At 51.7% G+C, this 57,671-nt stretch carries 51 protein-coding genes and 1 pseudogene (1 of these 52 running past the window's edge); 1 reads left to right on the forward strand and 51 read right to left on the reverse strand.

Translation table 11 applies throughout. The features are described 5' to 3' along the window. The 3 genes from HMPREF9412_RS25435 to uxaC form a co-directional block, all read right to left on the reverse strand. Positions 1 to 929: UxaA family hydrolase (locus HMPREF9412_RS25435; protein WP_009594760.1), on the reverse strand; the 929-nt coding region annotated here is incomplete at its 3' end. Beyond that, positions 926 to 2,440 carry a tagaturonate reductase gene (locus HMPREF9412_RS25440; protein WP_009594700.1) on the reverse strand — a complete coding sequence of 505 codons (1,515 nt, stop codon included), beginning with the start codon at positions 2,438 to 2,440 and terminating at the stop codon, positions 926 to 928. The genes HMPREF9412_RS25435 and HMPREF9412_RS25440, both read right to left, overlap by 4 nt. Before the next feature lie 3 nt (positions 2,441 to 2,443). Next, positions 2,444 to 3,868 (reverse strand): glucuronate isomerase, encoded by a 1,425-nt coding sequence (uxaC, locus tag HMPREF9412_RS25445; RefSeq protein ID WP_009594771.1) that lies wholly within the window; start codon positions 3,866 to 3,868, stop codon positions 2,444 to 2,446. A 151-nt stretch (positions 3,869 to 4,019) separates the two neighbouring features. Here uxaC and HMPREF9412_RS25450 point away from each other — a divergent pair, with 151 nt between their 5' ends. Beyond that, a complete protein-coding gene (locus tag HMPREF9412_RS25450; protein WP_009594702.1) occupies positions 4,020 to 4,922 on the forward strand; it encodes a helix-turn-helix transcriptional regulator in 903 nt (300 codons plus the stop codon). 80 nt (positions 4,923 to 5,002) lie between these two features. Here the strand turns inward: HMPREF9412_RS25450 and HMPREF9412_RS25455 are convergent, their stop codons facing one another. From HMPREF9412_RS25455 to flhB, 48 genes and pseudogenes are all read right to left on the reverse strand, one after another. Beyond that, on the reverse strand, positions 5,003 to 7,648 hold the full coding sequence (locus HMPREF9412_RS25455) for an FtsK/SpoIIIE family DNA translocase (RefSeq protein WP_009594735.1): 2,646 nt from the start codon (positions 7,646 to 7,648) through the stop codon (positions 5,003 to 5,005). A gap of 61 nt (positions 7,649 to 7,709) precedes the next feature. Continuing rightward, positions 7,710 to 7,952 carry a YlzJ-like family protein gene (locus HMPREF9412_RS25460; protein ID WP_009594714.1) on the reverse strand — a complete coding sequence of 81 codons (243 nt, stop codon included), beginning with the start codon at positions 7,950 to 7,952 and terminating at the stop codon, positions 7,710 to 7,712. Next, positions 7,949 to 8,725, reverse strand: a complete 777-nt coding sequence (locus HMPREF9412_RS25465; RefSeq protein WP_009594727.1) for a ClpP family protease — start codon at positions 8,723 to 8,725, stop codon at positions 7,949 to 7,951. The genes HMPREF9412_RS25460 and HMPREF9412_RS25465 overlap by 4 nt, the downstream gene beginning before the upstream one ends. 269 nt (positions 8,726 to 8,994) lie before the next feature. Next, positions 8,995 to 10,674 carry a ribonuclease J gene (locus tag HMPREF9412_RS25470; RefSeq protein WP_009594732.1) on the reverse strand — a complete coding sequence of 560 codons (1,680 nt, stop codon included), beginning with the start codon at positions 10,672 to 10,674 and terminating at the stop codon, positions 8,995 to 8,997. Positions 10,675 to 10,899: 225 nt separating this feature from the next. Beyond that, positions 10,900 to 11,781: a 4-hydroxy-tetrahydrodipicolinate synthase gene (gene dapA, locus HMPREF9412_RS25475; RefSeq protein ID WP_009594731.1), complete on the reverse strand. Its 882-nt coding sequence runs from the start codon at positions 11,779 to 11,781 to the stop codon at positions 10,900 to 10,902. Between the two features lie 107 nt (positions 11,782 to 11,888). Then, positions 11,889 to 13,103 carry an aspartate kinase gene (dapG, locus tag HMPREF9412_RS25480; protein WP_009594743.1) on the reverse strand — a complete coding sequence of 405 codons (1,215 nt, stop codon included), beginning with the start codon at positions 13,101 to 13,103 and terminating at the stop codon, positions 11,889 to 11,891. 71 nt (positions 13,104 to 13,174) lie between these two features. Beyond that, positions 13,175 to 13,595 (reverse strand): annotated as a pseudogene (locus HMPREF9412_RS32260) (Asd/ArgC dimerization domain-containing protein); the annotation flags it as partial. Continuing rightward, positions 13,588 to 14,178 carry a dipicolinate synthase subunit B gene (locus HMPREF9412_RS25490; RefSeq protein WP_009594715.1) on the reverse strand — a complete coding sequence of 197 codons (591 nt, stop codon included), beginning with the start codon at positions 14,176 to 14,178 and terminating at the stop codon, positions 13,588 to 13,590. The pseudogene HMPREF9412_RS32260 and the gene HMPREF9412_RS25490, both read right to left, overlap by 8 nt. Next, positions 14,179 to 15,075, reverse strand: a complete 897-nt coding sequence (dpsA, locus tag HMPREF9412_RS25495; protein WP_009594734.1) for a dipicolinate synthase subunit DpsA — start codon at positions 15,073 to 15,075, stop codon at positions 14,179 to 14,181. 246 nt (positions 15,076 to 15,321) lie between these two features. Continuing rightward, positions 15,322 to 15,768 carry a dUTP diphosphatase gene (dut, locus tag HMPREF9412_RS25500; protein ID WP_015736296.1) on the reverse strand — a complete coding sequence of 149 codons (447 nt, stop codon included), beginning with the start codon at positions 15,766 to 15,768 and terminating at the stop codon, positions 15,322 to 15,324. Further along, on the reverse strand, positions 15,743 to 17,011 hold the full coding sequence (locus tag HMPREF9412_RS25505; protein ID WP_009594719.1) for a M16 family metallopeptidase: 1,269 nt from the start codon (positions 17,009 to 17,011) through the stop codon (positions 15,743 to 15,745). The genes dut and HMPREF9412_RS25505 overlap by 26 nt, the downstream gene beginning before the upstream one ends. A 94-nt stretch (positions 17,012 to 17,105) precedes the next feature. Further along, positions 17,106 to 18,098, reverse strand: a complete 993-nt coding sequence (locus HMPREF9412_RS25510) for a polysaccharide deacetylase family protein (protein ID WP_009594745.1) — start codon at positions 18,096 to 18,098, stop codon at positions 17,106 to 17,108. A gap of 216 nt (positions 18,099 to 18,314) precedes the next feature. Beyond that, positions 18,315 to 20,420, reverse strand: a complete 2,106-nt coding sequence (gene pnp / locus HMPREF9412_RS25515; RefSeq protein WP_009594737.1) for a polyribonucleotide nucleotidyltransferase — start codon at positions 20,418 to 20,420, stop codon at positions 18,315 to 18,317. A gap of 405 nt (positions 20,421 to 20,825) precedes the next feature. Continuing rightward, complete coding sequence (gene rpsO / locus HMPREF9412_RS25520) at positions 20,826 to 21,095, reverse strand: 30S ribosomal protein S15 (protein ID WP_006211281.1); 270 nt, start codon at positions 21,093 to 21,095, stop codon at positions 20,826 to 20,828. Positions 21,096 to 21,261: 166 nt separating this feature from the next. Next, complete coding sequence (locus HMPREF9412_RS25525; protein WP_009594733.1) at positions 21,262 to 22,215, reverse strand: bifunctional riboflavin kinase/FAD synthetase; 954 nt, start codon at positions 22,213 to 22,215, stop codon at positions 21,262 to 21,264. A gap of 35 nt (positions 22,216 to 22,250) precedes the next feature. Next, positions 22,251 to 23,162 carry a tRNA pseudouridine(55) synthase TruB gene (truB, locus tag HMPREF9412_RS25530; RefSeq protein ID WP_009594709.1) on the reverse strand — a complete coding sequence of 304 codons (912 nt, stop codon included), beginning with the start codon at positions 23,160 to 23,162 and terminating at the stop codon, positions 22,251 to 22,253. Then, the gene (locus HMPREF9412_RS25535) at positions 23,159 to 24,136 is read right to left on the reverse strand and encodes a DHH family phosphoesterase (protein ID WP_009594706.1); all 978 of its coding nucleotides are present in this window, start codon (positions 24,134 to 24,136) and stop codon (positions 23,159 to 23,161) included. Before HMPREF9412_RS25535 ends, truB begins: the two co-directional genes overlap by 4 nt. Before the next feature lie 30 nt (positions 24,137 to 24,166). Continuing rightward, positions 24,167 to 24,520, reverse strand: coding sequence for a 30S ribosome-binding factor RbfA (rbfA, locus tag HMPREF9412_RS25540; RefSeq protein WP_009594729.1), 354 nt, complete (start codon positions 24,518 to 24,520; stop codon positions 24,167 to 24,169). 19 nt (positions 24,521 to 24,539) lie between these two features. After that, positions 24,540 to 27,221, reverse strand: a complete 2,682-nt coding sequence (gene infB, locus HMPREF9412_RS25545) for a translation initiation factor IF-2 (RefSeq protein WP_009594775.1) — start codon at positions 27,219 to 27,221, stop codon at positions 24,540 to 24,542. Then, positions 27,214 to 27,537 carry a YlxQ family RNA-binding protein gene (locus tag HMPREF9412_RS25550; RefSeq protein ID WP_175320809.1) on the reverse strand — a complete coding sequence of 108 codons (324 nt, stop codon included), beginning with the start codon at positions 27,535 to 27,537 and terminating at the stop codon, positions 27,214 to 27,216. Before HMPREF9412_RS25550 ends, infB begins: the two co-directional genes overlap by 8 nt. After that, positions 27,530 to 27,841 (reverse strand): RNase P modulator RnpM, encoded by a 312-nt coding sequence (gene rnpM, locus HMPREF9412_RS25555; RefSeq protein ID WP_009594698.1) that lies wholly within the window; start codon positions 27,839 to 27,841, stop codon positions 27,530 to 27,532. The genes HMPREF9412_RS25550 and rnpM overlap by 8 nt, the downstream gene beginning before the upstream one ends. Positions 27,842 to 27,866: 25 nt before the next feature. Then, positions 27,867 to 28,964: a transcription termination factor NusA gene (gene nusA, locus HMPREF9412_RS25560; protein WP_009594773.1), complete on the reverse strand. Its 1,098-nt coding sequence runs from the start codon at positions 28,962 to 28,964 to the stop codon at positions 27,867 to 27,869. A 32-nt stretch (positions 28,965 to 28,996) separates the two neighbouring features. Beyond that, positions 28,997 to 29,458, reverse strand: a complete 462-nt coding sequence (rimP, locus tag HMPREF9412_RS25565) for a ribosome maturation factor RimP (RefSeq protein WP_009594781.1) — start codon at positions 29,456 to 29,458, stop codon at positions 28,997 to 28,999. A gap of 179 nt (positions 29,459 to 29,637) precedes the next feature. Continuing rightward, positions 29,638 to 33,954, reverse strand: coding sequence for a PolC-type DNA polymerase III (locus HMPREF9412_RS25570; protein WP_009594777.1), 4,317 nt, complete (start codon positions 33,952 to 33,954; stop codon positions 29,638 to 29,640). A gap of 250 nt (positions 33,955 to 34,204) precedes the next feature. Continuing rightward, complete coding sequence (gene proS, locus HMPREF9412_RS25575) at positions 34,205 to 35,662, reverse strand: proline--tRNA ligase (protein ID WP_009594764.1); 1,458 nt, start codon at positions 35,660 to 35,662, stop codon at positions 34,205 to 34,207. Between the two features lie 223 nt (positions 35,663 to 35,885). Beyond that, positions 35,886 to 37,154, reverse strand: coding sequence for an RIP metalloprotease RseP (gene rseP / locus HMPREF9412_RS25580; protein ID WP_397359625.1), 1,269 nt, complete (start codon positions 37,152 to 37,154; stop codon positions 35,886 to 35,888). Positions 37,155 to 37,291: 137 nt separating this feature from the next. Further along, positions 37,292 to 38,431, reverse strand: a complete 1,140-nt coding sequence (locus HMPREF9412_RS25585; RefSeq protein ID WP_036673611.1) for a 1-deoxy-D-xylulose-5-phosphate reductoisomerase — start codon at positions 38,429 to 38,431, stop codon at positions 37,292 to 37,294. A gap of 17 nt (positions 38,432 to 38,448) precedes the next feature. Beyond that, on the reverse strand, positions 38,449 to 39,249 hold the full coding sequence (locus HMPREF9412_RS25590; RefSeq protein ID WP_009594697.1) for a phosphatidate cytidylyltransferase: 801 nt from the start codon (positions 39,247 to 39,249) through the stop codon (positions 38,449 to 38,451). Positions 39,250 to 39,269: 20 nt separating this feature from the next. Further along, the gene (locus tag HMPREF9412_RS25595; protein WP_009594721.1) at positions 39,270 to 40,037 is read right to left on the reverse strand and encodes an isoprenyl transferase; all 768 of its coding nucleotides are present in this window, start codon (positions 40,035 to 40,037) and stop codon (positions 39,270 to 39,272) included. 73 nt (positions 40,038 to 40,110) lie between these two features. Further along, complete coding sequence (gene frr, locus HMPREF9412_RS25600; RefSeq protein ID WP_009594750.1) at positions 40,111 to 40,665, reverse strand: ribosome recycling factor; 555 nt, start codon at positions 40,663 to 40,665, stop codon at positions 40,111 to 40,113. Further along, positions 40,665 to 41,393, reverse strand: coding sequence for a UMP kinase (pyrH, locus tag HMPREF9412_RS25605; RefSeq protein ID WP_006211297.1), 729 nt, complete (start codon positions 41,391 to 41,393; stop codon positions 40,665 to 40,667). Before pyrH ends, frr begins: the two co-directional genes overlap by 1 nt. 297 nt (positions 41,394 to 41,690) lie before the next feature. Further along, positions 41,691 to 42,341, reverse strand: coding sequence for a translation elongation factor Ts (gene tsf, locus HMPREF9412_RS25610; RefSeq protein WP_009594741.1), 651 nt, complete (start codon positions 42,339 to 42,341; stop codon positions 41,691 to 41,693). Positions 42,342 to 42,577: 236 nt separating this feature from the next. Then, positions 42,578 to 43,276: a 30S ribosomal protein S2 gene (gene rpsB / locus HMPREF9412_RS25615; protein WP_009594753.1), complete on the reverse strand. Its 699-nt coding sequence runs from the start codon at positions 43,274 to 43,276 to the stop codon at positions 42,578 to 42,580. 238 nt (positions 43,277 to 43,514) lie between these two features. After that, complete coding sequence (locus HMPREF9412_RS25620; protein WP_009594769.1) at positions 43,515 to 44,123, reverse strand: endolytic transglycosylase MltG; 609 nt, start codon at positions 44,121 to 44,123, stop codon at positions 43,515 to 43,517. After that, a complete protein-coding gene (locus HMPREF9412_RS25625) occupies positions 44,120 to 44,665 on the reverse strand; it encodes a DUF6115 domain-containing protein (protein WP_009594748.1) in 546 nt (181 codons plus the stop codon). Before HMPREF9412_RS25625 ends, HMPREF9412_RS25620 begins: the two co-directional genes overlap by 4 nt. A 25-nt stretch (positions 44,666 to 44,690) precedes the next feature. Beyond that, positions 44,691 to 45,002: a hypothetical protein gene (locus HMPREF9412_RS25630; protein WP_009594708.1), complete on the reverse strand. Its 312-nt coding sequence runs from the start codon at positions 45,000 to 45,002 to the stop codon at positions 44,691 to 44,693. A 58-nt stretch (positions 45,003 to 45,060) separates the two neighbouring features. Then, positions 45,061 to 46,470, reverse strand: coding sequence for a DUF342 domain-containing protein (locus tag HMPREF9412_RS25635; protein ID WP_009594724.1), 1,410 nt, complete (start codon positions 46,468 to 46,470; stop codon positions 45,061 to 45,063). 30 nt (positions 46,471 to 46,500) lie between these two features. After that, on the reverse strand, positions 46,501 to 47,289 hold the full coding sequence (locus tag HMPREF9412_RS25640; RefSeq protein ID WP_009594718.1) for a FliA/WhiG family RNA polymerase sigma factor: 789 nt from the start codon (positions 47,287 to 47,289) through the stop codon (positions 46,501 to 46,503). Positions 47,290 to 47,304: 15 nt separating this feature from the next. Beyond that, positions 47,305 to 47,709 carry a hypothetical protein gene (locus HMPREF9412_RS25645; protein WP_009594747.1) on the reverse strand — a complete coding sequence of 135 codons (405 nt, stop codon included), beginning with the start codon at positions 47,707 to 47,709 and terminating at the stop codon, positions 47,305 to 47,307. 2 nt (positions 47,710 to 47,711) lie between these two features. Continuing rightward, the gene (locus HMPREF9412_RS25650; RefSeq protein WP_009594690.1) at positions 47,712 to 48,209 is read right to left on the reverse strand and encodes a chemotaxis protein CheD; all 498 of its coding nucleotides are present in this window, start codon (positions 48,207 to 48,209) and stop codon (positions 47,712 to 47,714) included. After that, positions 48,202 to 48,795, reverse strand: coding sequence for a chemotaxis protein CheC (locus HMPREF9412_RS25655; protein WP_285857496.1), 594 nt, complete (start codon positions 48,793 to 48,795; stop codon positions 48,202 to 48,204). The genes HMPREF9412_RS25650 and HMPREF9412_RS25655 overlap by 8 nt, the downstream gene beginning before the upstream one ends. Positions 48,796 to 48,831: 36 nt before the next feature. Further along, positions 48,832 to 49,293 (reverse strand): chemotaxis protein CheW, encoded by a 462-nt coding sequence (locus HMPREF9412_RS25660; protein WP_009594767.1) that lies wholly within the window; start codon positions 49,291 to 49,293, stop codon positions 48,832 to 48,834. Between the two features lie 51 nt (positions 49,294 to 49,344). Next, entirely contained in the window at positions 49,345 to 51,414 is a 2,070-nt protein-coding gene (locus tag HMPREF9412_RS25665; protein ID WP_009594704.1) for a chemotaxis protein CheA, read from the reverse strand. Between the two features lie 23 nt (positions 51,415 to 51,437). After that, positions 51,438 to 52,772 (reverse strand): protein-glutamate methylesterase/protein-glutamine glutaminase, encoded by a 1,335-nt coding sequence (locus HMPREF9412_RS25670; RefSeq protein ID WP_009594752.1) that lies wholly within the window; start codon positions 52,770 to 52,772, stop codon positions 51,438 to 51,440. A 38-nt stretch (positions 52,773 to 52,810) separates the two neighbouring features. Continuing rightward, complete coding sequence (locus HMPREF9412_RS25675; RefSeq protein ID WP_009594758.1) at positions 52,811 to 53,701, reverse strand: MinD/ParA family protein; 891 nt, start codon at positions 53,699 to 53,701, stop codon at positions 52,811 to 52,813. Further along, positions 53,698 to 55,137, reverse strand: a complete 1,440-nt coding sequence (gene flhF, locus HMPREF9412_RS25680) for a flagellar biosynthesis protein FlhF (protein ID WP_009594754.1) — start codon at positions 55,135 to 55,137, stop codon at positions 53,698 to 53,700. Before flhF ends, HMPREF9412_RS25675 begins: the two co-directional genes overlap by 4 nt. Next, entirely contained in the window at positions 55,134 to 57,167 is a 2,034-nt protein-coding gene (gene flhA, locus HMPREF9412_RS25685; RefSeq protein WP_009594696.1) for a flagellar biosynthesis protein FlhA, read from the reverse strand. Before flhA ends, flhF begins: the two co-directional genes overlap by 4 nt. Positions 57,168 to 57,191: 24 nt before the next feature. Beyond that, positions 57,192 to 57,671: the end of a flagellar biosynthesis protein FlhB gene (gene flhB, locus HMPREF9412_RS25690; protein WP_036673629.1), read on the reverse strand. Its footprint extends 609 nt past the window's final position; 480 of the gene's 1,089 nt are visible here — the last part of the coding sequence; its start codon lies beyond the right edge, outside the window; the stop codon is at positions 57,192 to 57,194.

The following is a 57,671-nucleotide window of genomic DNA, read 5'->3' on the forward strand; positions in this document are numbered from 1 at the left end:
AACATCTCCGGCACCTCCGTTAGAAGAGCGGTGCCTCCATAGGCGGTAATCGTATCCGCGATGCGGCCCGCCAGCGGATTGGCTGTAATGCCCGAAAGTCCGTCCGACCCGCCGCATTTCAGCCCGATCTTCAGTTTGGAGAGAGGAACCTCCGTTCGTTTGAACGTCTCCGCATATTCCACGAGCTCGGATATGAGAGACAACCCTTCCTCCAATTCGTCCTCCATGTCCTGGGCACGCATATATTTGATCCTATTCCCGTCCTGCTCCCCGATCATGGCCTGCATTTGATCGATCTGATTGTTCTCGCAGCCGAGCCCGATAATGAGCACGCCTGCGGCATTGCCATGCTGAGCCAGGGAGGATAATAGGCGCTGGGTATGGCTCAGATCATCCCCGAGCTGCGAGCAGCCGTAGGGATGCGGAAAATGATAAACCCCATCAATCCCTCTCCCTTGAAACTGCTGACCTGCCATTCGTGCCAGCAGCTCGCAGGTTTTATTAATGCAGCCGACGGTGTTGATGATCCAGATTTCGTTGCGGATTCCAACCTCGCCGTTCGGTCTGACATATCCTTGGAAAGTTGACGAACCGTGGCTGGCAGCTGAAGGCTCAAGCCCTTGATTCGCGTTTGGCTTATACTGATACTCCACTTCACCGGAGAGACCTGTTTTCAAATTGTGGGTATGAATCCAGGTCCCCGGCAGAATGGCTTCCTTCGCCAGACCGATCGAATAACCGAATTTGAAAACATGGTTACCCGCCTCAATCAACCGCAGAGCCACCTTATGACCCTTCGGGACGTCCTCCGTTAATTCGATGGCATGCTCCTTCCCGTTCAAGATCCCGATGGCATGTTCTCCTGCCGGCAAAGGACGAAGCGCAATGCCGACATCATCCTTGCTGTGAAGTATGACGATGTCACTCATGTCTCGTTCAGCTCCATTTCTTCGATATAGCTGCTTACCGTTTCATGAAGAGCGGGAATTCGGTTCAGATCCTCGCCCCATATCCTCTGGTTACCAAGAATGGAGGCCACAAGCTGACGTATAGTCCACTCCCCGCCGTCTACCTTTTGCCACGCTTGCTGCAGTGTCATCAGGTTATCCGGATCATCTCTTAAAGGCAGCTGTTCACCATCAAGTCGCGTGCCGTACCATTGCCCCTCCTTCGTGCCGGCATGATACAGACGGATCAAGGAAGCCAATCCAAGAGTAATGGTGCTTGGCAGCTCATAATGCATTCTGATATATTCCTTTAAGCTCGGCAGAACCCGAACCCTAAATTTGGAGATGCTGTTCATGGCGATGTCCTGCAGCCTGTGCCGAATGAAGGGGTTGCGGAACCGCTCCCACACGGTTTCGGCATATGCCGCAACATCTCCAGGCGGGAGAGGCACCCCCGGGACGATTTCCTCGAGCATCGCGTTTCGGATGCGATCACCCCATTCAGCACTTTCCGTCATCTCCTTCACTTCGTTCAAGCCATGGAGCAGACCTATTGAAGCCATAAGGGTATGCGTTCCATTCAAGATCCTTACTTTTCTAACCTGATACGGGGTCAGATCGGATACCCAGCTTACCTGAAGGCCCGCCGACCGTAGAGGCAGTCTGGACTCCAGTGACGGATCGCCCTCAATCGCCCAGAAATAATAGGGCTCGGCCGTGTTGAGCAATCGGTCCTGATGACTCCATTTGTCAAAATAACGCTCCGCTTCTTCCGGATAACCGGTTACGATCCGGTCTACAAGCGAGTTCAAGAACAGATTGTGCTCCGCCACCCAGCTCTGAAAGGCCGGCGAAAGCCCCCAATCCTGTGCATGCCGCAAAACAATGGATCGCAAGATATCCCCGTTTCGTTCCAGAAGCTCGCAGGGCAATATCATCAAGCCCTTGTCCGGCGAGCCTTCATAATGCTCATAACGCCGATACAGCAGCATGGTCAGCTTGCCGGGATACGACAACACCGGTTCGTCCGGATTCCATTCACTGCGCTGATAATCGAGACCAGCCTCGGTCGTATTGGAAACGATGATATCCAGGGTATCCAGCTCGGCGATCCTTAAGAAGTTCTCCCATTCCGCATAGGGATCCACGATCTTCGAGAACACCGGAATCCACTGCTCCTCCTCAACTTTTCGTCCATCCTGCAGACCTCGAGTCAGCAGGCCGTATATCCCCTCCTGTTCCCGCAGCTGCTCCAGCTTGGGCCTTCCGCCGGGTCTTGGCTGACTGACCGCGACGCTCCCTTGAAACAGCCCCTGCCGGTTGCATTCATAGATCATCCAATCGAAAAAGCCCCTCAGAAAATTACCTTCGCCGATTTGCAGCACCTTCACGGGGAAGTTCAACATCTCCGAGTCCTGACGTACATCCTGCTGCTGGAGAAACTCCCGTCCGACCAACTTCAACGATCCGCTTCGGTCTGTGCTCGTACCCATGGATTATCTCCCTTCCGTCTGGCCAAACCGGAAATAACGCTCGGCGTTGTTGTAACAAATATCCTGCACGATGCCACCGAGCCACGGAAGATCATCCGGCGCTTCGCCCCGCGTAACCCACTCGCCGAGAAGATTGCAAAGAATACGCCGGAAATACTCATGCCGGGTGTAAGACAAAAAACTTCTGGAGTCGGTCAGCATCCCGACGAATCGGCTCAACAGGCCCATATTGCCGAGTTTGCTCATCTGCTCGACCATGCCGTCTTTGGTGTCGTTGAACCACCACGCCGAGCCGAACTGGATTTTGCCCGGAATGCCATCCCCTTGAAAACTCCCGATAAGTGCAGCAAGGATATCGTTATCGCTGGGGTTGAGCGAATAAAGTATCGTTCTTGGAAGCGCCGACTCTTGATCGAGCCGATCCATCAGCTTAACGAGCGGTACGGCGATCGGACTATCGTGAATCGAATCATATCCGGTATCCGGACCCAATTGCCGGAACATCCTTGTGTTGTTGTTGCGTTGGGCATTGATATGGAACTGCATGACCCAGCCGAGCCTGGCGTAGACACGGCCAAGATGAAGCAGCGTATGCGTCTTGAACTGTTCCTCTTCTTCCCGGGAAACCCTCTCCCCCTGAAGCGCTTTCAAGAAAATGTCGCCCGCCTGCGCCTCGCTGACCTCTCGATAAGGCACGTAATCCAACGCATGATCGGATACCCTGCCGCCCACCGAATGGAAAAATTCCGCCCGCTGCTCCAGCGCTGCCAGAAATGCCGGATAATCCGCTATCTCGACCCGGCTTCGCTCGGCGAGCAACTTCACCCAAGGAACGAACGTCTCCCGGTTAATCTCCAGCCCCTTGTCCGGACGGAATGACGGGAGCATCTGAAATCCGGCATCGCCTTCTTCTGTCAGCTTGAAATGATATTCCAGGCTATCCGCCGGGTCATCCGTCGTACACACGACCTTCACGTTGCTTGAAGTAATCAACCCCCTGGTCGTAAAATCATGTTCCTGGAGACGCTTGTTTGCCGCCTCCCAAATTCGCGGAGCATTCTTTTCCTGAATGATGTCCGATATGCCGAACAGTCTTTGCAGCTCCAAATGCGACCAATGGAATAAGGGGTTGCCAATCGTCATCGGCACAGTGCGGGTCCAAGCCAAGAAGCGGTCATAATCGTTCACGCCCGGCCCTCCCGTGATGTAGGCCTCTTCCACGCCTGCAGCACGCATCGCCCGCCATTTATAGTGGTCACCGTTGATCCAGGCTTCCGTTAAGTTCTCGAACCGGTGATTGTCAACGATCATTTGCGGACTCAAATGACAGTGGTAGTCGATGATTGGCATGGCTTTAGCATAATCGTGGTATAAGATGCGAGCAGTCTCGTTATGAAGCAAAAAATGTTCATCCATAAAAGGTCTCATGATTTCACCGTCCGTTTCTGTAGATTATCTACTATGTTACGGCATCATCAGTTGGATTTCTTCACGTTTATTGCGAATATAGAGGTTTATTCAACATATCTTGCTTTGTTTTGCCAGAAAAAGTTGATACAATAGAGCTGAATTAATTGGAATGGCTCCAAGATGTTATGATCTGAACGAAGCGGGGGCGATTGTCATATCCAGCGAAACCCATACCGTATCCTACGGAGAAGAAGAAGGAGAATTTTATTATCATCGCATTCACCGCACAAAACCCTTTGAACGCAATAACCATTATCACGGAACTTACGAAATCTACTATTTGGTTTCGGGGGAACGCCATTATTTTATCAAAGAGAAGCTGTACTCCATCCGGGCGGGGGACCTGATTCTCATCAATAAATTCGATGTCCATAAAACCTCGGGCCATGGAGACCCGGAGCATGAGCGTATCGTCATTAATTTCAGCGATTCCTTTCTCGGCAAAGGCCATCCCTTGCTGGCATCGGGATTGCTCGGCATGTTTAACCAGGATCGGCCGCTGCTGCGCTTAACCGTGCCGGAGCAGGCGATCATCATGCAAATTCTGAATAAAATGGCCGATGAGATCCGGGAACGCTCCGCTTCGTATGAGCATATGCTGCAGGTGCTGCTTACGGAGTTATTAATCAAAACCTATCGATTAACCCATTCCGCCTCGCTGCCTGCCAACGTCTCCATGAATCCGCTCCATCAGAAAATCACGGACGTGGTCAAGTTTATTCACGTTCACTACGCAGACAAAATCACGCTGCAGGGATTATCCGAAACCTTCTACATCAGTCCGTTCTACCTGTCCCGGATCTTCAAAGAGATTACGGGCTTTACCATCATTAATTACCTCAACCTGACCCGGATTCGCGAGGCGCAGCGCCTTCTGACGGATACGGATCTGAAAATCGTGGACATCGCCGAATCGATCGGCTTTGAAAGCCTCACCCATTTTGACCGGACCTTCAAGAAAATCATGAATATGACGGCAAGCCAATATCGTAAAATCAACAGCGTCCCCTGAACATGCAAAAAAGGAAGCGAGCCACCAGGAGTCCAGGGTTGTTCGCTTCCTTTTTTAGTTGTGATCATACAATGAGTCGCTTAGCTGATTCGATTCTGCTGCTGCTGATATTGCTCCATGGACATCAGCACTTCCCGCGGCTTGCTGCCCTCATAAGGACCGATCACCCCGCGCGCTTCCATGGAATCGATGAGGCGGGCGGCACGGGTGTAGCCTACACGCATTCTCCGCTGCAGCAGCGACACGGATGCCTGCTTGGCTTCCAATACGATGGTCACCGCCTGTTCATACAACTCATCCAATTCTTCTTCGTCCGCGCCAGCGGATTCCTCGATTTCAGGCACCAACGACTCGTCATATTCCGCCTGTCCTTGATCCCGGACAAAATCCACGATGTTCTCGACCTCATGATCACTCATGAAGGCTCCCTGAACGCGGATCGGCTTGGAGGAACCCATCGGCATAAACAGCATGTCCCCGCGGCCAAGCAGCTTCTCGGCGCCCGCCATATCCAGAATGGTTCGGGAATCGACCTGCGAAGACACGCCAAAGGCAATACGCGACGGGATGTTCGCTTTAATGACCCCGGTGATAACGTCGACCGACGGACGCTGGGTCGCGATAATCAGATGGATACCGGCTGCACGCGCCATTTGGGCCAATCGAGTAATCGCATCCTCCACGTCGTTGGCCGCGACCATCATCAAATCGGCCAACTCGTCCACGATGACAACGATATACGGCAATACCGCAGGCAGATTATCCTTCATTAGATTGTTGTAGCCCTCAATATTCCGCGTCCCCGACTTGGAGAACAGTTCATACCGCTTCTCCATCTCCACGACGATTTTCTTAAGCGCTAAGGATGCCCGCTTCGGGTCGGTTACCACCGGCGCCATCAAATGCGGAATCCCGTTATAGACATTGAGTTCGACCATCTTCGGATCGACCATCAGGAACTTAACCTCATCCGGCTTCGCTTTATACAGGATGCTGGTAATAATGCCGTTGATGCATACGGATTTACCGGAACCCGTGGCGCCTGCAACTAGTAGATGGGGCATCCGTGCCAAATTACCGACAATCGTCTGGCCCGAAATATCGCGGCCGAACGCGATTGACAGCTTCGATTCCGCGTCCTGGAACGTCGGCGTTTCCATAACCTCTCGCATGGTGACGAGCGAAACTTCATTGTTCGGCACTTCGATCCCGATGGCGGACTTGCCTGGAATCGGCGCCTCCATCCGAATATCCTTGGCCGCAAGCGCGAGTGCGATATCATCGGTCAGATTCACGATCCGGCTGACCTTGACGCCGATGTCCGGCTGAATTTCATAGCGGGTTACCGACGGACCCCGGACAACCTCCAGAACCTTGGCCCGAACGCCAAAGCTTTCCAGTGTGGCCTCCAGCTTTCGCGCTGTCTGCATGTAATCGTTCTGGTCTCCACCCTTGCCGCCGTTGTTCGGTTTGGACAGCAGCCGGAACGGAGGCAGCTTGTACGGCTTGGGCGGCGGAGCCGGTGGCGCTGCCGGTGCCGATCCTTCTTGCCCCCCAGTATCCGCGATAACAGCTGAATTCGTCTCGCCGTTCAGCGTCTCTGGGTCAACCATGGCATCCGAACTTGATGCCGCGTTCCCCGAAGGGTCTTCATGCGCAGGAGGCATCACCGCTTCGTGATCGTCTGGATCGTCATCCAATCGTCCTTCTTGCTTCACCTGCTCGAAGAAATCGCGAATAATCGGCGAAGAAGGTACAGGATCCGGTGCAGAAAATGCAGCATCCGTCCCCTCCTCCGATTGATCCGCTCGGTTGAACAGGACGACCTCGCCCTTATCATGCTCATCATGTCCGTTGCCAACCGTAAATACCGGAGCCGACTCATCCATAACATCCTCTGCCTCTTCTGCGGCTTCGTTCCGCTTGTTGCCCTTGGAACCAAACAGTTGGAAGAATTGCGGCGCTTTACGCTTCGGCAGCCGCATGCCTTCCATATCGTCGAGGTCATCGTCTTCATCCAGATCCTCCGGCAGCTGTATGCGTTGCTCCTTGGCGCTTGCCTTCGCCGCCGCCTTTGATTTCGTCTGCTGGCTGTTCATTTTCTTTTGGATTCGTTCCCCGGCTTTCACAACCCTGACGCGGAACATCCGCATTAAATCAACATAGGACAGATTCGTAATCAGCATGAAGCTGATAAACAGCATGACAATCACAATCAACTTTGCCCCGATGCTGCCAAACAGCATCAACAAGAGGGCAAACTGCAAGGCTCCAACATAACCCCCGCTGATATCCCGGCCCATGACAGGATGACGTCCGTCATCCGCCCCGGCATGAAGGAGCTCGCCCTGCAAATCACTATGTATCTGGCTCATCGCACTCGATGCATTCAATTGTCCGATCGGAGCCAATTTGGACTCCAGACCCGCAATACTGCTCATTAAGGTGAGCGATAATACCAGGAGAAGGACACCGGTACGCCTGCTGTTCCACCGTTTGGGCCATTTTCGGTGAATCATCACCATTAACCCGTAATAAATGCCGATTAGGGGGATGATAAAATAATACTTACCCAGCAGATATCCCGACATCTTGGACAGGGAACGCCCCACCGGTGCTTCTCCGGATAACGCGATGACCGAGAGTGTCATCAATACAATTCCATAAATTTCATATTTCAATACGGCTGCAAAGGCTGCCTTCTTCTTTCTTTTCCGCTTTGCCAAATGTGTCACCCCCGAATCCATATTATAGCATAATATTCGGTGGCGTACCTATGTTCTGTTTTCAGCCTTTAGCCTCATTTTCGACGGTCGGAATATAGCGAATCATGGTCCCTGGCGCGTAGCGCGGGTTCAAGTAATCATGAAGCCCGCAATCCAATAAACGAACGATTTTCGCCTGTTCTTCCGTTACAGGCTTCACTTCCATCAAAATACCATCGACTCGAACTTCCCTGGACATGACCTCCTGCTCCACTTGAAGCAGCCCGGTCGTCGGATCCAAGGGCATGACGCTGTACCAAGTCATTGCGTAATCCCCCCGGGCTGAATCGTTTTACGCTCGGCGATCATGCTGTTCAGCCGGCTTAATGCCTGTCCGATTCCACCCACTTCGTTCATTAAACCATACTTTACGGCGTCTGTACCCGAAACCGCAGTACCTATATCCCTGTTCAATTCGCCGGTCTTGAACATCAGATCCTTGAACTGTTCCTCCGTGATCCCCGAATGGCTCGTCACAAAGCGCACGACGCGTTCCTGCATTTTCTCCATATATTCGAAGGTTTGCGGCACGCCAATGACTAACCCGCTCATGCGAATCGGGTGAATCGTCATCGTTGCGCTCTCTGCGATAATCGAATGGTCTGCGGCAACAGCGATAGGCACGCCGATGCTATGACCCCCTCCTATGACAACCGTTACCGTCGGTTTGCTGAGCGATGCAATCATTTCGGCAATGGCAAGCCCTGCTTCCACATCGCCGCCAACGGTATTCAGAATGATCAGGAGTCCTTCGATTCGCGGATTCTGCTCGGCTGCCACTAGCTGTGGAATCATATGCTCGTATTTGGTCGTTTTATTTTGCGGCGGCAGCACGAGATGACCCTCGATTTGCCCAATAATCGTCATGCAAAAGACGTTGGATTCTCCGCCGGTTGGAAGCCCCGTCTGTCCCAGCTGCTGAATGGTTTCCGTCACGGCCGCTTTCTTGCCTTCCTCGGTCGGAACGACCGGAGGCGCCTCCGTCTCGCCAGTCCACCCCGCTTTTCTGTTGCCCGTCATCCGTTGATCGTTGTCCATCGCGCATCCCTGCCTTTTTATTCTTAATGTCTAGCTGCTGCAACAAACACATAGCTAACCCTTAGTATGGCAAATGACGCGGCTTTTTTATGCTTGGGCAGAGCATTCAGCATTAGGCCTTGCTCATAACAAACAAAAAAACTCCTGCCGAACCCATCGGGAGAAGTTTCATGATTTGCATATAAAAAGCCCCTCTTTCGCGGAAACCGTCCAATTATTACCTGCGAAAAAGGGGCGACTGTGTGCCTGATTTATTGTATTGTCTCGTATCAGACTTCCATGATGATCGGCAAGATCATCGGTCTGCGACGTGTTTGTTCATACAAGAAGCGTCCCAAAGCGTCTTTCACGCTGGTCTTCAGTGATGCCCATTCATTTACGTTTTCGCTCATCAGCTTCTGAAGCGTGCTGGAAACGATACGGTTGGCTTCATCCAGAAGCCCTTCGGATTCTCGTACGTATACGAATCCACGGGAAATAATATCGGGACCGGAAACGATGGAGCCGTTTTGTTTGCTCAACGTAACGACAACGACCAGAATACCGTCCTGGGACAGAAGCTTGCGGTCGCGCAGTACGATGTTCCCTACGTCTCCGACGCCAAGTCCGTCAATCAGCACATTGCCGGCGGTCACTTTGCCGGCTTTGCGGGCCGAACCGCCTTGAATCTCCACGATTTCTCCGATATCGGTAATAAAAATGTTGTCCGGATCCACGCCAACGGATTCCGCAAGCAGGGCGTGACGGCGCTGCATCCGGTACTCGCCATGGACAGGGATGAAAAATTGCGGTTTCATCAGATTCAGCATCAGCTTAAGCTCTTCCTGGCTACCGTGACCCGACACGTGGACGCCCGAATTGGATCCGCTGTAAATGACGTCTGCTCCAAGACGGAACAACTCATCGATCGTACGACCCACGTACTTCTCATTTCCAGGTACTGGAGTCGCCGCGATGATGACCGTATCTCCCGGCAGAATGTCCACCTTCCGGTGGGTGGAACGTGCCATGCGCGTGAGCGCTGACATCGGTTCTCCCTGACTGCCCGTACACAATACGACAACGCGGTCCGCTGCCATTTTGTTTACCTCTTCGGGTTCGATCAGCATGCCGTCCGGAATGTGCAGGTATCCAAGCTCTGCGGCAATGGATACAACGTTAACCATGCTTCTGCCGATTACCGTTATTTTGCGTCCGGTGGACTCGGCTGCGTTGACAACCTGTTGAATACGGTGCACGTTCGATGCAAACGTTGCAACAACAACCCGCTGCTCGGCTTTGCGGAAGATGTCTTCCAGCACGATGCCTACGTTTTTCTCGGAAGGCGTAAAGCCGGGGCGCTCTGCGTTTGTACTGTCCGACAGAAGAGCCAATACTCCCTTGCTTCCGATCTCAGCCATACGCTGCAGATCCGCATACTGGTCATTGACCGGAGTATGGTCAAACTTAAAGTCCCCCGTGTGCACCACATTGCCTTCCGGCGTTTCGATACAGATCCCCACGGAATCCGGAATGCTGTGATTGGTTTTGAAGAAGGTCGCTTTCAATGTGTTTCCGAGTTGAACTTCCGAATCCGCATGGATCAGAATCCGTTTCGTCTCACCAAGCAAATTCGCTTCTCTGAGCTTGTTTTCCACCAATCCGAGCGTCAATTTCGTTCCGTATACAGGAACGTTCAGGTGTTTCAATACGTAAGGGAGGCCGCCGATATGGTCCTCGTGACCGTGAGTCAGCAAAATCCCTCTCACTTTGTCGCGATTTTCCGTTAAATAGCTAATATCAGGAATAACAATATCAATCCCAAGCATATCTTCTTCTGGGAACTTCAATCCCGCGTCCACGACAACGATGTCGCCTGCATACTGGATGACATACATGTTCTTCCCGATTTCACCGACGCCGCCCAAGGCAAAAATCGATAGTTTATCGCTGCTTATTTTCTTAGACAAATGTATCTAACCCTCCTATAGTTTTGGACGTCGTACCATTGTTATATTAAATTTCAAAAAAATACCGCACCCAGTCACTTGAATTCATTATACATGATGAAAAAGTGAAAACACAAGTCAGCCACCTTCGTGGACCATAGGATGCCCAGAATCAGAAGGGTTTAAAACGAAGAAAGCCACCACCTTCGATGAAGGTAGTGGCCCTGAAAATAGGTAAGCGGCAGTTTACAAGGAAGACAGCATATTACGGATAAAAGCAGCCTCGTTCTCGCTTGGAGCAACGAGCGGCAGGCGAACCCCGCCGACTTGATAGCCGCGTTCGTTCAAAGCGAATTTAACCGCCGCAGGATTCGGAAGCGGGTCAGGACATTCAAAGAGGCCTTTGAACAGCGGGAATAAGGATTGATGAAGCTTGGCAGCTTCCTTCACGTTCCCTTCCACGAAGGCTTCGATCATGTCCTTCATGCGGGCACCTGCAATATGGCTGGCCACGCTTACGATTCCATAAGCACCTACCGACAATGCAGGCAATGCCGCGGAATCGTCGCCGGAATATACGATGAACCCTTCGGGAGCACCTGCGGCAATGCCGGTAACCTGGTCAATCGAAGCACATTCCTTGGTCGCAACGATGTTCGGAATTTGTGCCAGCCTTAAGGTGGTGGACGTGCTTAGGCTGATACCCGTTCTACCAGGTACATTATACAGCATGACGGGCAAGGAGGTTGCCTCGGCAATCGCCTTAAAATGCTGGTAGAGTCCTTCCTGGTTCGGCTTGTTGTAGTATGGTGCTACAAGCAAAATGCCGTCGACGCCGCAGCTTTCGGCTTTCTTCGTCAATTCTGCAGAATGTGACGTATTGTTGCTGCCTGTGCCTGCGATGATCTTGCTCCGTCCGCCCGCCTGTTTCACAGCGAACTTAAACAATTCAAGCTTCTCGTCTTCGCTAAGCGTTGGCGATTCGCCGGTCGTTCCAGCAATGACCAGGGAATCCGACTTCTGTTCCACTATCAGGTGCTCAATCAATCTCGCAGTCTCGTCCCAATTGATCTGGCCGTTCTGATCAAAAGGGGTTACCATAGCCGTAATCAGTCTTCCGAAATCCACAATGATTCCTCCTTAAAGCCTTCCCGCGGGAATGCTTCCTTCGTAAGTAATCTTATCTATATTATTTCCTATCAAACGTTTTAAGGGAATATCCGTCTTTAGTAATTTTATCGGTGAAGCTCAAATTTATGATGAAGGGCGCGCAGCGCTTGAGCCATATCTTCTTTTTTCACCAGTACCCATATCGTCGTATTCGAATCCGCGGATTGCAGAATCGGGATGTCGTGCTCGCTCAAGGATTCCACGATTTTGGCCATGATGCCCGGAACGCCGTTGATGCCGCCGCCAATGACGGACACTTTGGCACAGCCGGATAAGCTTTTCGGTTTCAGGTCCAGGCTCTGCAGCACTTCGATCGCCTTCTCCGAATCGCTGTCAAACACCGTATAAAGCACTCCGGTAGGGGTAACATTAATAAAGTCCACGCTGATGGAATGCTCGGCCATCGATTTAAATACCTTCAGTTGAAGACCTTCCGTGCGATCGCATTCCACCGAGATTTGCGTTATGTTGCTTACATAGGCAACTCCCGTCACAAAGCGGTCCACGATTCCGGATTGAATATCTCTGAAGCCCTCAGGCTGGGTTACCAGCGTGCCCTCATTATCCGAGAAGGTCGACCGCACTCTGACCGGAATTTGGGATTGCATGGCAATCTCAACCGCTCTAGGATGAATGACCTTTGCCCCTTGATGAGCCATGTTGCAAATCTCCGTGTAACTCACGTAACTAAGCGGCTTCGCATCCTCGACGATGCGGGGATCCGCCGTTAGAATGCCGTTGACATCGGTGTAGATATCTACCATTTCGGCGCGAAGCGCGGCACCAAGCGCTGTAGCCGAAGTATCGCTTCCGCCTCTGCCCAGCGTGGTAAAGTCGCCGGAATCGGTCTGCCCCTGGAAGCCGGTAACGATGACAACCTGATGACTCTCCAACTCTTTCAAAACCCGTTCAGGTTTTACGTCCTTGATACGTGCATTTCCGAAGTGATCGTCTGTGAGAAATCCGGCTTGTGCACCCGTCAGCACCGTTGCGGTTATCCCCTCTTGCTGAAGGAGACTGCACAGCGTTGAAGCCGAGATAATTTCACCGCAGCAGAGCAGCAGATCCCGTTCTCTGTCGGGAAGCGCGTTTCCGTTATGCCCGATCCAGTCCAGGAGCGTGTCTGTCGCATAAGGCTCCCCTCTGCGTCCCATAGCCGATACAACCACGACCAATTGGTAGTGATTGGCCAGTTCACGCTGGATGTGCCCAATAACATGGGTTCTTGCTTGCGGTGTAGACAATGAGGTGCCGCCGAATTTTTGAACTAAGATGCGCATAAAATATTCCTCCGTTTATATATGCCCAGGAGACGTAAATTGCGGGCCGACCGACTGAAACGGCCGGCTATTTAAGCCTGGCCGTTCCGTTTGTTGACGATGATTTCTGCGATTTGCACAGCATTCCATGCTGCACCCTTCAGAAGATGATCTGAAACGATCCAGATGGTAAATTGACGCTCATGCCCCAGATCGCGTCGAAGCCGCCCTGCGAACACACCCGGTTCCTTAACGGCCTCCCGCAGCAAACGATGGCGCTGCTGGGTCGTCAACCAGCGTCACGCCGGGAGGGTGCATTCGACAAAAGGCGATGAACTACTTCCAGATCATAGTCCTTCTTGAATTCAACGTACACGGATTTCGAATGCCGTTAACGACCGGGATGCGTACACTATCCGTCCCTTCAATGGATTCGTCGCCCATCATTTTTTTGGTCTCGCGGACCATCTTCATTTCTTTCAGGGTATAACCGTTCTCTGTAAATTTATCGAGAATATTCAACGATCATCGGCTGGAGCTGTTTTCCTTCCAATGCCGCATAACAAGCTTCCGGAATCAGATTCATTTTGGCGACAAGCGAGTTCGGTTTCTGCTGCGGATTATCCTGTCCGTAAGGGACGAAATATATGTTTTTGGTAACCAGCAGCTTCGCGATATTGGCCGCATTCAGTCCAAGACCGTCATTCGTTGAGATCGCCAGCACCAGCGGTCTGCAATTTCTCATCTGCGCCTTGGCTGCCATTAAGACAGGACTGTCAGTCATCGCATTGGCCAGCTTGCTGGTCGTGTTTCCCGTGCAAGGGGCGATAACCAGGACGTCAAGCAGCTTGGATGGGCCCAGCGGTTCCGCCTCCACAATTGTAGAAATAATATCATTCCCGGTTATATCTTTCAACTGTTTCTGCCAATTTTCCGATGTGCCGAATCGGGTATCGGTCGTCATGATGGTGCTCGATACAATCGGCACCACATTCGCTCCCCCGTCTTTGAATCGCTGGATCTGCGGCATCACTTCTTCGAGTGTGCAGTGCGATCCTGTCAGGGCATATCCCACTGTAATTCCATTCCAATTCATTTACGCATCCTCCCGAATCTTGATTTCTTCAGAAATCAGCTCCACCAGCGTGTTGGCCATGATAATGCCGGCTGTTTTTGGAGCCACGATTCCGGGTAGTCCGGGTGCGAGCATGGCTTTGATCCCCCGTTTCTCGGCATAGCGAAAATCGCATCCGCCGGGTGCGGAGGCAAGGTCAATAATGACAGCCTCCCGAGGCATTTTCGAGATGATTTGTGCTGTGACTATCATAGTTGGAATCGTGTTAAAAAGCAAGTCAATATCCGACACATAAGAACCCAGATCCCTTACCAGGAAGGGCTTCCAGCCCATTTCCTCAGCTCTTGCGTAGTGCTCCGATTTACGTACCCCCATCCGAATTTTGGCACCCAGTCCCTGCAGGCTGCGAGCCATTGTAAATCCGGTCCGTCCCATACCAAGCACCATGCTGGTAGATCCGTGGATCGTAAAATCCGTGTTTTGGATCGCCATCATGAGTGCGCCTTCGGCGGTCGGAATGGAATTATAAATAGCCACATCGTCCCTCTCCAATATCTCTACCAGCTTGATCTTATATTTGTCACATAGCGAGCGCAAATAGGGTTTCGCCATGCCTGTATAGATCACTCCATGTCCGGGCATCGCCGCGATATGTTCTTCCTGCAGTCGCAGCGGCCCTTCCGAGAACAGCGCGCTGACACGTCCCTCATCATCACATCCCACTACAGGCAGGATCAGAGCATCGGCGTCCGATAACAGCTCTGGCGTAAGCGGCTCGCGAGTCACTCCCTGAAAAGAATCCTGCAGTTTCTCAAACCCGGCGATCATGACGGAGGCATCCATCTCAGCGCATTTGCGAATCACTTCAATTTGCCTTGCGTCTCCTCCAACAAAGACGGTCCGGACTCCAGTCAGCATGGAAGGCCTCGCTCCTTTCTTCAAACCAACGTATAAAGCATCTTATGCTGCCGCCTATGGGGAGGTGAGCGTATTTCCTTTAAACTACCGCCTTAACGCAGTAAATAACGTTAGGAGAGATAAGTCCGGCTCCATGTCCATCCTGGTTGAAGATCAACGAAAAAAAACACCGCTCCGTTTCAACCGGAGCGGTGTTCATGCTGATATCATGATCCTGATGATACCCTTAAGCTTCCATGGTATGGTTTATTTGCCGGTATGACCGAATCCACCCGCCCCGCGTACCGTATCGGACAGTTCGTCAACTTCCGTAAATTCTACGGCAGGCACGGATTTGAACACCATCTGGGCAATCCGCTCATTACGCTCAATCGCAAAAGGCTCCTGTCCCAAATTGACAAGCAGCACCTTGACTTCCCCGCGATAATCGGCGTCAATCGTACCCGGAGCATTCAGGCAAGTAATGCCATGTTTGTAGGCAAGACCGCTGCGTGGGCGAATTTGCGCCTCAAGCTCGGCTGGCATGGCAATCGCAAAACCGGTCGGGATTAATTTGCGCTCACCCGGGTTTAGCACCACCGGCTCTTGAACGGCAGCGTGCAGGTCGAAACCCGCAGCCAGCTCGGACATTTTCACCGGAAGTTTCACATCTTCATTTCCTGGCAATCTATTGATTTGAACGTAGTGCAACAAATTCATTCCTCCTAAGTACATTCAGTGCTTTATCTGAAGTTCCTACCATCGCTAGTGCATATGGAGTCCCGAACATCCGGTCAAGAACCGCGTTGACATCCTTCATGTCGACCTGTTCGATCCGTTTAATGATCTCGTCCAGACTGAAATGACGGCCCAGCATCAATTCGTTCTTACCCAGGCGATTCATGCGGCTGCTCGTGCTCTCCAGACTCAGGATGAGACTGCCCTTCAATTGTTCCTTTCCTTTGCGCAGCTCTTCCTCCGTCATCCCGTTCTGTGCCAAATCATGGAGCATTTCCGTGGTCAGCTGAAGCACTTCTTTTGTCTGTTTGGGCGCTGTGCCTGCATAGATGGTAAACATGCCGTTATCCGCGTGGGAACTGTGGTACGAATACACCGAGTACGCCAGCCCGCGCTTCTCCCGAATTTCCTGAAACAAGCGTGAGCTCATGCCGCCGCCAATGGCGTTATTCAGCAGAACCATCGCATACTGAAGCTCGTCGCCGATCGAGCAGCCGGGAAACGACATGCAGATATGATTCTGCTCCGTTTTCTTCTTGCGGAACTGCACGCCGTCCAAAAAGGCCGGTACCGCCAGCGGCTCCGACGTTCCATGGTTGGCGAAGCCGCCAAAATGGCGCTCCAATAACGCAATCACTTCATCATTGATGTTGCCGGCCAGGGCAATCACCGTATTCTCAATGGTATAGTGCCGGTCCATGTAGGATCTCAGCGCTTGCGAATCCATCGATTCCAGCCGCTCCTTCGTGCCGAGAATCGGATAAGCAAGCGGGTGGTCACCGTACACTGACAACGACATCAGATCATGAACCAGATCATCCGGCGTATCTTCATACATCGCAATCTCTTCAAGAATGACATTTTTCTCCTTGGCTAACTCGCCCGCATCCAGCTTCGAATTGAAGAACATGTCGGACAGCACGTCAACGGCAATCGGAAAATGCTCATCCAGCACCTTGGCATAATAACACGTATATTCCTTGGACGTAAAAGCGTTGACGTTACCGCCGATGGCATCGAATTCTTCAGCAATGGCACGGGCGTCAAAGCGCTCCGTCCCTTTGAACATCATATGCTCTATAAAATGCGTAATCCCGTTGATGTCTTCCGATTCATTGCGGGATCCGGTTTTCACCCAAATGCCGAATGAAACCGAACGACTTGTCGGGATTTGCTCCATAACCACTCTCAGGCCGTTAGACAATTGTATTTTTTTCACGAATAGGCCCCCCTAACTGTTCCATCAAAGGCTCACTTCGGCTGACAATCAGCCTCATGCCATCCATTCATTCTATCAAACTTTACCATGCGGCTCAACTTCCCTTTGGCATGATTCGCTCCGGTGAAAGCGTCTGGCTAACGGTCCCGATCTCCAGTCCCTTGGCCCGTATTCCGTCAATCATTCCTTTTAATGCCTGGGAAGAGGAGTCCGTTGGATGCATCAATATCAAAAATCCCGGCTCTACCTTCGACGTGATCTTCTGAACGACGGCATCCGGCGCCGGATGCTTCCAGTCAACCGTGTCAAGCGTCCACAGCACCGTCTTCAATCCTCTTGCATGCGCGATGGATACGGTCTGCTGATTGAAATCGCCGGAAGGCGGTGCAAACCACTTATTTACTACGCCCAGGCTTTCTTTAAGCAGATCCTGCGTCTTTGCGATTTCCATCTCCGCCCGATCCCTGCTGAGACGGCTCATGTTTGGATGCGTAAAGGCATGATTCTCCACCTCATGGCCTCGTTTCACGATCTCGGCGGCCAGCTCCGGGTTTTTCTTCAGCCAGCTGCCATCCAGGAAAAACGTAGTTTTCACCTTCTCCGCATCGAGCGTATTCAGCATCGGCACCAGAAATTCATTCCCCCACGCCACGTTTATCATCATCGATACCATCGGTTTACTGGGGTTCCCTCGATAGATCGGTTGTTCCCCCAGATCATCGAGCGTGACTTTAGCCGGTATTTGCCGGTAAACGTAGGGAATGGCATCGCCGGCTTTACGTTTTTTCGACGATGCTGCTTTATATGTAGCTTCGATATCGACTTCGAGTCCATTGTATCCGGGAATCGCTTTCCACACCGAGTCCACCCTGGCATCCACCGGCTCGATACGCGATTTAGCCGCAGCGGCTTCAATTTGACCCAATAAATCCAGATCCACTGCCGTCTCTGAACCGCTGACGAGATGCGCCTCCGGTTTGTTCTCCAGCCCCGATACGTATTTCCAAGCCCCGCTGAACACAGCAACAGCCGACACCATTGCGGCACCGGTCAGCAGCACGGCCATCTTTTTTCCATTCATGGGCATATCCATCCTCCCTAGAGAAGCTTTGTCCCATTTTATGTGCGATCTGACGGAAATATGTACCGAAACATGAGGCCTTAGCCGGGAAAGCCTGATCCGAGGCTTATCCCGGAGCAAGAACATAGGAAGTCCCGGCGTCTGATGAGCAAAAAAGAGCCAGAATGATAGGTTCTGCCTCTTTTCCTTCTATCGATATGCGGTTAAACCTGCAAGCGCGAATTAAGATCCGCTCTTGCTGGCTTCGGTTGTCAACACGGCTTTGCGAGACAGGTTAATCCGTCCCTGCTGGTCGATTTCGGTAACCTTCACGGTAATGACGTCACCGATTGCAACCACGTCCTCTACCTTCGCTACGCGCTCAGTTGAGAGTTGGGAGATGTGCACAAGCCCGTCTTTGTTTGGCAGGATTTCAACAAATGCACCGAATTTCTCAATCCGTTTTACAGTACCTGTATAGATTTCGCCAACAGCTACCTCACGCACGATGCCTTCGATAATCGAAAGAGCCTTCTTGTTCATCTCATCGTTGGACGATGCGATAAATACGCGGCCGTCTTGTTCGATATCGATCTTCACGCCGGTCTCTTCGATGATTTTGTTGATGATTTTGCCGCCGGCCCCGATAACATCGCGGATTTTATCCGGATTGATCTGCATCGTAATGATCTTAGGCGCATATTGGGACAGCGTTTCTCTTGGCTTTTGAATGGCTTCCGCCATTTTTCCAAGGATGTGCATGCGTCCTTCTTTTGCCTGCTGCAGCGCTTCCTGCAAAATCGCGCGGTCGATGCCGTCGATCTTGATATCCATCTGAATGGCGGTAACCCCGTCAGGCGTACCTGCCACTTTGAAGTCCATGTCGCCGAGATGGTCTTCCATCCCTTGAATATCCGTCAAGATGGAAACATGGTCTCCGTCTTTAATCAAGCCCATCGCCACGCCGGCTACAGGCGCTTTGATCGGCACCCCTGCGTCCATCATGGCAAGCGTGCTTGCGCAAATGCTCGCTTGGGATGTCGAACCGTTCGATTCTATAACCTCGGATACGAGGCGAATCGTGTACGGGAAGTCCACTTCATTCGGAATGACCTTCGACAATGCACGTTCACCCAGTGCACCGTGACCGATTTCACGACGGCCTGGAGCGCGAAGCGGACGCGCTTCCCCAACGCTGAACGGCGGGAAGTTATAATGGTGCATGAATCGCTTGGTCTCTTCCAGATCGATTCCATCGAGAATCTGTACATCGCCTAGAGCACCTAGTGTACATACGCTAAGAGCCTGGGTTTGTCCACGCGTAAACAGACCGGAGCCATGCGTTCTAGGCAGCAGGCTGGTATCGCAATCGATAGGACGGATCTCAGACAGACCGCGGCCGTCCGGACGAACTTTATCATGCGTGATCAAACGGCGAACTTCTTCTTTCACGATATCGTGAAGGACCTCTTTAACATCCTTCAACAACTCGGGTGTCTCGATGTATTTCTCTTCGAACACGGTGTATGCTTCGTCGTTGATAGCGTCAATCGCATCTTGGCGAGCGTGCTTCTCCTCAATGCGAACGGCTTCAACAAGACGGGCTTCCGCAAATTCGCGCACTTCGCGATTCACGGTTTCATTGACCGCATGAAGCTTAACCGCCATTTTCTCTTTGCCGCAAGCTGCCACCAGCTCTTCGATCTTGGCTACGATTTTCTTGATTTCCTCATGCCCGAACATGATCGCTTCCAGCATGACTTCCTCAGGAACTTCGTTCGCTTCGGCCTCGACCATCATGATCGCATCTCTGGTGCCGGCGACGACCAGATAAATATCGCTTGCTTCCTGCTCCGCAATGTTCGGGTTCACGACAAAGTTGCCGTCAACGCGCCCCACCGCGACGCCGCCGATCGGACCGTTAAAAGGCACGTCCGAGATGCTCAAGGCAGCGGAGGTACCGATCATGGCCGCGATTTCCGGCTCGCAATCCTGATCAACGCTCATCACCAGATTCAGAACTTGAACGTCATTCCGGAATCCTTCCGGAAACAGCGGACGAATCGGACGGTCTGTCAGACGACTGGCAAGAATCGCCTTCTCGCTTGGTCTGCCTTCGCGTTTGATGAATCCACCCGGAATTTTACCGACTGCGTACAAGCGCTCTTCATAGTTGACCGTCAATGGAAAGAAATCCAGATCCTTCGGTTCACTGGAAGCTGTCACCGTACACAGGACTGCCGTTTCGCCGTAACGAACCATAACAGCCGCATTAGCCTGCTTCGCAAGGCGCCCTGTTTCGAACACGAGGGGTCTTCCGCCAAGCTGCATTTCAACACGTGTTTCCATGTAATCCCTCCTCATGGGGATAAATTTTTTTGAAATCCTAATCATCAGCAAGTTTTTGCCAAACGCTGTCCACATTTCCTAACCAGAGTCATCGAAGCGGTCGAATATCACGAACCTATGTACAGGAACAACCCGAACCGTATAGAAAACATTCTCCGTATAGATTGCCCCGGTTATACCATGAAGTGAAATTTAGCGAACAGACCACGCCTACCATCTAACAAGAATCTATATTAAGATAACCCCACAAAGTGGAGTTTAGGCTATGAAGCGTACGCAGTACTTTGTGGGGAAGCTTTCGTAACGGTAAATTGCACAATACTTAGAAAAGAGCCCGGCTGTGCCGCTGTCGTTCCAAGAAGGACAGTGGACAACCAGGCTGTTTTCGGCACATCTTATGGATGATTAGCGACGCAATCCAAGCTTCTCGATCAAAGCACTGTAACGTTTAACATCCTTGTTTTTCAAGTATGCAAGCAACTTACGGCGTTGGCCGACCATTTTCAACAATCCGCGACGGGAATGATGATCCTTCTTGTGCGTACGCAAGTGGTCAGTCAAGTTCGTAATGTTTTCCGTTAGGATAGCGATTTGCACCTCTGGGGATCCTGTATCGGACTCATGAGTTTTGTGCTCGTCAATCAGTTGTTGTTTACGTTCTTGAGTCAATGCCATCCTGTTCACCTCCCTCATTATAATCGCCGTTGGCCCAGGTACCGACGGTGAGATCGAACATCCAAGCCAAGGTTAGAATTGCCCGATCCTCGGGCAACCTCTAAGAGTATAGCATACTTTACCTGAAAAAGAAAATCCGTTTGCGAACAATTTGTCCCCAAACGTTTTATTCGGTGACATTCAATATTTTGCGGGCCTCGACGGCATCCCGCTGAATCCATTCCACAAGCTCCTGAACCGATTCGAACTTATGCTCCTTGCGGATATATTGAACGATATCCACCGTCATGATCTGGTCGTACAGATCCCCTTCGAAATCAAACAGATGGACCTCGAAGATCGGTTCTGTAATCCCTTCGTGGAACGTCGGTTTCACGCCGACGTTCATGACGCCAGGAATCCAGTCGTGATGCTTATCCGTGCGAGCACGGACGGCATAGACGCCCAATGCAGGCGCTACGAACGGATCCGTCAATTCCAGGTTCGCGGTAGGAAAACCGATCTTTCTTCCCCGCTTCTCCCCGTGAACGACCGTGCCCCGTATGTGGTAATTCCGTCCGAGCCAGCGGTTTGCGTCCGACAGCTGTCCAGTTTTCAAGGCAATCCGTATGGATGAACTTCCTACCTTCTCGCCGTCGACCAGGAATGGCGGTACCGTAACGACCGACATTTTGCCTTCGCCGAGTTCCTGAAGTTTAACTGCATCTCCTGCGCCTTTATGGCCGAACCGGAAATCAAATCCGACTACCGCCGTTTGAAGATTCAAGGGAAAGAGCATTTCTTCAACAAACGCTTCCGGACTTACTTGGGAAAATTCTTTGTTGAACTCGACGACGTACAGAACATCGATGCCCATCTGCTCAAGCAGCTGCTGCTTGTCAGGCTGGGGAGTCAGATAGCCTTCGTAGCTCCCCTTACCGATTACGTCCTTCGGGTGCGGATAAAAGGTAATGAGCGCGGCCGGCACTCCATTCTCCCGAGCAATGTTGACAGCGGCCGAAAGCACGCTGGCATGTCCCAGGTGAAGACCGTCGAACTGGCCGATTGCCGCTACCTTGGGCTCGGCAGCTTCTCGTACGATGTCGGAAGATACAGGATAAGATAATGAAACAATCCTCATGATTTCTCACCTCCACTCACTAAATCCAGTCATGCTTAGGAAAATACTTTCACGGGAACGATAGCGCCCGTCTCTTCCTGACGCTTATAGATGCCCAGAAAGTTTTCCTTTATATCGTACAAACGGATAGGCTCCGAACTGTCGACGGCCGGTTCTACCGCCCTGGAGGACAAGCGTTGCCCCTTCAGAGCGGCCTCCGCCTTCTCTTCGGAAACCGTATGCTTTGCCAGATGGTGAATCGCTTGATCCACCGGAATAAGCCGGGATTGCAGCGTTTCATCCTTCATGAACTGCTCAATTTGCTCCAGGGTCAAGCACTGCGCCTCGGTGATTCCCGCCGATATCGTACGTACCAGCTTAACCATGACGGATGGCAGGCCGAGCTTCCTCCCGATATCCACACAAAGCGTGCGGATGTATGTACCTTTGGAGCACAGTACACGGAAAGAAATTTCCGTATACTCCCCTTCCGGATCAAAGTCCGTCATCTCGATTTCATGAATCGTTACGGTACGGCTTTTGCGCTCCACCGTCTTGCCTTCTCTGGCAAGCTCGTACAATCGTTTGCCGTTGATTTTGACGGCGGAGTACATAGGGGGAACCTGAGAGATCTGGCCTGTAAAAGATTGCAGCGCTTCAAGCGCCTCGTCTCTGGTCACGCGGACTTCATCCGCAGTCTCCACCACATTCCCGGTAATATCCTCGGTATCGGTCGAGTATCCAAGGCGGAGGACCGCATGATACTCTTTAGGCAGCTCCTGCAGATATTCGACGACCCGCGTGGCTCTCCCCAAGCATAACGGAAGCACGCCCGTCACTTCAGGGTCCAGCGTCCCGGTATGTCCAATCCGCTTCAAACGAACCATTCCCCGAACTTTGGCTACCACATCGTGGGAGGTCCATCCGGCCGGTTTGTGAACGGCCAAGATGCCTTCTAATTGCGTCATAGCTTTAATCTCACCTGCTCTACTACTTTAGGGATGATGTCTTGAAGGGAGCCTTCCATGCTGCACCCTGCTGCCCGGACATGGCCGCCGCCGCCAAAAATTTGGGCCAATGCGGCAACATCCACTTTGCCGGCTGAACGCAAACTCGCCTTGACCATTCCAGATTTCAGCGATTTGAACAGAATCCCGACTTCGACTCCCTGAATGTTTCGGGGATAATTGACGATCCCTTCAAGATCCTCGCTAACGGCACCGCATAGTTCCATATGCTCGGGGGTTACGTACACCCAGGCTATTTTACCGTCATCCGACAGACTCAACGTGTTTAACGCCTGAACCAGCACCTTCATCTGCGGCAGCGTCATTTCCTCCAGCAGCGTTTCCGCAATTTCGGGGCCGTTCACACCATAGGATAACAGATCGGAAGCCATGCTCATGACCTTGGGCGACGTATTGGAATAACGAAAACCGCCAGTATCCGTTAACAATCCGGTATAAATCGCAGTAGCGATTTCGGCATCCCAATCGATTTCAAACAAATTCAGCAAATCATAAAGGATTTCTGCGGTTGCAGCCGCCTCGGGCACAACCAGGTTAACGGCTCCGTAACGATCATTCGTTGGATGATGGTCAATATTAACGATGCTCGCATGATCGGCAAACACCTGCTGCGTATAACCTACTCTCGCAAAATCCGCGCAATCCACGCAAATGACGTTTGAAAACGTCCTTCCCGGCTGCTGTTCGGACAGATTGAGAATGTCTTCTGCATGCCACAGCTTTTTCATGCGCTTCGGGATGGGCCCTTCGTTGATCATCGTGAATTTCTTGCCCAGACATGAGAGAAGCCAGCCCACCGCAAGGGTGGAACTGACTGCATCTCCATCGGGCTGAACATGCGACACAACCAAATAATCATCGTGCTCCAGCAGAAACGATTTCACCTGCTGCAGCTCTTGTTCATAGGTCTGCATTCGCCCTCTCCTTTATAAACAAAAACTACTCTATTTCTCTTCGCGATCCACGATTTCGGTCAGCAGCTTCTCAATATGGCTGCCATAAGCAATGGAATCGTCGAATTTGAAGATCAGCTCCGGAACATGCCGGAGACGAATTCGCTTGCCCAGCTCGGAGCGGAGAAAGCCGCTTGCTTTCTCCAGCCCTTTCAAGGAAGCCGCCTTCTGCTCGTCGTCGCCGAGCACGCTCAGGTATACCTTCGCTTGGGAAAGGTCGTTAGTTACATCCACGCCGGTCACGGTAATAAAACCGATTCTCGGGTCTTTCAATTCCGTTTGGATCAGTTGGCTGAGCTCTTTTTTAATCTGCTCGCCTACGCGCCCAGTTCTGATTTTTGCCATGGTCTGATCACCTCATTCGTTAGCGCTCTACCGTCTCCATGATGAAGGCTTCGATTACGTCCCCTTCTTTGACGTCGCTATAGCCTACCAAGGTAATACCGCACTCATAACCCTGTGCCACTTCTTTAGCGTCATCTTTAAAGCGCTTGAGGGAATCGATCTTGCCTTCATGAACGACAATGCCGTCACGGATCAAGCGAGCTTCTGCGTTACGCGTAATTTTACCGGATGTCACCATACATCCTGCAATCGTACCCACTTTGCTCACTTTAAAGGTGTTGCGGACTTCCGCATGACCGATCACGGATTCTTTATACTCCGGATCGAGCATCCCCTTCATAGCTTGCTCAATTTCCTCGATTACATTATATATTACACGGTGCAGACGGATATCAACCTTCTCCTGCTCGGCGGTTTGCTTCGCTTGAACGTCAGGACGAACGTTAAACCCGATTACGATCGCGTTGGAGGCAGCTGCCAAAATAATATCGGATTCGGTGATGGCACCGGCACCGCTATGGATAATCTTGACGCGAACGCCTTCCACTTCGATTTTGTTCAAGGAGCCTTTCAGCGCCTCGACGGAACCTTGCACGTCACCTTTGATAATAACGTTAAGATCCTTGATCTCGCCGTCTTTAATGTGCTGGAAGAGATCATCCAGCGTCACCCGCGTATTCGTGTTCAATTCGGATTGACGATGGGTAATCGCACGCTTATCAGCGATATTACGCGCTTTACGCTCATCCTCAAACACCATGAACGGATCGCCGGCGCCCGGAACTTCAGTCAAACCGGTAATTTCGACCGGCGTTGATGGTCCGGCTTCTTTTAAACGACGGCCTTTATCGTTCACCATGGCGCGAATACGTCCAAAGCAGTTGCCGGCTACGAAGGCGTCGCCCACTTTCAACGTACCATGCTGAACGAGGATGCGTGCTACCGGTCCTCTGCCTTTATCAAGCTCAGCTTCAATCACGGTACCGCGCGCGCGTTTATCAGGGTTTGCTTTATATTCATTCACTTCTGCTACCAGAAGGATCATTTCAAGCAAGTCTTCCAGACCCATCCGCTGTTTCGCCGAAACGTTAACAAAGATGGTATCTCCGCCCCATTCTTCAGGCACTAACTCGTATTCCGTCAATTCTTGTTTCACTTTATCCGGGTTAGCGTCCGGCTTATCGATTTTGTTCACGGCAACGATGATCGGCAAACCTGCCGCTTTCGCATGGTTAATCGCTTCGACCGTCTGTGGCATCACGCCGTCGTCAGCCGCAACCACGATGATCGTCATATCCGTTACTTGTGCACCACGGGCACGCATGGCCGTAAACGCTTCGTGGCCCGGTGTATCCAGGAACGTAATCTTCTTGTTGTTGATCTCGACTTGGTAAGCACCGATATGCTGCGTAATCCCGCCAGCTTCGCCACTAGAGACGTTCGTGGAACGGATCGCATCCAGCAGCGTCGTTTTACCGTGGTCAACGTGACCCATAATCGTAACAACCGGTGGACGCTCTTTCAGTTCTTCCGGAGCATCGTTTTCTTCAACGGTCTCAAAACGATCTTCCTCTACCGGAATTTTCACTTCGACTTCTACACCGAATTCGCCAGCGAGCAATAGAATCGTATCGATATCCAGCTCCTGGTTGATGGTGGCCATCACGCCGAGGAAAATCAGCTTCTTGATGACTTCGGAAGCGTCCTTATGAAGCAGCTTCGCCGTTTCACCGACGGTCATGTTGCCACGGACGATAATTTTCTTCGGCGTGTTGTCGATTTTCTCACGAGGCGGCTGCTGATTATGTTGATTCCGGCCGCGGTTGTTCTTGCCACCGCGATTATTGCCACGGAATCCTCCCTGACGGTTGTCATCAAAACGCTTGGAGTCTGAACGATTGTTATTGTTGTTTCTGGAACCGCGGTTCTGGCCGTTGCTGTTATTGGATCCTGAGAATCCGCCTCCGGTTCCACCCGGCTTGCTCTGAGGACGCGCTCCGCCCGGGTTGTTGCCGCCCTGCGGACGCGTTCCTCCTTGATTATTGCCTTGCGGACGCGATCCGCCCTGATTATTGCCTTGCGGACGCCCGCCGCCTTGACCTCCGCCTTGCGGACGGGATCCGGTCTGCGTGCTGCCGCCCGGTCTTGCGCCTTGGCTGCGATTATTCTGCTGGCTTCCTTGTGCGGAGCCAGATTGGTTTCTTCGGGTATCCTGCCCTCCTTGGGGACGCTGGGAACCTGAAGCATGTTGTGTGTTTGAATTCGTTCTACTATTCATACCTACCTGCTTTTCCTGTTGTTTTTTGGGCTGGCTTTGACCTTGTTGTCCTGATACTCGTTGTCCTGATTGACGCATACCGTCCTGCCCATTACGGTTGCCGTCTGCACTCACGTTAGTGGAAGTGCCTTCTGTTTTAGCATGGGATACGGATGCGGCTGCATTCGCTCCGGAACCCGAAGGTTTGCGGTTCTCGGTTCGGGGAGCGTCGCCACTGTCCCGCTTGGCTGCCGCATTCGATTTGATATCTTTGAAGAACTGCTCTACCTTGGACACCGTATCGTTTTCCATTACGCTCATGTGGTTATTGACCGGAACGTTCAAACGCTTAAGTATCGTGATAATTTCTTTACTGCTCATGTTCAACGATTTAGCATATTCGTACACTCGAAGTTTATTGTCTTTGTTTTCCTGTTTACTCAATATACTCCACCTCCGACATTGTCTCCATTTTCTTGGAGATCATTTCTGCGAATCCTTGATCCGTAACTGCCAGCACAACCCGCTCGGGTTTACCTACACTTGTGCCCAGACTTTCCCGGTCAAATCCGATTACCAGAGGGATATTGTAAGAACCGCATTTGTCGCGGAACTTCTTTGTTGTATTATCTGAGGCGTCACCCGCCAGAATAACCAATTTTGCTTCAGAAGACCGGATGGCTTTGAGCACGATCTCATCTCCGGTAACCACCTTGCCTGCCCTCATGGCCAGGCCGAGCTGAGAAAGCGCCCTATTCATCATCGGCAGCACTCTCTTTTGCAGCCAGGAATTCATCCTCAACCTTGATGAAATCCTGTGCCAACTGTTCATAGATCTCAGGCTTCACATGTTGTTTCAACGCTCGATCCAGTGCTTTATTTTTGTGTGCCAGCTTGAAGCAGGAAACCTTGCCGCATAGATACGCTCCCCGTCCCGACTTTTTGCCGGTGAGATCGATCAGGACAGCGTCATCGGGAGTCCTGACAATCCGGATGAGCTCTTTCTTCGGCATCATTTCCTGACACGCCACACATTTACGCAGCGGTATCTTTCTCTGTTTCAAGACGACAACCCCCCGTCATTTGGAATTAATCGACAGAGACGGAATCTTGGTGCATTTCACCTGATTGGGACTTCGGTCTGCCAAATTCCTGCTCCGCCTGACTTTCGCTCTTAATATCAATCTTCCAGCCGGTCAGCTTCGCCGCGAGACGAGCATTCTGGCCTTTGATCCCTATCGCCAGCGAGAGTTGGTAATCCGGAACGATTACGCGCGCCATCTTCTCATCTTCAAATACTTGGACTTCAAGCACTTTGGATGGGCTCAGCGCATTGGCCACGTATTCTTCGACCTGGTCGGAATAACGCACGATGTCGATTTTTTCGCCGCGAAGCTCATTGACAATCGTTTGTACGCGCAATCCCTTAGGCCCTACGCAAGAGCCGACCGGATCGACTTCATCGTTGCGGGAATACACCGCAATTTTGGAGCGGAATCCCGCTTCGCGCGCAACCGAGCGAATTTCCACGACGCCGTCGAAAATTTCCGGCACTTCCAGCTCGAACAGGCGCTTCAAAAGGCCCGGATGCGTACGGGACAGCATAATCTGCGGCCCTTTGGTTGTGTTCTCAACCTTCGTAATGTACGCTTTGATCCGGTCGCCATGCTTGAACTTCTCGTTAGGCATAAGCTCGGTAAGCGGCAGCGCCGCTTCGATCTTGCCAAGGTCGATATAGATGTTGCGCAAATCCTGACGCTGCAGCGTACCCGTAACGATATCGTCTTCCTTGTCAATAAAAGCGCTGTAGATCAGGCCGCGTTCGGCTTCTCTAATGCGCTGGGTAACAACCTGCTTTGCCGTTTGAGCTGCGATCCGTCCGAAATCACGCGGCGTAACCTCGATTTCCGCTATATCTTCGATCTGAAAATGCGGATTGATCTCGCGTGCGGCATGCAGTGAAATTTCAGTGCGCGGATCCAGAACCTCGTCCACGATCAGCTTCCGTGCGAACACCTTGATAACACCCGTGTTGCGATTCATGTCTACCCGTACATTTTGCGCCGTGTTGAAATTGCGCTTGTAACTTGAGATCAGTGCCGCTTCAATGGCTTCAAACAGCACATCCTTGCTGATGCCCTTCTCTCTTTCCAACTCATTCATCGCTTCAATAAAATCCATACTCATTGAAAATCGGTTCCCCCTTTCAAAACTTCCGTTTAAAAAATGATGGCCAATCTGGCACTGGCTACTTTTGCATATGGAATCACGTGCTGCTTCTTCGCGGTCTGAATGACCAGCTCCTCGTTATCAAAGGATTCCAGCTTGCCTTCAAATTCCTTCAACCCGTTAATCGGCTCGTATACCGTAACAAACACGTTCTTGCCGACTGACTTCGCAACATCCTCTTTTTTCTTCAGGGGACGTTCCGCGCCAGGAGAAGAGACTTCAAGAAAATAAGCCGTCGGAATCGGATCGTTCTCGTCCAGCTTCTGGCTCAGGTGTTCACTGATTAAACCGCAATCGTCAATGTCAATGCCGCCGTCCTTATCAACAAACACGCGCAAGAACCAGTTGCTTCCTTCCTTAACGTATTCCACATCTACCAGTTCAAAGCCGTGTTCGTCCAAATACGGCTGCACCATTTCTTCCACAGTCGTTTTAATCTTTGATGTGCTCAAAGAACATAACCTCCAAGTTGATTTCCTATATACCAAAGAGTAAAGAGTGGGTTGCCCCACTCTTTACACAACGGTTTTATCTCCATGATTACCAAAAAAATTATAACATAGTCTGGTAATAGTGACAAGTATGACTCCTTGACTGTCAAGGCGTCACGGCCATGAAAGAATGACAAGAATCAGAACAATGACAACTGGTTGCTCTCCGGCAGACCGCGGAAGCATCCCATTTGGGTCAACAGCTCCACGGCGGTTTTGCTTGCCTTCGATTTTTGCTGGAAGTCCTCGATGGAGAGGAATTCTCCGAATTCACGCGCGGCGGCAATGTTGCGGGCGGCGTTATCGCCGATTCCCGCAAGCGCAGAGAACGGCGGAATGAGCGAGTCCCCATCCACCTTGAATCTCAAGGCGTCGGATTGATACAAATCGATGTTCTTGAATGAGAAGCCCCTTGCCGTCATTTCCAGCGCCATCTCCAGAATCGGCAGCATGCCTTTTTCCTTCGGGCTCGCTCCGAAGCCGAGCTGCTCGATCTCTTCAATCCGGCGGTAGATCGCCTCATAGCCCTGACAGCATAATTCGATATCAAAATCCTCGGCGCGTACCGAGAAGTAGGTTGCGTAGTATTCAATCGGATAATACAGCTTGAAGTAAGCCGTTCGCACCGCTGAAATAACATATGCGGCGGCGTGGGCTTTCGGGAACATGTACTGGATTTTGAGACAGGAATCAATGTACCACTGCGGCACTTTGCATTTCTTCATCTCGTCGATCCATTCCTGGGACAACCCCCGGCCTTTACGCACGCTTTCCGTAATCTTAAATGCGAGGCTGGCGTCCATGCCGGCCTTGTAAATCAGGAACAGCATGATGTCATCGCGGCAACCAATAACGGTTTTGATGTTGCAGGTGCCATTCTTGATGAGCTCTTGAGCGTTGCCGAGCCATACGCCGGTTCCGTGAGACAGGCCCGAGATTTGCAAAAGGTCAGCAAAACTCGACGGCTGCGACTCCACCAGCATCTGGCGCACGAACTTGGTTCCCATCTCCGGCACGCCGAAGGTGGCCACCGGCGAGCGTATTTGCTCCGGCTTCACGCCGAGCGCTTCCGTCGAGTTGAACATGCTCATTACTTTCGGATCGTTCATCGGGATCGTCGTTGGATCCACCCCGGTCAAATCCTGGAGCATTCTCATCATCGTCGGATCGTCGTGTCCCAGAATATCCAGCTTGAGCAAATTCGCTTCAAAGGCATGGTAATCGAAATGCGTCGTTTTCCATTCTGCGTTGACATCGTCCGCGGGGAATTGCACTGGCGTAATCTCTTCCACTTCGATGTAATCCGGCACAACGACAATACCGCCGGGATGCTGGCCCGTGCTCCGCTTGACGCCGGTACAGCCTGATGCCAGCCGGTTCAATTCCGCGCCCCGCCAGCGTTTGTTGTTGTGTTCCTCATATTTTTTGGCAAAGCCAAACGCTGTCTTCTCTGCCACGGTGCCGATGGTACCCGCACGGAATACGTTTTCCTCGCCAAACATCTCTTTAGTGAAATTATGGGCATGCGGCTGATATTCACCGGAGAAGTTCAAGTCGATATCGGGAACCTTATCCCCTTTAAAACCCAGGAAGGTTTCGAATGGTATATCCTGTCCCTCGCCTTTCATCATGTTTCCGCATTCCGGACAAGCCTTATCCGGCAAGTCGAATCCGCTCGGCACGCTGCCGTCCAGGAACCATTCGCTGTGCTTGCAGTCGCTGTTCAAGCAAATGTAATGGGCGGGTAGCGGGTTAACCTCGGATATGCCGAGGAATGTCGCAACGACGGAGGAGCCTACGGAACCCCGTGAACCAACCAAATAGCCGTCCCGGTTCGATTTCTTAACCAGCTTCTCGGAAATCAAATAGTTCGCGGAGAAACCGTATTTAATGATTGGCTCAAGCTCTTTTTCCAACCGGGCCACTACGACTTCCGGCAAGTTCTCGCCATAAATGGACTTGGCCGTGTCGTAGCAGGTGTTGCGGATTTCTTCATCAGCGCCATCCAGAATCGGCGTAAACAGCTTATCCGGGAACAATTCCAGCTCTTCAAAGCGGTCGGCCAATTCGCTTGTGTTCGTCACAACGACTTCATAACATTTATCCTGACCCAAAAACTCGAACTCTTGGAGCATCTCTTCCGTAGTCCGAAAATGCGCGTCTGGCTTGCGCATATCCTTGAGCGGGCTGAAGCCGGTAATGCCATGGATGGTGATGTCCCGGAACAGCTTGTCCCGCGGTTCCAGATAATGCACATTCCCTGTAGCGATGACCGGCTTGTTCAGCTTCTCGCCGATGCGCACGACTTTGGAAATCGCGGTTTTGATCTCTTCGGGGCTGCCTACCAGACCTTTGTCCACCAAATGCATATACATCGTCAACGGCTGGATTTCCAGAACGTCGTAAAAGCCTGCAATCTCTTCGGCTTCCTCCTCCGTCTTGTTCAGCACCGTTTCGAAGAACTCCCCTTTTTCGCAGCCGGACAGCACCAGCAGTCCGTCCCGCATCTCTTGGAGCTTGGATTTCGGGATGCAGGGCACCCGCTTGAAATATTCGGTATGCGACATGGAGATCAGCTTGTACAGGTTTTTCTTGCCCGTCATATTCAAAGCATAAATCCCGCAGTGGAACGGACGGGTATTGGACAGATCCGTACCTACATAATCATTGAGGCGGTCCAGCATCTTGACGCCTTTGGTTTTGTCCACATCGCTAAGGAGCCCGTTCAGTATTCCAGCCAGCGCAATCGTATCGTCAATTGCTCGGTGATGGCTTTCCAACAGCACCTTGTACTTATCCGCCAATGTGTTAAGACGGTGATTCTTAAGTCCCGGATGGACCAGTCGGGCCAGCTCCAGCGTATCCAAATACGGATTCTCCAGCGTGTCCATGCCTGCATTCTTGAGTGCTGCCTGAATGAACCCCATGTCAAACCGCGCGTTATGAGCCACGAGCACGCCATCGCCGACGAATTCAACAAATTCCTTCAATACCGGCTCCAGTTCAGGAGCATCCTTGACCATATCGTCATTGATGTTCGTCAATTGCTGGATATGGTACGGAATTCGCTCGTGCGGATTGACAAACGTGGCGTACCGGCCAATCTCCTTGCCTTCGTGCATCTTCACGGCAGCAAGCTCGATGATCTTGTTCGCGGTGATGGACAAACCCGTGGTTTCAATATCGAATACCACGTAAGTCGCGCTGCTCAGTTCAATCGGCTGTGCCTGTTCCACGATGTTGACGGCATCGTTCACGACATTGGCCTCGACGCCGTACATCATTTTGATTCCGTGTTTCTTGGCGTTCTTGGCTGCGTCAGGATAACATTGCACACCGCCGTGATCACTTACGGCAATCGCTTTATGTCCCCATGCGGCCGCCGTTTTGATGTACCGGTCGATCGGCGTGACCGCGTCCATCGTGCTCATGGTCGTATGGAGGTGGAATTCCACCCGCTTCTCGGCGGCGTTATCCTTGCGGGAAGGGGGCGACTGGACCTCATTGAGGTCGGACGGGATCATCACCAGCTCCGGCACCTGCATAAACCGGTCATATTCCACGCGACCGCGCGCCTTCACCCATTTGCCGTTCTCAAGAAGGCTCAGGACTTTCAAGTCATCCTTCGTTTTGCCAAACATCTTCATCTGCAAGGAGTCGCTGAAATCGGTCAAGTTGAAGGTAAACAGCGTGCTGCCGTTTCGGAGCTCCTTGCGGTCCAATCCGAAAATGGTCCCCTGGATCGTAATTTTCTTCTCTTCGTCCTGGATCTCCTGGATCGAAACGGGCTGATCCTTGATATCATATCCAACCTGAAGCCGAACGGCGCCTTCTTCCTCGTCCTCGGCATCCAGCTCCGCTTCCATGCTGCTCATGATCTGTTCGATAACCTCGCGCTCTTCCTCGCGCTTCCTCTGCTCGAACTCCTCGTAAGCGGCCTGGCCATTATCGCCGACCTGCATCTTCACGCGCAGTGTCAGATCGAAGTACTGCCCGAAGAAGCGGGTAATGGCGGCATCGATTTGTTTCTTGCGGGCAAGCTCAAGCGACATGCCATCCGACATGGAGAGAAGGACCTGCCCGTCTTCCACCTCGTGTTTCGCCCTTGTCATCCATCCATTGACCGACGGAATCTCCCGATGTGCCCACTCCAGAAACAAGCCCCAATACTCCTGCACGATATCGGCCTCCGGAACGCCGCTTCCATACCGGAACACAAATTTGATCTTTGCGATATGTCCCATCTTCTCCTGAATCCTCAGGCAAAATGTGCGATACACTTCAGCCGGGACCAAGGTCTCCTTCTGAACGGTTATCCTCCAGTCCTTGCTGTTCCTGCTGGTCTCTACTTGTTCAATCACACCGTCTAAAAAATAGGGTTCCACCAGATTGGCCGGAACTTCTCCCTGCTTGATCAGCAGTTCAAATCGCTTCCTTTTATCTTCAGTCGTGCCCATGGTTCCCTCCCCCTGCATAACATAAAGCTGTAAGAAAAACTTCTATCGACGTACATCCACAATAGACAGACCGCGTTGAGCGGATAAAAAACAGAATAAAGCTTCCGCCGGCAGCACTCCATCGTCCTGCCCCGAGAAAGAGAGCGTACGTCATACTGCCATCCGGAAGCTTACTCCAGATGATGAATCCCCGGTACGGACGAGCAATTGCCCTTCGTCATGCAATCCGGAAAGTCATAATATCGAATTCCTAGTACGCTCTCGCGAACAGCACCGTATGCTTCGCATCCTCGCCGCATACGAGACACTTGGTTTTGTTCTCGGCCGGTTCAAACGGAATGTTTCTGCTCGTCGCGCCGGTTTCCTGCTTCACGGTGTCTTCGCAAGCTTCCGAACCGCACCATCCTGCCAAGGTAAACCCGCGCTTGTCCTCCATGCTGTCCTTCATTTCGTCCAGCGTCTCCACCGAATAGAAATGATCCTCGCGGAACTGCTTCGCACGATCGAACATTTCCTGATGCACCTGTTCCAGCATGCTCTGCACTTCCTGGATCAAGTTGGCCTGCTCCACAACCTTCTTCTCGCCCGTAATGCGGGAAACGAGCACGCAGACGCCATTCTCCATATCACGAGGCCCGATCTCCAGACGAACCGGAACACCGCGCATTTCGTACTCATTGAATTTCCAGCCTGGACGCACATCCGGATTGTCGTCCACCCGTACGCGGATCCCGGCGGATTTCAGTTCACGGAACAGCTCGTCCGTACGGCCCACGACGGCGTCTCTCGTCTTCGGAGGCCCGATTGGAATCATGATCACTTGAGTCGGCGCAACTTTTGGAGGAAGCACCAATCCCCGGTCGTCCCCATGGACCATAATCAAGGAGCCGATAAGACGCGTGCTGACGCCCCAGGAAGTCGTATGTGCGTATTCCAGCGTATTTTCACGGTTCAAATATTGAATATCGAAAGCTTGCGAGAAGTTGGTACCCATGTAGTGTGATGTGCCTGCTTGTACAGCCCGACCGTCTTTCATCATCGCTTCGATGGAGAACGTGTCCACGGCACCCGCGAATTTCTCCGAAGGCGTCTTCTGCCCCTTGATCACCGGAATCGCGAGATAGTCCTCTACGAATTGCTGATAGATATCGAGCATTTGCATGGTTTCCCCTCTTGCTTCCGCTTCCGTTTCATGCGCGGTATGACCCTCTTGCCATAAAAACTCGCTGGTGCGGAGGAACGGCAGCGTGCGCTTCTCCCAGCGCACCACGTTGGCCCACTGATTGATCAGCACAGGAAGATCACGATAGGATTGAATCCATTTGGAATACATGTGCCCGAACATCGTTTCGGAAGTCGGACGAATAGCCAGACGCTCTTCAAGCTTCTCGCCCGCCGCTTCGGTCACCCATGGCAGCTCTGGATTGAAACCTTCCACATGCTCCTTCTCTTTCTGGAAAAAGCTCTCCGGAATGAACAACGGGAAATAAGCGTTCCGATGTCCCGTTGCCTTAAAGCGCCGATCCAGCTCCGCTTGGATATGCTCCCAAATTTCATAACCGTCCGGTTTAAAGACGATGCAGCCCCGGACTGGGGAATAATCCATCAAGTCCGCTTTTTTGATGACATCGATGTACCAGCGCGAGAAATCTTCTCCTTGCGGCGTGATCTCCGTCACGAATTGTTTATCCTTCGATTCCTTAGACATATAAATCGTGTTCCTCCCATTAATAAAACGCGTGGTCTAAGCCGTTCATTCAGGCGGCTTGACTGGACGTTATTGGCGATATGTGTGAACGGGCCGCGGCTATAAAGCGCGCCCTGTATTATAGCAACTCTATGCTAGATATCGTTATGCGTGAAAACACCGCTAACAATAGAAAAAGGTACGGCTTTCGTCGCGGCTGGCGCACCGAGCCGTACCTTAAGGTCTATCCGTTGATCAAACGCAAAATATCGTTATAGGTGACGGCAATCATTAACAGGAACAGCATCGCAAACCCGATAAAGTGAACCATGCCTTCCCTGTTCGGGTCAACCGGCTTGCCCCGTAATGCCTCGATCCCCAAGAATACGAGCCGGCTTCCATCCAGCGCCGGAATCGGCAGCAGGTTGAATATGCCCAGGTACAAGCTTAGAATGGCCGCCCAATAGGTCAGCTGTTCGATACCCTGTTTGGCGATTTGACCCGTGACCTCGAAGGTGCGCACAGGACCGCCTAAATCATCCATGGAAAACTTCTGAATCAACTGTCTGAAGCCCTGGAAAATAATATTGGTGGTGTCAACCATCGCCGTCCCGGAGCCGGTAATCGTCTCTCCAAGCCCTGCGGATCGGGTAGGAAGCTCAGGAACGATCCCGACCTTGCCGCCTTCCTGGCCCTCCATGGTCCGAGGCGTCAACGTCAAATCGAAAGATTCCTCGCCCCGACGTACGGTCCATTCCATCGGCTTGTCCTTGGAGGCCGCAATCAATTCGATCATCTTCTGATAATCGGCCCCAATCGCCGTTCCATTGATGCTCTCGATGATGTCGCCCTCTTTCAGATCCGCTTCGTCTGCTGGCATGCCTTTCGTAATCTCGCCAATCTGTACGTAGGTTGGATTCTCGACCGGTATACCGGCCATCTGAATGTGAAGGGCAAACAGCACGAAGGCCAAAATAAAGTTCATGACAGGGCCGGCAAATATCGCAAGCGCTCTTTGGCCGACGGTCTTGCTGCCGAACTGGCGGTCTCTCGGTGCGATCTGCGTCTCGACACCTTTAGCTACCGTTAATGCTTGCGGATGGATCTCGTACTGCTGAAATTCACCATCCACATCAAGCCTAACCGACAAACGGTCCACCATGTCGATAAACTGGACTTCGCCGCGAATGACATTTTTACGGTTGTCGAGTTGATCCAGATAAATCTTTTTCACTTGATTCTCTGCGTTCACTCGAACCGCAATCGTCTGACCAGGCTGAATCTCGACAAGTTCCGGATCTTCTCCGGCCATGCGGGCATATCCGCCGAACGGGAGAAGACGAAGCGTGAACTGCGTTTCATGGCGTTTATATGAGAACAGCTTAGGACCAAATCCAATCGCGAACTCGCGTACCAAGATTCCGGCACGCCGGGCAAAATAATAGTGACCCCATTCGTGCACGGTAACGATCACAAAAAACATGAGCACCGTTAAAAAAACGACCCGAACCATTTCCAATTATTTACATCCCCCTTTTCCTCTGAGAACGCAGTATGTCCCTATAGATTATCATTATTCTCCTGTCGTCCACAAGAGAATCACAAGCTGTCCGCTTTTTTTCAAGGGAGATTTCAAAAACACTTCAAAACTTATAGTCGGGAAGCTATTTCACGTGCAATCCGATCATTCTCTTCAATCGTCTCCAGCGCCGGTTCCGGCACGTTATGGTGACGATTCAGCACTTCCTCGATAATCTCTTCGATTCGCAGAAAAGAGATTTCGCCGCGGAGAAAGCGGGCGACCGCGATTTCATTGGCCGCATTGAATACCGTTGGCGCTGTACCACCCATTTTACCACATTCATAAGCGAGCCTTAAACAAGGAAAACGCTCAAGGTCCATTTCCCGGAAGTGCAGCTTTCCTGCTTCTGCCAAGGAGAGCCTTGGTGCAGGCGAAGACCACCGCTCGGGATAAGTCAGCGCATATTGAATCGGGACCCGCATGTCCGGGTTGCCGAGCTGCGCGATAATGCTGGAATCGCGGAACTCCACAAAAGAATGGATGATGCTTTCCGGGTGGAGAAGCACGGAAATATTGTCGTACGGTATGCCGTACAACCAATGCGCTTCAATGACCTCAAGCCCTTTATTGACCATGGTCGCAGAATCGATCGTGATTTTGGCTCCCATGGACCAGTTTGGATGCTTAAGCGCATCCTCCACCGTAACGTTGACCAGCTGATCGCGGGTGTAATCCCGGAACGACCCGCCGGAAGCGGTCAGCGTAATCCGTTCGATATCTTCATGCCGTTCTCCGTTCAAGCATTGGAATATGGCGGAATGCTCGCTGTCGATCGGCAAGAGCTTTACCCCTTTTGCAGCGGCTTGAGCGGTAACCAGGTGACCTGCAGTAACCAATGTTTCCTTGTTGGCAAGCCCGATCGTCTTCCCCTCGTTAATGGCCGCAAGCGTAGAAGAAAGGCCTAAACTTCCAACGACCGCAGTAACGACCAGCTCGGCGTCTGTCGCTGCCGCAATCTCGATCAGGCCTTCATGGCCATGAAACACTTCGGTTCCGGCAGGAAGATCATGCCTTATGCTGTCAGCAAGCTCTTTCGTCGCAACGGACACTTTTCGCGGAGAAAACTCCTGAACCTGCTGAAGCAGCAATTCCTTATTGCTCCCCGCAGCCAAGCCTTCAATCTGAAATTGTTCCCGGTGCATCCTCACCACATCCAAGGTTTGGGTGCCAATGGAGCCCGTGGAGCCGAGTACGCTGATCTTCTTCATGCTCATCTTTCCTTTCATCAGTAAGGCAGGAGACTCAATATATGTACAAACGGAAATACGACGATCCAACTGTCGCATCGATCCAGTATTCCTCCATGTCCCGGCAGCAGCTTGCCCGAATCCTTGATGTCATACACCCGTTTATAGGCGGATTGCACCAAGTCGCCGAGCTGGCCGATAACGGCGCAGGAAAGCCCAATCAGAACCGCATGTCCAGCCGTCAGGATTCCATCTGAGAAGAATGAAAAGAGCAGCGACGTGAACACGGCGATGATCACACCGCCGAGCGCACCCTCCACCGTTTTGTTCGGGCTTATGGAAGGCCATAATTTATGGCGCCCCATGGCGCGGCCGACAAAATACGCTCCCGCATCACTTGCCCAGATCGAGGCCAGCAGCAAAAAAGTCCAAAATACGCCATGCCCGTCGGGAGCATGCCGAGATTCGGCTATGAAGGAAAATCCGATGCCGATATAGACCGAGGCCAAAAACAATAAAGAGATCCGTTTGATATCTATCGTATTTTTCGTGGTCACCGTCGCCAGCAAAAATAAGAGCAGCAGGAGCCAAAGCACATGTTCCCATGGGATCGGAAGTTTCAGATCAAGCGGACCCCATGGAAATACAAGCAGCAGCACTCCCGCATACCCGATCCATGCCGTTCCCCCGAACGGTGCCGTATGGGTCATGCGCACAAACTCATAGTAACCGACTAGCGCCATCGCCAGAATCAGAAGATGGTACCACAGACCGCCTATGAAACATAATCCTAAAAAGACCGCTCCCGCTATAATTCCGGTAATCAATCGCTGTTTCAAAACGTTCCATCCTCCATCGGCTACGACAGTCCACCGTAGCGCCTAGTTCTTTGTTGATAATCGGCTACGGCCTCCACCAAATGGTCTTTGGTGAACTCCGGCCAATAGGCATCCGTAAACCATAACTCGCTGTACGCGAGCTGCCACAACATAAAATTGCTCAGCCGCAGCTCGCCGCTTGTGCGGATCAGTAAATCCGGATCCGGCAATTCGCCTGTGAGGAGCCGCTGGCCAATCAGTTCCTCTGTAATGTCCTCAGGACGGAGAATTCCGTCACGCACTTCCCGTCCGAGCGCCTTGACACTTTCGGTGATCTCTTTCCGGCTGCCGTAATTGAGCGCAAAGTTAAGCACAAGCCCGTCATTGCCGGCAGTTTTCGCAACAGCTTCTTCCATCGCAGACACGGTATGGGACGGAAGGTCTTCCGGATGCCCCATCATGCGGACCTGGACATTTTTCTCGATCAGCTCTTCCAGCTCAATAGCCAGAAACTCCTGCGGAAGCTTCATCAGAAAATCGACCTCATCCTTCGGACGCGTCCAGTTTTCTGTAGAGAAAGCATACATCGTCAATATTTTGATTCCCAACTCATCGGCGGCTATGGCAGCTCTTTTGACAGCCTTCATGCCATTCTGATGGCCAACGATCCGCGGCATGCCGCGCCGTTTCGCCCAACGCCCATTGCCATCCATGATGATGGCAACATGATGCGGGATGTTGTCCGGAGAGAGCTGATGCGTCTGCTGACTGTCCTCCTGATTCAACCACGATCGAACCCGTTTGATCATTCCATTTCCTCCAGGCATCTTTCTGCAAAAAAAGAGACAAACCCCACCATTGACAGGAGGGGCCACAAGTCTCTTATACTTCCATAATCTCTTTTTCTTTTGCAACGAGGACTTTGTCGACTTCTGCGATAAATTTATCCGTCGCTTTTTGGATATCTTCCTGATGTCTCCGGGACTCGTCCTCGGAAATATCCGTTTTCTCCAATTTTTTGATGTCGTCGTTGGCATCACGGCGAATGTTGCGGATGGCCACTTTCGCTTCCTCGCCGAATTTCTTCGTCATTTTCACCAGTTCGGTTCTGCGTTCTTCCGTCAGTGCAGGTACGACGAGACGAATTTGATTACCATCGTTCGCCGGTGTCAATCCGATATCCGATTTCATGATCGCTTTCTCGATATCCGCCAAGGACGACTTGTCCCAAGGCTGAATCATGAGCGTTCTGGAATCCGGCGTGCTGATGTTAGCCAGCTGATTCAGCGGAGTTTGCGCTCCGTAGTATTCCACCGTGATCCGGTCGAGGAGCGCCGGCGCTGCCCGCCCTGCGCGCAGAGTTGCCAAGTCACGTTTCAAAGACAGGATCGCTTTTTCCATGCGTTCTTCTGCATTCTTTTTCACCGATTGCGGCATTAGTCTACACTCCCTTTAACGATCGTTCCGATTTTCTCGCCCAGAACGACGCGCTTGATATTACCTTGCTCCGTAATAGCGAAGACGATGAGCGGGATGTTGTTGTCCATACATAACGATGAAGCTGTAGAGTCCATTACCCCAAGGTTTTTGTTCAATACGTCTAGATACGTCAGCTGCTCGTACTTCTCGGCAGTTTCATCCTTAAATGGATCAGCGGAGTACACTCCGTCCACCTTGTTCTTCGCCATAAGAATCACTTCTGCTTCGATTTCCGCGGCGCGAAGCGCTGCAGTCGTATCGGTGGAGAAGTATGGGTTCCCTGTTCCTGCCGCAAAAATAACGACACGGCCCTTTTCCAAATGCCGAATGGCTCTGCGGCGAATATACGGCTCTGCAATTTGCTGCATGGAGATCGAGGTTTGCACCCGGGTCGGCACATCGATTTGCTCCAAAGCATCCTGAAGGGCCAAAGAGTTCATCACCGTTGCGAGCATTCCCATATAGTCCGCTGTCGCACGGTCAATTCCGTTCGCGCTGCCGGCGATACCGCGCCAGATGTTGCCGCCGCCGCATACGATCGCGACCTCCACACCAAGCTCGACAACCTCGCGAACCTGCTCAGCGATCGATGAGATCGTCTCAGCATCAATACCATATCCATTCTGCCCTGAAAGGGATTCCCCACTGACTTTCAATATCACTCGTTTATATACAGGCTGTTCCAAATGATAACCCTCCACTTTAAGACGGCGCCTTAAGTATACGACGCCCGTTTGAAAAACGACAGACAGACACACCGGCACTGCTTGACGGTTTATAAAAATCGGGTAAAAACATCCGTCTCAAGTAGAAACTTCTGGTCGTCTAATCAAGACCTAAGTCCATTCTTTCTTGTGAGATAAGGGTAGTCTTTACTCCGAATTTATAACAATCTTATCTCTCTTATGCCTTTATATCTCTTAAAAAAGAAGGAACACAGGTGTGTTCCACTCTTTTCTATAACTTATATTAGCCTATCCGGCTTATTTATTCACCTGGGCCATAACTTCTTCTACGAAGTTGTCTTGTTTTTTCTCCAAGCCTTCGCCCAATTCGAAACGGGCAAAACGACGAATGGAGATGTTCTCGCCGATTGTGCTGATTTTTTCGTTAAGCAGCGTGCTGATCGTTTTGTCAGGATCCTTGATGAAAGGCTGCTCAAGCAAGCAATACTCTTCATAGTATTTGTTGATGCGGCCTTCAACCATTTTCTCAACGATTTTTTCAGGCTTGCCTTCGTTCAGGGCTTGGTTTTTCAAAATTTCTTTTTCTTTCTCAAGCTCGTCACTAGGTACTTCTTCACGACGAACGTATTTAGGGTTTGCAGCAGCAATATGCATTGCGATATCGCGAGCAAACTCTTTAAATTGATCCGTTTTGCCTACGAAGTCTGTTTCACAGTTGATTTCCACGAGAACGCCGATGCGTCCGCCACCGTGAATGTAAGACTCGACAACGCCTTCCGTTGCAACGCGTCCAGCTTTGTTAGCCGCTGCGGACAAGCCTTTCTCGCGAAGCACCGCGATCGCTTTTTCGATATCACCGTTTGTTTCGTCGAGCGCTTTTTTGCAATCGAGCATGCCCGCGCCTGTTCTTTCGCGAAGTTCTTTTACCGCACTAGCTGTTACTGCCATTAGAATTCCCTCCATATTGGTATGATCAAGTATGGCGGTCGGAATCTGGAAGCAGCCGTCCTTCGACGTGCTCTCCAAGAATTCCGGACCGCTTAAGTATTTGTTTCCCTTGCCCTGCCAGAAGCTGATGTTCGTAGCGCAATCCGGCCTGACATCTTAAAAAAAGGGCAGTGAGAGGTTATACACCTACCAACCACCCTTTTCATTTAATTCATGGTTTATACGTTTAATCCCGATTAAGCTGTTGTTTCTTCGCCTTGGTGAGCTTCAACAACGGCATCGGCCATTTTACCAGTCAACAATTTGACAGCGCGGATCGCGTCATCGTTACCTGGAATTACATAGTCGATTTCATCCGGATCGCAGTTCGTATCAACGATACCAACGATTGGGATACCCAATTTGCGAGCTTCCGCAACAGCGATGCGCTCTTTGCGAGGATCGATAACGAACAATGCGCTTGGAAGGCCCTTCATGTTCTTGATACCGCCCAGGAATTTCTCAAGACGATCTTTCTCTTTGCGGAGAAGGATGACTTCTTTCTTAGGCAATACTTGGAACGTGCCGTCTTCTTCCCAAGTTTCGAGCTGCTTCAAGCGGTTGATACGCTTTTGGATCGTTTCGAAGTTAGTCAGAGTTCCGCCGAGCCAACGTTGGTTGATGTAGAACATGCCGCAACGCTCTGCTTCTTCCTTCACGGAATCTTGAGCTTGTTTTTTCGTGCCGACGAACAGGATTGTACCGTTCTCACCAGCTACGCTTTTTACGAAGTTGAATGCTTCTTCAACTTTCTTGACCGTTTTTTGCAGGTCGATAATGTAGATACCGTTTCTTTCAGTGAAGATAAATTTATCCATTTTCGGGTTCCAGCGACGAGTCTGGTGACCGAAGTGAACGCCAGCTTCCAAAAGCTGTTTCATGGAAATTACTGCCATCTTCACGCACCTCCTAAGTTTGGTTTTTGTGTGTCCCTCCGCCAAGATCATTTTCCATTAAGACTCCCATTCCAGGAAGCACCCTCAACGGAATCACTCTGGCGTGTGTTTTAACACCGTCAATTACTATAACATAACCATGGGCAGGTTGCAATGTCTTTTGTGTGCATGACCAGCTCAAGCCAATCAGGGGCTTGAAGAGTAACAATAAAGAAAAAAACCACTCTCAACCGGAGTGCTAGTTGGAGGGTTTTGTTGTGATCTTTGTGATAATCGAATTGTAGCTCTCGCCGATCGTAAACGAGTACGTACCGCTCAGGATTCTGGTGTTGATTTTATTCTCGGTAGCTTTATTGATGAATGCCTGTTTGTTGTCAATGACGCCGGCATTCAAAAGGCTGTTTGCTACATCGCTGAGATTGTTTCCGGATGGAATCTTTACTTGAATAGACGCTTTAGCCGGTGTTTTCGGCTTGGCCGGATTCGTTACCTGGGAAGAAGCTTCCTGTTTCTTCTGCGCGTCCGTTTCAGGTTTCTCCGGGCTCTCCGGTTTCTCCGGCGCCTCAGGCTTCGTCGCTTCAGGCTTATCGACCGGTTCGGCACCTTCGGACTCGCCTTCTCCCTCGCCCAGCCTCTTCTCTTCCCACTGCTCCGCCGTCATCAGCTCGTCCGTACCTTCGACGACCTGCATATCCAAAGCCTCTGCTGCAGCCACCAGTTGCTCCTTCGTTAACTCCTTTGTCTCCGAAGCGGTTGCCCCTTGGCCGATCCACATCAGCTGCAGCAGCACAGCGGCGATCACCAGACCGCTCCCGAGGCCCATCATAAACATTCGGTTCTTGATCACACGGATTCCTCCTGTTTGGCCAACTGGATAATGAGTTGAACTTCGCCTCGCTGAAGTCCCGTGGACTTGGCTATCATATCGATAGATTTGCCTTGTTCATATAAATCAAACAGTTCCGCGTATCTGGATTTGATGGAATGGACCGGAGGGGCATGATCCGCCTCCGATGACGCTGCAGCCGCTTCTGCAGACAAAGAAGCCGCCGCAGCTGCCTGCGCCAGCTTCTCTTCAGCCGTTCGAAGACGCGTTTGCGATTCGGTCATTTTCTGCTCCATGGCCAGCATGCGCTGCCGCAAATCGCTGACCTGCTCCTGATGCGCTTGCTGCTTGGCATCAAGTTCTTTCTTCATTTGACTAACCAGCTCGACCAACTGCTCGTTCTCGTTCTGGATTTCCGCCATGTATCCTTCAAGCGTGTTCTCGACTTCCTTTACAACCCGCTCGCTGGACACGGTCTCTTCCCGGCGTTTCGGCAGCATGAAAGCATACAGCACGGCCGCAATGCCTAGCAGCACGATATATATCCACGGTTTCAAATCCATTAACTCCTTTGTGCCTATAAATTATCTAGAGCGAAATATCGAAATTTTTGCCTTTATAGGGGTGCTCCGCCGGCTGTTCCAAAGTCTCGCCCGCTTCTGCAGACCCCCGCCCTTGCTGCTGGCCTGAGGACTGGCGGCTCCCGTCATCCCGCACGGCTGTTTCGGCCGTCTCGCTCACTTCCGTGCTTCGCTGGGCTTCGGCCCGGCTGTTCTTGGTTTGTTCACCTGCTAACAGCATCTGTTCGTTCTGCGGCCGCTGCTGGAATTCGTTATGAACCTTGCCCGCTTCATTGGTTCTCGGGACCGCAATTTGCATCTCAACCGATTTTAAACTCAATGGAATCACCTCATGGTATAGGGATCATGTCCGCAAGCATTGTAATTGTCTTTCATTCCTACAACAACGGAACCATGGTGATATCTCCTTCATGATAGTAAAAAGAGACCCGCTGCGTGGGATCCTTAACAAATCGGGTGTACCGCCCGATAACGATTTTGGCGCCGCCGTAGATCGTCTTTACCACATTCACTCTAGCTTTGCCGGTATCCTCCAGCATCTTCTCGATTTCCAGCATGCGTTCCTTAATGTCGGCTTGCTCTGCCATGTTGGATTTTTTGGTCGCATTCAGCTTGATTCGCAGCGCCAGCTTGTCCGGCGACAATTGTCCGGAGGAAGCCAACTGGTTCAAGAGATAAAGCGCTTTATCGGTTTTGTCCATGCTCTCTAACGAAAGCTTCAATTGGGCCCTTAAATCCGCCAGTTCATTCCGCAGCTCGGGAAGAACGCCCACTTCAATGACGGTAGCCGTCGACATGCTGTTTCCGATCGTGCGCGCAACGACCTTTTCCCCGGCTTGCAGAATGCCGCCCACCACGAGCCCTTTCATCCCGTTGCATTCGATATTCTGGACGGCCCGTATATTGGAATGCATGATGCTCTGCGACACGAATACGCTGGCGCCCGCAACGACGTTGCCATCCTGAATGAACGAGCTTTTGACGTCCTGGCCCGCCTTAACATAACCCTTGTTATAACCGATGATCCCGCCTGATATATCAATGGATCCTTCAGCCTCCAGCTCGGCACCTTCCACAAAGCCCGTGACTCGAATGTCCCCTGCCGCCTTGATTTTGAACCCGGTCAGCACATTCCCGCGAATGACCACCGTACCGACAAAATCGATATTGCCAATGCTGTAATCCACGTCCCCGTTAATTTCATATACCGGGAACACATTGATTTTGCCTTTTTCGGTTTTGGTGAGCAGTCCGTCAAGCGCGGCATACATGGCGCTTTTCTCGGCGTTGACCACCACGTTCTTTCCCACCTTGAAATGTGCTTCCTTTCCCGGCTTGCTCGGTATCTCTTCACCGGTGACCGCGGTTCCAGGCACACCCTTCGTAGGCGGGATTCGGGTAGCCAGCAGCTGCCCCTTCTTTACATTATTTAAACGAATCACTTCTTTGTAGTCCACTTTGCCGTCCTCGTCCTCCAGCGGCTTCAGATTCGTCTCATTCCCGAAATCAACGGTAAATTGAATCTTACCGTTCTGTCCGTGCGTCGGTTCCGTTCCCATGGCAATCGGCGTTTTGCTATATTGATATTCCTCCCCATGGTCCGCAATTCGCCGCAAGGTATCATATTGAATGCCATACCGAATCTGATGGCTTCTGAGAAACTGTTCAAGAGCCTCGACGGAGCAAGAAAAATCCTTCTCCCACTTGGTGAACTGTATATAGGCGACGACCTTGTCATCCGATAGCGAAACGCTAAAGTATTGATCCAATGCATAATCTACAGACAATCCAGGAACCCCCTTCATAAATGGCAAGCGTCAATCGTTTTGCATCAGCAAATCCCGATCTTTATCGAGCGCGCCCCGAAGTCTCAAAATCGCTTTGGAATGAAGCTGAGATATTCGTGAAGGTGATAGCGACATCACTTCAGCTATTTCGCTGAGTGATAAATCCTCATAATATAATAAGGAAACTACGGTCCGCTCTTTCGGGGTTAATTTACCGATACCCTTCATCAGGGCTTCTCGCAGATAAAATTCATGGACCTTGTGATCCGGATTCTTCGCTTTCTCATCAACCAGGAGCGACATTCGGGTCTCAGACTCCTCCTCGCGGATCGGATCTTCCAAAGATGTCAATGTCATGACCGCCACTTCCTGCAGCATGTGCCGGAACTCCTTCTCGGTCACGTCAAGGTAATCGCTCATCTCGGAATCACTGACGCTGCGTAAATACTTCTGTTCCAACTGCTGATATGCAGTTTCAATCTTCTTCGCCTTCTCACGGACAGAACGCGGTACCCAATCCCCTTGGCGCAGCGAATCCAGAATAGCACCCCGCACCCGCCAAGAGGCATAGGTTTCGAATTGCAGCCCTCGTTTGTAATCGAACTTCTCGATGGCGTCAATCAGACCCATTACCCCATTGCTGGCCAAATCTCCCTTAGAAACGTTCTTCGGAAGACCGATGGCCAATCGGCTTGAAACATAGTCAACGATGTGCAAATGATATTCGATAAGTTTCTTCTTCGCTTCATGGTCTCCATCTTCCTTCCATGCGCTCCATAAATCCGCATGGTTAAGGACGGAAGTTTTACGTTCGTCCAATTGCCTTCACCCTCCTTATTTTTCCGTAAGGTGACGAACGGCCTTGGCCAGTTCTTCAGGATCTTTCGTTGAAACCAGCTTAGGAGGATTCAGCGGTACAAAGTCTCCATTCTCTTTGCTGCTGGATTCGGCATGGATCAAATCCATCAATTCCCGATCCTCATCAGGCGTGGATAAGTCAAGAACGGTTCCTCGGTCCTGCTCCCGCTGCGAGCCTGCGTCCCCTTTTTCGGCTGCTCGCGGCCCCGTAATGGCAGCAAACATCCAATTCAGCAGGAACGCCAGAAGAAACCAGATCGCGCATGCAATCAGCGCCCGATACATGCTAGTCATCCACAAATTGTTACGTATGGAGAAAATAAATGTGAACACAAACCCGGCAATTCCGGTAATCAGATAAAAACGGAGTTTTCCCATCATCGCTACAATTCCTTTATGCCCTTTTGTACGCTTCGTATTGTAAACTTACCCGTTGCGCAGTCCAACTCAACGGTTCTCCCGTAATTTCCTCCGGTGTCCTCGGCAATCAGCATGATTCCCATCTGCTCGAGTCCCGCTTTGCATGACTCCACATTCCGGGGACCGATGCGCATCGTATCGCCCGAACCCGCAAAAGCAAACATCTGAGCCCCTCCGGCCATTTTGGCTACCATCCGTGCCGGAGACGCCCCCAAATTCCTCATCTTGTTCAGCAGGATCGGAAGAGCCGTATCGGCGTATTTCGCCAGATTCAGCTGCCCCTCCCTGGCAATCGCCGAGGATGGCAGCATGACATGCGCCATGCCGCCAATCTTCGTGACCGGATCATATAACGTCAGTCCTACGCATGAGCCGAGTCCCGTTGTACGCAATATACCGTTCGGACCTGCGACGTTCAGATCCGCCATGGCTACTTTCACTATTGCTTGTTCTTCAATCATGCTCCAAAGGCACTCCCAAAGCTTCGAATATTTGAGCAAATGATTGTGGATCAGGTATGAGGAAGAATTGGCCTTCCACCTCGTTTTGCCCTTCCAGGAACGTCGTGTTGATTAAGAGGGCATCGTCTCCCATTTCTCCGAACTGCAGCAATCCATAACTTAGGATGGCACCTGCCATATCCATTGCCAATGCCGGCACCGTGGGTGTCATGGACAGATTCGTGAAGTCAGCGAGCGACGATAAGTACGAGCCTGACAAAATATTTCCGATCTCGCATAAGGCGGACTGCTCCATCTCGGAGAATGGCTCCTCCTCCGATACTTCAATGCCCGCCAGATTCAGCAGAAGGTTCTTCCCGGCTTCCGGACTCATAATAAAGAAGAGATTCCCCGGAGCGCTTCCTTCAACCCGTAAAAATACGGCAAGAACGAGCTGTTCGCTCCCCCCGACGCTTTCGGCAATCTGTTCGAACGGCAGGAGTTGAACCTTAGGAACCGCCATATCAATAGGCTTGTTAAGCAAACGGGAGAGGGCGGTTGCCGCATTGCCCGCTCCGATGTTTCCCACTTCCTTCAAAACATCCATTTTGATTTCTTTGCCATGCTTAAACAGCTCCACTGTCTACTCCTCAAGGCCTTCCAGCTGAATAATCTCACTCTTGTTCAACACTTCGGACAAATTCAGCATGACGAGAAGGCGCTCCTCTCCTACCTTCGCGACACCGCGAAGATATTTCGCTTTGATTCCGCCGACAACCTCAGGTGGAGAGTCAATGCTGTCCGTATTCAGATCGATGACATCACTTGCCGAATCCACGATAAAGCCAACCTGCATATCATTGACTGCCACGATAATAACCCGTGTTTGATCGGTAGCTTCAACCTCTTCCAGACCGAATCGGCCGCGCAGATTGATCACTGGGATGACGACGCCTCGCAGGTTGATTACCCCTTTTACGAAAGCAAAGGTTTTGGGAACGCGCGTAATGGGCATCATTCTTTCGATGGTTTGAACCTTGTCCACCTCGATGCCGTATTCTTCCTCGCCAAGTCTAAAGACGATAACCTTGATTTCTTCTCCCATGAATAAGTCCTCCTTCAGAATGTGTGGCCTGCCGTGCTTGATAGCAACCCATTATTTGATAAATGCATTTGCGTCGATGATAAGAGCCACTTGTCCATCTCCAAGAATGGTAGCGCCGGATACCCCTTGTATGGCAGGCAGATATTTGCCCAGGTTTTTAATGACGATTTCACTCTGTCCGATAAAATCATCAATGGTGAGCGCAGCCAAACGATCCCCTTTGCGGATCACAACAATCTCCGTTTCCTCTTCCCGCTCCTCATCAAAATCCGGAACTTCAAACAAACGGCTAAGCGAGATCACCGGTATCATCGACTCCCGGAACTGAATCATGCGGCTTCCGTGCACATGCTTGATCTGCCCGCGCTTGATGATGCCCGTTTCAACGATGGAGGACAACGGAATCGCATATTTCTCCGATCCCATCCGGATCAGCATGGCTGCAATGATGGACAGCGTTAATGGAAGCTGAACCGAAAAATTGGTGCCTTTTCCCGGAGTGGAGTAGATCGTGACGTTACCGCCCAAGGCAACAATCTTCGATTTAACGACGTCGAGTCCTACGCCGCGGCCGGATACATCCGAAATTTTCTCGGCGGTGCTGAATCCGGGAGCGAACAGCAGCTGATTCACCTCGTCATCTGTCATGGACGCTGCCTCAGCTTCCGTGACGACGCCTTTGGCCAGCGCATTCTTCAAAATTTTATCGCGGTAGATGCCGCGCCCGTCGTCTTCAATCTCGATGAACACATTGTTGCCGCTATGGAACGCGCGCAGGTGCACGGTACCGGTCTCCGGTTTACCGGCTGCTATGCGGTCGGCAACAGGTTCGACGCCATGGTCAGCCGAGTTTCGCAGCAAGTGGACCAGAGGGTCGCCGATCTCGTCGATTACCGTGCGGTCCAGCTCCGTGTCGGCCCCGGTAATAATCAAGTCGATCTTCTTGTCCAATGTTTTGGCAAGGTCCCGCACCATCCTTGGAAAACGGTTGAACACCGTATCCACAGGCACCATGCGCAGCTTCAGGACGATATTCTGCAAATCGCTGCTTACGCGGCTCATATGCTCAACCGTGTCCGTCAGCTCCTGGTTTTTGGACTCGCTGGCCAGCTGCTCCAGGCGCACCCGGTCAATCAGAAGCTCGCTAAACAGATTCATCAATACATCCAGCCGTTCAATATCAACCCGGATCGTTCTAGAAGGATTGCCTCCCCCCGCATTACGCGCAGGCGCCTTGGATTCTTTGGCAGGCGCCGGAGCGCTTTTGGCTTCCGGTGAACCCCCGGCCGCCGGAGCTGCCGTAGGAGCTTCGGGCTTCACCGCTTCGGCTGTAGCCGCGCTCTCCTGAACCATTTGCTGCAAGGATTCATGATCGAGCGCCACCACCGTCGCAGCTTCAATCTCTGAAACGCCCAGAATCTGGCTTTCAATATCTTGCGTTTCTCTTTGCGTTATGTAATACAACGAAAATACGCGATCGAATTCACCTTGTTCAATCTCTTGAACGTCCGGATAGGTCTTGACGATTTCACCGGATCTCTCCAGCGTTTCGAATACCATGTAGGCCCGAACCGCCTTGAGTTGGCAATCCTCTCGCAATGTCACTTGGATATATAGAACCTGATGACCTTCTGAAATCGATTGATCCAGCACGGAAAATTGAAACTCATCCAATTCGATTCCCTGAACGGCCACAGCGGCGTTATTCCCTTCGACAGATCCCCCGTTAGTCGAGGCGCCTTCTCCGCGCACAATGGACTGCAAGGAGGCTACAATGGCGGACACGTCCGCCTTTCCGTCGCCGCCTTCGGTAATATCCTGCACCATCGATTCAAGAGCGTCCAAGCTTTTGAAGAGCGTGTCAAAGATAAAATCCTGCATCTTAAGCTTTTCGTTCCGGACAAGATCCAGTACGTTTTCCATCTGGTGGGTAAGAGAAGCCAGATCTTCAAATCCCATCGTTGCCGCCATGCCTTTCAACGTATGAGCCGATCGGAAAATAATCTGTACGATCCCGATATCGTCCGGGTTGCTTTCTAATTGAAGCATGTTTTCATTTAATGATTGCAGATGATCATTTGACTCATCAATAAACATTGTCAAATATTGATTCATGTCCATTGAGAGACACCTCCTCTTCAAGTTCACTTTCCGTTATTTACAGCTTGAACCATCCTCGGTGCAATTTCATGAAGCGGCAAAACGTGGCTTACGCATCCCAGCTCGACGGCAGATCTCGGCATCCCGTATACGACGCAGGTTTGCTCGCTCTCGGCGAAGGTGGATGTCACGCCGGCATCGTAAAGCTCCTTCATCATTCTCGCTCCATCGCTCCCCATGCCGGTCATCAGAACGGCATGCCGCTTGACCGAGGTCAACGGCAGCAGGGATTCGAACAGCACATCCACCGACGGGCGATGGCCGTTGCGGGTCTCATCCTGGCTTATCCTGATTTGGTACGCACCGCCTTCCGAACGATGAACCCTCATGTGGCTGCCGCCCGGGGCAATGTATGCCTTGCCCGGCTCCAATACCATGCCGTGTTCTGCTTCCATGACCTCCAGCTGACTGAATGAATTCAGGCGCTGGGCAAGCGATTTGGTGAAATTCGGCGGCATATGCTGAACGATGACGATCGGGGCATGGAAGTCGCCGGGAATTTGCTCGAGAAAAGCTTTCAATGCTCTTGGGCCACCCGTTGAGCAGCCGACCGCCACCAAATCTTTCAGATCGGTTGACGGCTGGGCATTTGCCTCTCTCGGCGGGCGGCTCTCGTTCTTGGGAAGCACGGCTGGCGCCGACTCCGCTTCAGGTTTGCGTTCAACCCGTTTTCGCTTGAAACCGGAAAGCTCCGGTACGTCCGGGAGAGCCGCCTTCTCCCCGACCGAGCGGGATACCGGCATGCGAAGCGGTTCAGCCGGCTTGCCGCGCTGATCCGTTCCTTTGGCCGCCGGTCTCGTTTCTTTCACCTGCGGCTTCTTTTTCGGCGTCGTCTCAGAAGGCTTTGGCGAAAGAGGAAGCGTGATGTCCGCACTCCGCCGTCTCTGCTCTTCTTCTTCCCACAAGGCCCTCCGCTGTTTAGCCTGCATCGCCGCATTCAGCTGCTTCATCAATTCGGAACGCACCTGCTCAATATCAAGCGCATTCGATATGGAAGGCTTTCGTATAAAATCAAATGCTCCTGCCTCGAGGGCAAGAATGGTCTCCCTCATGCCTTGTTCATTAAGGCCGGATAACATGATAACCGGACGGGGTCCCGCATCCATAATGAGCTTCAAAGCATCCAGCCCGTTCATTTCCGGCATTTCTACATCCAGCGTAATAACGTCAGGATTCAGTTCCTTTACTTTCTCAACGGCGTCAAGCCCGTTCTCGGCTGTCCCGACAACCTGGAAAGACTTGTCGCGCTCGATGAAATCGGAAAAGATTTTCCTCATAAATGCGGAATCGTCCACGACGAGCACACGAAAAGGCTTCATAGATGTCCACTCCTATTTCCATTAATCCAACCGAAGAATCATTTCGTACGTTTAAGCCATCGATGCATAAATCCTTTGATTCCCTTCGGAGTTTCCGGCTCCGCGACAGCAGGAACGGCCAAGTAACGAAGCGCGATCCGTCTGATATCACTGGAAGCGTTACACCGTGGATAAGCTGCCGTAAACGGAACCTGCCGCTTAACGGACTGGACAACATGCGTATCATCGGCAATCGAGCCGAGCAGCTTGATGTCGATGTCCAGAAAACGCTGGGCCGTCAAAATAATTTTGCCCGCCGCCTCACGAGCCTCTTCCTCGTCCCCTGCACGGTTGACGATCAGGCTGAACGGAACCTTGCTTTCCGTGCCGTGGACCACCTTGATTAACGCATAGGCATCCGTGATGGACGTCGGCTCCGGCGTCGTAACGACAAGGCATTGATCAGCGGAGGTAATAAACTTCATGTTTTCCTTGGATAAGCCGGCCCCTGTATCGAAGATGATGTAGTCCATCCCGGAAGCAATGCGCTCGATCTGGGATATGAAATAATCCATCTCTTCCTCGGACAGGGACATCATGTCCGCCAAACCCGAACCTCCGGCAATGTAAGGCAGCTTATCCGGCCCATACTGGATCACTTCTTCTATGCTCTTCTCCCGGCGGATGAGATGATACAGGCTGTACCGAGAGGTAACACCCATCAGAACGTCAATGTTTGCCATGCCGATATCGGCATCAAAGACCAGAACCCTTTTTCCCAACGATTGCAAAGTCAATGCAAAATTTAACGTGAAATTGGATTTCCCAACCCCGCCTTTGCCGCTGCTGACGGTTATGATCTTGGCGGTTCTTGCGGAGGTCGCCTTGGCGCTATCCCCGGGCTGCTGGGCCGAAACCAACTGGCGAAGCGAGTGAGCTTGGTCCGTCATGTACGACTCTCTCCCAGCAGCAGATGGCATAACCGTTCAGGGTCGGCCATCAACAGATCATCGGGCACATTTTGACCATTGGTCATATAAGACAGGCGAAGGTTGTGGGCATCGATCAGATTAAACAAGGCGCCGTAGCTTCCGGTTTCATCCATCTTCGTGAATATGACCTTATCCAGCTCGTATTTGCTGAAATGATCCGCGATTTCGATCATATCGCTGCTCTTGGATGTGAGGCTGAGAACAAGATAAGTTTCGCTTTGATCGGAATGGGAGAACAGGCTTTGAAGCTCGGAAACGAGCAGCTCATTCCGATAGTTCCGGCCGGCCGTATCCATTAATACCAAATCGCAATCCTGGAGCTTCTGAAGGGCTCGCTGCATGTCGCCGGGCGACTGCACGACCTCCATCGGCACATTGAGAATGGAAGCATAAGTGCGAAGCTGTTCAACGGCGGATATCCGATACGTATCGGACGTAATGAAGCCTACCTTGCGTTGATTACGGAACAGCTGCTCTGCAGCGATCTTCGCAATCGTGGTTGTTTTGCCGACCCCCGTTGGGCCAGCGACATATACGATCCGCGTCCCGGGCTGAACGCCGTCGCCGATACGCCCCTCAAGGAACGCCTCGGCCTGCTTATAAATCACGTTCAGAAGCTCGGTCTCGCTCATCTGCATTTGGCTGGCTTTCCAGGCATCTTCCGCGGCCGCGAGCCACTCTTCCGCCAGCTTGGCCGATAGATCCTGCTTCAGCAGCTGATCCCGGATAACATGCAGCGGCTCGGGAAGATGCTGCGCCTCCAGATTCTGCCTGGATAATCGCGCGATCCATTCCTTCATTTCCTTAAGCTCTTCAAGGACCCTCTGTTCGGATTCGCTGATTCCCAGTCGTGAACTTAACGACTCCTCCTGTCCCCCGCGGGATGGTTTCTTTGCTTCAACAGAAGCAGCGGCTTCCGTTGAATCGCTGCGTACCGCTGCCGTATCGGCCTCTGCAGTCTGCTGCGTCTGGCTGACCTCGTCCTTTTGCCTGTCCACAACCTCCTCGGAAGCTGCCACCTGGCTAAGCAACTCGGCAAAGCGGCTATAGTCGGCCTCTTGCCGCGCATCCGCTGCGTTATCCGCGTTATTCACTGGAAGCGGGGAGGTTTTAGGGCCTTGCTTCGAAATTTCAGCCGTTCGCTGGTAGGCCTTGGGTACAGCCCCTGAGGGAACAGAAGGCGTAACTTTGGGCTTGACCGGGGCAGAGCCCTTGGGCTTCTCCGCCTGCTCTACCGCCGCGATCACCTCTATTTTCTTGCGGGTGAACATCCCGAGGAACCCGCCTACCTTGGTTTCCTTCGTGCTCAGTATGACGGCATCCGCACCCAAATCCGTACGAATATGCTGCATCGCCTCAGGCATCGTGTCGACGATATACCTTTTCACTCTCATAAGTTCACCACTCCGACACTTTGAATTTCGACGTTAGGCTCCAGCTCGCTATAGGACAACACCGGGATATCCTGCATGCTTCGTTCAATGACCTGCCGCAGATACATTCTTATGGCCGGCGAGGTCAGCAGCACGGGCTGCTGTCCCATCTGAATAATCCGATTGACCTGCTCGCTGAGCTTTTGAAACACGCTCTGCGTGGATGCCGGATCCATCGCGAGATAGCTTCCTTGGTCGCTCTGCTGAACGCTCTCGGCGATCTTCTTCTCCAGCTGCGGTCCGACCGTGATGACACGCATCGCCTCTCCTTCTTGAGCGTATTGCTGTGTAATCTGCCGTGAGAGGGCTTGCCTTACATATTCGGTAAGGACATCAGGGTCCTTCGAATAATGCCCGTAGTCGGCAAGGGTCTCGAGAATCGTAACCATATCCCGGATGGAGATCTTCTCGCGGAGGAGCTTGGCCAATACCTTTTGCACTTCCCCGATGGTCAGCACGGAAGGAATGAGCTCGTCCACAAGGACCGGATAGCTTTCTCGAATATTGTCTACCAATGCCTTGGTTTCCTGGCGTCCGATCAGCTCATGGGCATGTCTCTTAATGAGTTCCGTCAGATGGGTAGCAACGACGGACGGTGGATCCACAACGGTATAACCAGCCAGATCCGCCCGTTCCTTCATGGCTTCGTCAATCCACAGTGCAGGAAGCCCGAACGCCGGTTCCGTCGTCTCGATCCCTGTTACGGAATCGTCCTCGTATCCCGGGCTCATGGCGAGATAGTGATTTAATAATAATTCACCGCCGCCGACAGCATTCCCTTTTATTTTTATGACATATTCGTTCGGTTTTAGTTGAATATTGTCGCGAATTCGGATGACCGGCACGACGAGCCCCAGTTCAAGCGCGCATTGTCTCCGGATCATAATGATACGGTCCAATAAGTCCCCGCCCTGCTGCGCGTCTGCCAGCGGAATCAACCCATATCCGAATTCGAATTCGATAGGATCGACCTGCAAGAGGTTGATCACACTTTCCGGGCTTCGCACCTCTTCGATCTGCTGTTCCTCTTCCAACTGCTCCACTTCCACCTGCTTGCGATCCAAATTGTTCTGCATCGTCCGTGCCGCGATAAAAAGTATGAGTGCAATCGGCGCGGTCGTGATCAGATGAATCGGTGTGAAGATCCCCAGCAGCAGGACGGTCCCTGCAACAATGTACAACAGATGAGGATATGAGAAGAGCTGCCCTGTCAGATCCTCAGCCAGATTTCCTTCGGATGAAGCACGCGTAACAATCAGGCCCGCTGCCGTGGAAATCAGGAGAGCCGGAATCTGGCTGACCAATCCGTCCCCGATCGTCAGGATCGAGTAGGTGCTCATCGCGTCTCCGAACGACATGCCGTGAATCGAGATCCCGATAATAAATCCGCCGATCAGATTGATGAGCATGATGACGATCGTGGCGATGGCATCACCCTTGACGAATTTACTCGCACCATCCATGGCGCCGTAAAAGTCGGCTTCGCGCTCGATCTTGCTGCGGCGCTCCCTGGCTTGCTGCTCATTGATCAGACCCGCGTTCAGATCCGCATCGATGCTCATCTGCTTACCCGGCATCGCGTCGAGGGTAAATCTTGCCGCAACCTCGGCTACCCGTTCCGAGCCTTTGGTAATGACGATGAACTGTACGACGACGAGGATCAAGAAGACGATGAAGCCAACCGCAATTTCGCCGTTGGCAATCCATTTGCCGAACGTGGCAACAACTTCGCCTGCGTTAGCTTCCGACAGGATCAGCTTCGTTGTCGATATGTTAAGCGCTACTCGAAAGAGTGTCGTGATGAGCAATAAGGAAGGAAAAATGGAGAAATCGAGCGCTTCCTTCGTATTCATGGCCACCAGCAAAATGATGAGCGCCAGCGAGATATTGATAATCAGAAGTACATCGAGCAGCCATATCGGGATCGGAAGAATCATCATGAGTACGATGCCAATGACACCCGCAAGGACAGATAGATCTTTTATTTTCACTGCACAGACGCCTCCGGTCCCTAGTTATTTCGCTTTACCTTTTAGTTTATATACATAGGCCAGCACTTCCGCTACGGCCTGGAACAGGTCTCCCGGAATCGAATCCCCGATTTCCGACCGTTGGTACAAAGCGCGTGCCAGCGGCTTGTTTTCCATCGTTATAATTCCGTGTTCCTTCGCGATTTCCTTAATCCGCAAGGCCATGAAATCTTGGCCTTTTGCAATGATTTGCGGAGCTTCCATCGTGGACCCGTCATATTTGATCGCCACTGCGAAGTGGGTCGGGTTCGTGATGATGACGTCGGCATTCGGAACTTCCTGCATCATCCGCTGAAGTGCCATCCGACGCTGGCGCTCCCTGATCTTTCCTTTGATCAGCGGATCGCCTTCCATTTTTTTGTACTCGTCTTTGATGTCCTGCTTGGACATCCGAATGTTTTTCTCGTAATCGTATTTCTGATACATGTAATCCAGAACGGCCAGAATGATCAGCCCGACGGCAAT

Origin of the sequence: Paenibacillus sp. HGF5 (assembly GCF_000204455.1) — a bacterium.
In the GTDB taxonomy this organism is placed as follows: Bacteria; Bacillota; Bacilli; order Paenibacillales; family Paenibacillaceae; genus Paenibacillus_AQ; species Paenibacillus_AQ lautus_A.

What these genes read in the sequence shown, in the direction of transcription:
- HMPREF9412_RS25440 (WP_009594700.1), bottom strand. Translation starts at nt 2,440, where the DNA reads ATGGGTACGAGCACAGACCGAAGCGGATCGTTGAAGTTGGTCGGACGG.
- uxaC (WP_009594771.1), bottom strand. Translation starts at nt 3,868, where the DNA reads ATGAGACCTTTTATGGATGAACATTTTTTGCTTCATAACGAGACTGCT.
- HMPREF9412_RS25450 (WP_009594702.1), top strand. Translation starts at nt 4,020, where the DNA reads ATGGCTCCAAGATGTTATGATCTGAACGAAGCGGGGGCGATTGTCATA.
- HMPREF9412_RS25460 (WP_009594714.1), bottom strand. Translation starts at nt 7,952, where the DNA reads ATGACTTGGTACAGCGTCATGCCCTTGGATCCGACGACCGGGCTGCTT.
- HMPREF9412_RS25465 (WP_009594727.1), bottom strand. Translation starts at nt 8,725, where the DNA reads ATGGACAACGATCAACGGATGACGGGCAACAGAAAAGCGGGGTGGACT.
- dapG (WP_009594743.1), bottom strand. Translation starts at nt 13,103, where the DNA reads ATGCGCATCTTAGTTCAAAAATTCGGCGGCACCTCATTGTCTACACCG.
- HMPREF9412_RS25490 (WP_009594715.1), bottom strand. Translation starts at nt 14,178, where the DNA reads ATGAATTGGAATGGAATTACAGTGGGATATGCCCTGACAGGATCGCAC.
- dpsA (WP_009594734.1), bottom strand. Translation starts at nt 15,075, where the DNA reads ATGCTGACTGGAGTCCGGACCGTCTTTGTTGGAGGAGACGCAAGGCAA.
- HMPREF9412_RS25510 (WP_009594745.1), bottom strand. Translation starts at nt 18,098, where the DNA reads ATGCCCATGAATGGAAAAAAGATGGCCGTGCTGCTGACCGGTGCCGCA.
- pnp (WP_009594737.1), bottom strand. Translation starts at nt 20,420, where the DNA reads ATGGAAACACGTGTTGAAATGCAGCTTGGCGGAAGACCCCTCGTGTTC.
- rpsO (WP_006211281.1), bottom strand. Translation starts at nt 21,095, where the DNA reads ATGGCATTGACTCAAGAACGTAAACAACAACTGATTGACGAGCACAAA.
- HMPREF9412_RS25525 (WP_009594733.1), bottom strand. Translation starts at nt 22,215, where the DNA reads ATGAGGATTGTTTCATTATCTTATCCTGTATCTTCCGACATCGTACGA.
- truB (WP_009594709.1), bottom strand. Translation starts at nt 23,162, where the DNA reads ATGACGCAATTAGAAGGCATCTTGGCCGTTCACAAACCGGCCGGATGG.
- HMPREF9412_RS25535 (WP_009594706.1), bottom strand. Translation starts at nt 24,136, where the DNA reads ATGCAGACCTATGAACAAGAGCTGCAGCAGGTGAAATCGTTTCTGCTG.
- rbfA (WP_009594729.1), bottom strand. Translation starts at nt 24,520, where the DNA reads ATGGCAAAAATCAGAACTGGGCGCGTAGGCGAGCAGATTAAAAAAGAG.
- HMPREF9412_RS25550 (WP_175320809.1), bottom strand. Translation starts at nt 27,537, where the DNA reads ATGAATAGGGCGCTTTCTCAGCTCGGCCTGGCCATGAGGGCAGGCAAG.
- nusA (WP_009594773.1), bottom strand. Translation starts at nt 28,964, where the DNA reads ATGAGTATGGATTTTATTGAAGCGATGAATGAGTTGGAAAGAGAGAAG.
- HMPREF9412_RS25570 (WP_009594777.1), bottom strand. Translation starts at nt 33,954, where the DNA reads ATGGGCACGACTGAAGATAAAAGGAAGCGATTTGAACTGCTGATCAAG.
- proS (WP_009594764.1), bottom strand. Translation starts at nt 35,662, where the DNA reads ATGTCTAAGGAATCGAAGGATAAACAATTCGTGACGGAGATCACGCCG.
- rseP (WP_397359625.1), bottom strand. Translation starts at nt 37,154, where the DNA reads ATGGTTCGGGTCGTTTTTTTAACGGTGCTCATGTTTTTTGTGATCGTT.
- HMPREF9412_RS25585 (WP_036673611.1), bottom strand. Translation starts at nt 38,431, where the DNA reads ATGAAGAAGATCAGCGTACTCGGCTCCACGGGCTCCATTGGCACCCAA.
- HMPREF9412_RS25595 (WP_009594721.1), bottom strand. Translation starts at nt 40,037, where the DNA reads ATGATCAAACGGGTTCGATCGTGGTTGAATCAGGAGGACAGTCAGCAG.
- frr (WP_009594750.1), bottom strand. Translation starts at nt 40,665, where the DNA reads ATGCCGCAATCGGTGAAAAAGAATGCAGAAGAACGCATGGAAAAAGCG.
- tsf (WP_009594741.1), bottom strand. Translation starts at nt 42,341, where the DNA reads ATGGCAGTAACAGCTAGTGCGGTAAAAGAACTTCGCGAAAGAACAGGC.
- rpsB (WP_009594753.1), bottom strand. Translation starts at nt 43,276, where the DNA reads ATGGCAGTAATTTCCATGAAACAGCTTTTGGAAGCTGGCGTTCACTTC.
- HMPREF9412_RS25625 (WP_009594748.1), bottom strand. Translation starts at nt 44,665, where the DNA reads ATGGATTTGAAACCGTGGATATATATCGTGCTGCTAGGCATTGCGGCC.
- HMPREF9412_RS25645 (WP_009594747.1), bottom strand. Translation starts at nt 47,709, where the DNA reads ATGATGGGAAAACTCCGTTTTTATCTGATTACCGGAATTGCCGGGTTT.
- HMPREF9412_RS25650 (WP_009594690.1), bottom strand. Translation starts at nt 48,209, where the DNA reads ATGATTGAAGAACAAGCAATAGTGAAAGTAGCCATGGCGGATCTGAAC.
- HMPREF9412_RS25655 (WP_285857496.1), bottom strand. Translation starts at nt 48,795, where the DNA reads ATGGATGTTTTGAAGGAAGTGGGAAACATCGGAGCGGGCAATGCGGCA.
- HMPREF9412_RS25660 (WP_009594767.1), bottom strand. Translation starts at nt 49,293, where the DNA reads ATGGGAGAAGAAATCAAGGTTATCGTCTTTAGACTTGGCGAGGAAGAA.
- HMPREF9412_RS25665 (WP_009594704.1), bottom strand. Translation starts at nt 51,414, where the DNA reads ATGGACATGAATCAATATTTGACAATGTTTATTGATGAGTCAAATGAT.
- HMPREF9412_RS25670 (WP_009594752.1), bottom strand. Translation starts at nt 52,772, where the DNA reads ATGAAGCCTTTTCGTGTGCTCGTCGTGGACGATTCCGCATTTATGAGG.
- HMPREF9412_RS25675 (WP_009594758.1), bottom strand. Translation starts at nt 53,701, where the DNA reads ATGACGGACCAAGCTCACTCGCTTCGCCAGTTGGTTTCGGCCCAGCAG.
- flhF (WP_009594754.1), bottom strand. Translation starts at nt 55,137, where the DNA reads ATGAGAGTGAAAAGGTATATCGTCGACACGATGCCTGAGGCGATGCAG.